This window comes from Polaromonas sp. (assembly GCF_039932935.1).
Taxonomy (GTDB): Bacteria; Pseudomonadota; Gammaproteobacteria; order Burkholderiales; family Burkholderiaceae_C; genus Polaromonas.
This window is the reverse complement of the sequence record NZ_JBDTPB010000086.1, coordinates 1-54,061: the sequence shown is the minus strand read 5'-3', so window position 1 is coordinate 54,061 and position 54,061 is coordinate 1. Positions and strand designations below refer to the sequence as shown.

The 54,061-nt window shown below is 63.5% G+C and carries 60 protein-coding genes (1 of these 60 cut by a window edge); 37 read left to right on the top strand and 23 right to left on the bottom strand.

Features of this window, described 5'->3' with window-relative positions:
- A protein-coding gene (locus ABI546_RS15365; protein ID WP_348047786.1) for an MFS transporter crosses the window boundary here: on the top strand, positions 1-945 show its 3' portion. It extends 321 nt beyond the left edge of the window; 945 of the gene's 1,266 nt are visible here — the last part of the coding sequence; its start codon lies beyond the left edge, outside the window; its stop codon occupies positions 943-945.
- Positions 946-1,015: 70 nt separating this feature from the next.
- Here the strand turns inward: ABI546_RS15365 and ABI546_RS15360 are convergent, their stop codons facing one another.
- Positions 1,016-1,210: a CsbD family protein gene (locus tag ABI546_RS15360; RefSeq protein ID WP_348047784.1), complete on the bottom strand. Its 195-nt coding sequence runs from the start codon at positions 1,208-1,210 to the stop codon at positions 1,016-1,018.
- A 204-nt stretch (positions 1,211-1,414) separates the two neighbouring features.
- The gene (locus ABI546_RS15355) at positions 1,415-3,526 is read right to left on the bottom strand and encodes a D-(-)-3-hydroxybutyrate oligomer hydrolase (RefSeq protein ID WP_348047782.1); all 2,112 of its coding nucleotides are present in this window, start codon (positions 3,524-3,526) and stop codon (positions 1,415-1,417) included.
- Between the two features lie 244 nt (positions 3,527-3,770).
- On the opposite strand from ABI546_RS15355, the gene ABI546_RS15350 reads away from it, so the two are divergent.
- The 4 genes from ABI546_RS15350 (at position 3,771) to ABI546_RS15335 (ending at position 6,579) form a co-directional block, all read left to right on the top strand.
- Positions 3,771-4,049, top strand: coding sequence for a transcriptional regulator (locus tag ABI546_RS15350; protein WP_348047780.1), 279 nt, complete (start codon positions 3,771-3,773; stop codon positions 4,047-4,049).
- On the top strand, positions 4,046-5,338 hold the full coding sequence (locus tag ABI546_RS15345) for a type II toxin-antitoxin system HipA family toxin (RefSeq protein ID WP_348047778.1): 1,293 nt from the start codon (positions 4,046-4,048) through the stop codon (positions 5,336-5,338). Before ABI546_RS15350 ends, ABI546_RS15345 begins: the two co-directional genes overlap by 4 nt.
- 341 nt (positions 5,339-5,679) lie before the next feature.
- Complete coding sequence (locus ABI546_RS15340; RefSeq protein ID WP_348047776.1) at positions 5,680-6,258, top strand: DUF4142 domain-containing protein; 579 nt, start codon at positions 5,680-5,682, stop codon at positions 6,256-6,258.
- 75 nt (positions 6,259-6,333) lie between these two features.
- A complete protein-coding gene (locus ABI546_RS15335; RefSeq protein WP_348047774.1) occupies positions 6,334-6,579 on the top strand; it encodes a GlsB/YeaQ/YmgE family stress response membrane protein in 246 nt (81 codons plus the stop codon).
- 87 nt (positions 6,580-6,666) lie between these two features.
- Here ABI546_RS15335 and ABI546_RS15330 read toward each other — a convergent pair whose 3' ends face one another.
- Complete coding sequence (locus ABI546_RS15330) at positions 6,667-7,047, bottom strand: nuclear transport factor 2 family protein (protein WP_348047772.1); 381 nt, start codon at positions 7,045-7,047, stop codon at positions 6,667-6,669.
- 278 nt (positions 7,048-7,325) lie between these two features.
- On the opposite strand from ABI546_RS15330, the gene ABI546_RS15325 reads away from it, so the two are divergent.
- The 7 genes from ABI546_RS15325 to ABI546_RS15295 all read left to right on the top strand — a co-directional run bounded on the left by ABI546_RS15325 (position 7,326) and on the right by ABI546_RS15295 (position 12,927).
- Positions 7,326-8,150, top strand: coding sequence for a DUF4189 domain-containing protein (locus ABI546_RS15325; RefSeq protein ID WP_348047770.1), 825 nt, complete (start codon positions 7,326-7,328; stop codon positions 8,148-8,150).
- 94 nt (positions 8,151-8,244) lie between these two features.
- A complete protein-coding gene (locus tag ABI546_RS15320; protein ID WP_348047768.1) occupies positions 8,245-8,628 on the top strand; it encodes a VOC family protein in 384 nt (127 codons plus the stop codon).
- Positions 8,625-9,401 carry a tRNA-uridine aminocarboxypropyltransferase gene (locus ABI546_RS15315; protein ID WP_348047767.1) on the top strand — a complete coding sequence of 259 codons (777 nt, stop codon included), beginning with the start codon at positions 8,625-8,627 and terminating at the stop codon, positions 9,399-9,401. The genes ABI546_RS15320 and ABI546_RS15315 overlap by 4 nt, the downstream gene beginning before the upstream one ends.
- A gap of 44 nt (positions 9,402-9,445) precedes the next feature.
- Positions 9,446-10,462 (top strand): hypothetical protein, encoded by a 1,017-nt coding sequence (locus ABI546_RS15310; RefSeq protein ID WP_348047766.1) that lies wholly within the window; start codon positions 9,446-9,448, stop codon positions 10,460-10,462.
- Positions 10,463-10,496: 34 nt separating this feature from the next.
- Positions 10,497-10,865 carry a hypothetical protein gene (locus ABI546_RS15305; protein ID WP_348047765.1) on the top strand — a complete coding sequence of 123 codons (369 nt, stop codon included), beginning with the start codon at positions 10,497-10,499 and terminating at the stop codon, positions 10,863-10,865.
- 62 nt (positions 10,866-10,927) lie between these two features.
- Positions 10,928-11,851: a hypothetical protein gene (locus ABI546_RS15300; protein WP_348047763.1), complete on the top strand. Its 924-nt coding sequence runs from the start codon at positions 10,928-10,930 to the stop codon at positions 11,849-11,851.
- 176 nt (positions 11,852-12,027) lie between these two features.
- Entirely contained in the window at positions 12,028-12,927 is a 900-nt protein-coding gene (locus ABI546_RS15295) for a hypothetical protein (protein ID WP_348047761.1), read from the top strand.
- 141 nt (positions 12,928-13,068) lie between these two features.
- Here the strand turns inward: ABI546_RS15295 and ABI546_RS15290 are convergent, their stop codons facing one another.
- Positions 13,069-13,947: a LysR family transcriptional regulator gene (locus ABI546_RS15290; RefSeq protein ID WP_348047759.1), complete on the bottom strand. Its 879-nt coding sequence runs from the start codon at positions 13,945-13,947 to the stop codon at positions 13,069-13,071.
- Positions 13,948-14,058: 111 nt separating this feature from the next.
- Here ABI546_RS15290 and ABI546_RS15285 point away from each other — a divergent pair, with 111 nt between their 5' ends.
- Positions 14,059-15,075 carry an NAD(P)-dependent alcohol dehydrogenase gene (locus ABI546_RS15285; protein WP_348047757.1) on the top strand — a complete coding sequence of 339 codons (1,017 nt, stop codon included), beginning with the start codon at positions 14,059-14,061 and terminating at the stop codon, positions 15,073-15,075.
- 163 nt (positions 15,076-15,238) lie between these two features.
- On the opposite strand, the gene ABI546_RS15280 is transcribed toward ABI546_RS15285, so the two are convergent.
- The 5 genes from ABI546_RS15280 to ABI546_RS15260 form a co-directional block, all read right to left on the bottom strand.
- The gene (locus tag ABI546_RS15280) at positions 15,239-15,937 is read right to left on the bottom strand and encodes a phenylalanine--tRNA ligase beta subunit-related protein (RefSeq protein ID WP_348047755.1); all 699 of its coding nucleotides are present in this window, start codon (positions 15,935-15,937) and stop codon (positions 15,239-15,241) included.
- A 69-nt stretch (positions 15,938-16,006) separates the two neighbouring features.
- Complete coding sequence (locus ABI546_RS15275; RefSeq protein WP_348047753.1) at positions 16,007-16,924, bottom strand: AraC family transcriptional regulator; 918 nt, start codon at positions 16,922-16,924, stop codon at positions 16,007-16,009.
- 52 nt (positions 16,925-16,976) lie between these two features.
- Positions 16,977-17,975 (bottom strand): aldo/keto reductase, encoded by a 999-nt coding sequence (locus ABI546_RS15270; RefSeq protein WP_348047751.1) that lies wholly within the window; start codon positions 17,973-17,975, stop codon positions 16,977-16,979.
- Between the two features lie 52 nt (positions 17,976-18,027).
- Positions 18,028-18,435: a MerR family transcriptional regulator gene (locus ABI546_RS15265; RefSeq protein WP_348047749.1), complete on the bottom strand. Its 408-nt coding sequence runs from the start codon at positions 18,433-18,435 to the stop codon at positions 18,028-18,030.
- 114 nt (positions 18,436-18,549) lie between these two features.
- Entirely contained in the window at positions 18,550-19,680 is a 1,131-nt protein-coding gene (locus tag ABI546_RS15260; RefSeq protein WP_348047747.1) for a Fic family protein, read from the bottom strand.
- A gap of 157 nt (positions 19,681-19,837) precedes the next feature.
- Here ABI546_RS15260 and ABI546_RS15255 point away from each other — a divergent pair, with 157 nt between their 5' ends.
- Complete coding sequence (locus ABI546_RS15255) at positions 19,838-20,089, top strand: hypothetical protein (RefSeq protein WP_348047745.1); 252 nt, start codon at positions 19,838-19,840, stop codon at positions 20,087-20,089.
- Between the two features lie 21 nt (positions 20,090-20,110).
- Here the strand turns inward: ABI546_RS15255 and ABI546_RS15250 are convergent, their stop codons facing one another.
- The gene (locus tag ABI546_RS15250; RefSeq protein WP_348047743.1) at positions 20,111-20,563 is read right to left on the bottom strand and encodes a hypothetical protein; all 453 of its coding nucleotides are present in this window, start codon (positions 20,561-20,563) and stop codon (positions 20,111-20,113) included.
- A gap of 159 nt (positions 20,564-20,722) precedes the next feature.
- On the opposite strand from ABI546_RS15250, the gene ABI546_RS15245 reads away from it, so the two are divergent.
- Complete coding sequence (locus ABI546_RS15245; protein ID WP_348047741.1) at positions 20,723-21,292, top strand: DUF1439 domain-containing protein; 570 nt, start codon at positions 20,723-20,725, stop codon at positions 21,290-21,292.
- Between the two features lie 19 nt (positions 21,293-21,311).
- Here the strand turns inward: ABI546_RS15245 and ABI546_RS15240 are convergent, their stop codons facing one another.
- From ABI546_RS15240 to ABI546_RS15225, 4 genes are all read right to left on the bottom strand, one after another.
- Positions 21,312-22,196 carry an NmrA family NAD(P)-binding protein gene (locus ABI546_RS15240; protein WP_348047739.1) on the bottom strand — a complete coding sequence of 295 codons (885 nt, stop codon included), beginning with the start codon at positions 22,194-22,196 and terminating at the stop codon, positions 21,312-21,314.
- 219 nt (positions 22,197-22,415) lie between these two features.
- The gene (locus tag ABI546_RS15235; RefSeq protein WP_348047737.1) at positions 22,416-22,910 is read right to left on the bottom strand and encodes a hypothetical protein; all 495 of its coding nucleotides are present in this window, start codon (positions 22,908-22,910) and stop codon (positions 22,416-22,418) included.
- A gap of 247 nt (positions 22,911-23,157) precedes the next feature.
- Complete coding sequence (locus ABI546_RS15230; RefSeq protein WP_348047735.1) at positions 23,158-23,358, bottom strand: hypothetical protein; 201 nt, start codon at positions 23,356-23,358, stop codon at positions 23,158-23,160.
- A gap of 78 nt (positions 23,359-23,436) precedes the next feature.
- Positions 23,437-24,087, bottom strand: a complete 651-nt coding sequence (locus ABI546_RS15225) for a DUF4410 domain-containing protein (protein ID WP_348047733.1) — start codon at positions 24,085-24,087, stop codon at positions 23,437-23,439.
- Between the two features lie 120 nt (positions 24,088-24,207).
- On the opposite strand from ABI546_RS15225, the gene ABI546_RS15220 reads away from it, so the two are divergent.
- Entirely contained in the window at positions 24,208-25,386 is a 1,179-nt protein-coding gene (locus ABI546_RS15220; protein ID WP_348047731.1) for an FAD-binding oxidoreductase, read from the top strand.
- 42 nt (positions 25,387-25,428) lie between these two features.
- On the opposite strand, the gene ABI546_RS15215 is transcribed toward ABI546_RS15220, so the two are convergent.
- Positions 25,429-26,439, bottom strand: coding sequence for an aldo/keto reductase (locus ABI546_RS15215; RefSeq protein ID WP_348047729.1), 1,011 nt, complete (start codon positions 26,437-26,439; stop codon positions 25,429-25,431).
- Between the two features lie 171 nt (positions 26,440-26,610).
- On the opposite strand from ABI546_RS15215, the gene ABI546_RS15210 reads away from it, so the two are divergent.
- Together ABI546_RS15210 and ABI546_RS15205 are read left to right on the top strand one after the other, a co-directional pair.
- On the top strand, positions 26,611-27,540 hold the full coding sequence (locus tag ABI546_RS15210; protein ID WP_348047727.1) for a LysR family transcriptional regulator: 930 nt from the start codon (positions 26,611-26,613) through the stop codon (positions 27,538-27,540).
- A 167-nt stretch (positions 27,541-27,707) separates the two neighbouring features.
- Positions 27,708-28,634 carry a hypothetical protein gene (locus ABI546_RS15205; protein ID WP_348047726.1) on the top strand — a complete coding sequence of 309 codons (927 nt, stop codon included), beginning with the start codon at positions 27,708-27,710 and terminating at the stop codon, positions 28,632-28,634.
- A 94-nt stretch (positions 28,635-28,728) separates the two neighbouring features.
- On the opposite strand, the gene ABI546_RS15200 is transcribed toward ABI546_RS15205, so the two are convergent.
- Complete coding sequence (locus tag ABI546_RS15200; RefSeq protein WP_348047724.1) at positions 28,729-29,277, bottom strand: carboxymuconolactone decarboxylase family protein; 549 nt, start codon at positions 29,275-29,277, stop codon at positions 28,729-28,731.
- A 168-nt stretch (positions 29,278-29,445) separates the two neighbouring features.
- Between ABI546_RS15200 and ABI546_RS15195 the strand changes: the two genes are divergently transcribed.
- The gene (locus ABI546_RS15195; RefSeq protein WP_348047722.1) at positions 29,446-30,312 is read left to right on the top strand and encodes an AraC family transcriptional regulator; all 867 of its coding nucleotides are present in this window, start codon (positions 29,446-29,448) and stop codon (positions 30,310-30,312) included.
- Positions 30,313-30,345: 33 nt separating this feature from the next.
- Here the strand turns inward: ABI546_RS15195 and ABI546_RS15190 are convergent, their stop codons facing one another.
- Both ABI546_RS15190 and ABI546_RS15185 read right to left on the bottom strand, forming a co-directional pair.
- Complete coding sequence (locus ABI546_RS15190) at positions 30,346-32,817, bottom strand: glucose/quinate/shikimate family membrane-bound PQQ-dependent dehydrogenase (RefSeq protein WP_348047720.1); 2,472 nt, start codon at positions 32,815-32,817, stop codon at positions 30,346-30,348.
- A gap of 201 nt (positions 32,818-33,018) precedes the next feature.
- A complete protein-coding gene (locus ABI546_RS15185; RefSeq protein ID WP_348047718.1) occupies positions 33,019-33,993 on the bottom strand; it encodes a LysR family transcriptional regulator in 975 nt (324 codons plus the stop codon).
- A gap of 165 nt (positions 33,994-34,158) precedes the next feature.
- Between ABI546_RS15185 and ABI546_RS15180 the strand changes: the two genes are divergently transcribed.
- Both ABI546_RS15180 and ABI546_RS15175 read left to right on the top strand, forming a co-directional pair.
- Positions 34,159-35,034, top strand: a complete 876-nt coding sequence (locus ABI546_RS15180; RefSeq protein WP_348047716.1) for an oxidoreductase — start codon at positions 34,159-34,161, stop codon at positions 35,032-35,034.
- 127 nt (positions 35,035-35,161) lie between these two features.
- Positions 35,162-36,196, top strand: a complete 1,035-nt coding sequence (locus ABI546_RS15175; RefSeq protein WP_348047714.1) for a MerR family transcriptional regulator — start codon at positions 35,162-35,164, stop codon at positions 36,194-36,196.
- Positions 36,197-36,212: 16 nt separating this feature from the next.
- Here the strand turns inward: ABI546_RS15175 and ABI546_RS15170 are convergent, their stop codons facing one another.
- Positions 36,213-37,421, bottom strand: a complete 1,209-nt coding sequence (locus tag ABI546_RS15170) for an MFS transporter (RefSeq protein WP_348047712.1) — start codon at positions 37,419-37,421, stop codon at positions 36,213-36,215.
- Between the two features lie 111 nt (positions 37,422-37,532).
- Between ABI546_RS15170 and ABI546_RS15165 the strand changes: the two genes are divergently transcribed.
- The gene (locus ABI546_RS15165) at positions 37,533-38,477 is read left to right on the top strand and encodes a LysR family transcriptional regulator (RefSeq protein WP_348047710.1); all 945 of its coding nucleotides are present in this window, start codon (positions 37,533-37,535) and stop codon (positions 38,475-38,477) included.
- Between the two features lie 77 nt (positions 38,478-38,554).
- Here the strand turns inward: ABI546_RS15165 and ABI546_RS15160 are convergent, their stop codons facing one another.
- Complete coding sequence (locus ABI546_RS15160; protein ID WP_348047708.1) at positions 38,555-39,241, bottom strand: TetR/AcrR family transcriptional regulator; 687 nt, start codon at positions 39,239-39,241, stop codon at positions 38,555-38,557.
- A gap of 130 nt (positions 39,242-39,371) precedes the next feature.
- On the opposite strand from ABI546_RS15160, the gene ABI546_RS15155 reads away from it, so the two are divergent.
- From ABI546_RS15155 to ABI546_RS15100, 12 genes are all read left to right on the top strand, one after another.
- Complete coding sequence (locus tag ABI546_RS15155; RefSeq protein WP_348047706.1) at positions 39,372-40,088, top strand: DUF899 family protein; 717 nt, start codon at positions 39,372-39,374, stop codon at positions 40,086-40,088.
- A 25-nt stretch (positions 40,089-40,113) separates the two neighbouring features.
- The gene (locus ABI546_RS15150; RefSeq protein ID WP_348047704.1) at positions 40,114-40,587 is read left to right on the top strand and encodes a VOC family protein; all 474 of its coding nucleotides are present in this window, start codon (positions 40,114-40,116) and stop codon (positions 40,585-40,587) included.
- 61 nt (positions 40,588-40,648) lie between these two features.
- The gene (locus ABI546_RS15145) at positions 40,649-41,074 is read left to right on the top strand and encodes a VOC family protein (RefSeq protein WP_348047702.1); all 426 of its coding nucleotides are present in this window, start codon (positions 40,649-40,651) and stop codon (positions 41,072-41,074) included.
- Positions 41,075-41,130: 56 nt separating this feature from the next.
- Complete coding sequence (locus ABI546_RS15140) at positions 41,131-41,565, top strand: VOC family protein (protein WP_348047700.1); 435 nt, start codon at positions 41,131-41,133, stop codon at positions 41,563-41,565.
- Positions 41,566-41,577: 12 nt separating this feature from the next.
- Complete coding sequence (locus ABI546_RS15135) at positions 41,578-42,198, top strand: glutathione S-transferase family protein (protein WP_348047698.1); 621 nt, start codon at positions 41,578-41,580, stop codon at positions 42,196-42,198.
- A gap of 43 nt (positions 42,199-42,241) precedes the next feature.
- Positions 42,242-42,733 (top strand): DUF1579 domain-containing protein, encoded by a 492-nt coding sequence (locus tag ABI546_RS15130; protein ID WP_348047696.1) that lies wholly within the window; start codon positions 42,242-42,244, stop codon positions 42,731-42,733.
- 138 nt (positions 42,734-42,871) lie between these two features.
- A complete protein-coding gene (locus ABI546_RS15125) occupies positions 42,872-43,321 on the top strand; it encodes a C40 family peptidase (protein WP_348047826.1) in 450 nt (149 codons plus the stop codon).
- Positions 43,322-43,440: 119 nt separating this feature from the next.
- Positions 43,441-44,232, top strand: a complete 792-nt coding sequence (locus tag ABI546_RS15120; protein WP_348047694.1) for an SDR family oxidoreductase — start codon at positions 43,441-43,443, stop codon at positions 44,230-44,232.
- A 131-nt stretch (positions 44,233-44,363) separates the two neighbouring features.
- Entirely contained in the window at positions 44,364-45,320 is a 957-nt protein-coding gene (locus ABI546_RS15115; protein WP_348047692.1) for an ABC transporter ATP-binding protein, read from the top strand.
- A complete protein-coding gene (locus ABI546_RS15110; protein WP_348047690.1) occupies positions 45,317-46,078 on the top strand; it encodes an ABC transporter permease in 762 nt (253 codons plus the stop codon). Before ABI546_RS15115 ends, ABI546_RS15110 begins: the two co-directional genes overlap by 4 nt.
- A gap of 212 nt (positions 46,079-46,290) precedes the next feature.
- Positions 46,291-47,349, top strand: coding sequence for a pirin family protein (locus tag ABI546_RS15105; RefSeq protein WP_348047688.1), 1,059 nt, complete (start codon positions 46,291-46,293; stop codon positions 47,347-47,349).
- Positions 47,350-47,545: 196 nt separating this feature from the next.
- On the top strand, positions 47,546-47,992 hold the full coding sequence (locus ABI546_RS15100) for a hypothetical protein (RefSeq protein WP_348047686.1): 447 nt from the start codon (positions 47,546-47,548) through the stop codon (positions 47,990-47,992).
- Positions 47,993-48,039: 47 nt separating this feature from the next.
- On the opposite strand, the gene ABI546_RS15095 is transcribed toward ABI546_RS15100, so the two are convergent.
- From ABI546_RS15095 to tkt, 3 genes are all read right to left on the bottom strand, one after another.
- Positions 48,040-48,276, bottom strand: coding sequence for a hypothetical protein (locus ABI546_RS15095; RefSeq protein WP_348047684.1), 237 nt, complete (start codon positions 48,274-48,276; stop codon positions 48,040-48,042).
- Between the two features lie 84 nt (positions 48,277-48,360).
- Positions 48,361-49,359 (bottom strand): type I glyceraldehyde-3-phosphate dehydrogenase, encoded by a 999-nt coding sequence (gene gap, locus ABI546_RS15090; protein WP_348047682.1) that lies wholly within the window; start codon positions 49,357-49,359, stop codon positions 48,361-48,363.
- A 117-nt stretch (positions 49,360-49,476) separates the two neighbouring features.
- The gene (gene tkt, locus ABI546_RS15085) at positions 49,477-51,519 is read right to left on the bottom strand and encodes a transketolase (RefSeq protein WP_348047680.1); all 2,043 of its coding nucleotides are present in this window, start codon (positions 51,517-51,519) and stop codon (positions 49,477-49,479) included.
- A gap of 123 nt (positions 51,520-51,642) precedes the next feature.
- Here tkt and speD point away from each other — a divergent pair, with 123 nt between their 5' ends.
- From speD to ABI546_RS15070, 3 genes are all read left to right on the top strand, one after another.
- On the top strand, positions 51,643-52,020 hold the full coding sequence (speD, locus tag ABI546_RS15080; protein WP_348047678.1) for an adenosylmethionine decarboxylase: 378 nt from the start codon (positions 51,643-51,645) through the stop codon (positions 52,018-52,020).
- A gap of 20 nt (positions 52,021-52,040) precedes the next feature.
- Positions 52,041-52,784, top strand: a complete 744-nt coding sequence (locus ABI546_RS15075; protein WP_348047676.1) for a nucleotidyltransferase family protein — start codon at positions 52,041-52,043, stop codon at positions 52,782-52,784.
- A gap of 19 nt (positions 52,785-52,803) precedes the next feature.
- On the top strand, positions 52,804-54,061 hold a 1,258-nt coding region (locus ABI546_RS15070), incomplete at its 3' end, for an aminopeptidase P N-terminal domain-containing protein (protein WP_348047674.1).

Here is a 54,061-nt window from a genome sequence, read left to right as displayed (position 1 = left end):
GTTTCGGCGCTGGCAGGCAGCTACGGCGTGCTGGTGGCGGGCCAGGTGCTGATCGGCATGGGCTGCGCCCCGGCCTTCCTGGTGTGCACCGTCTTCATCGCGCGGCACTTTCCCACGCAGCGCTTTGCCGCCGTGTCAGGCCTGACGCTGGGTCTGGGTGGCCTGGGCATGCTGCTGACCGGCACGCCGCTGGCCTGGTTGATCGAGGCGACCTCCTGGCGCATGGGCTTTTGGGTGCTGGCCGCGTTGGCGGCGCTCGCCTGGGGCTTGATTTATGCGCTGGTGCACGAGCCCGTGCAGCAGGCCACCACCGCAGTGCCGCGGGAGTCAGTGCGCGAAGCCTTCGCCAAGTTCGGCACGCTGCTGACCCTGCCCCATACCTGGGGCATTTTGGTGATCTCGTCCGTGGGTTATGCGTCCTTCATTTCGTTGCGCGGCCTGTGGCTGGGGCCGCTGCTGATGCAGCGCCACGACTTTTCGCTGGTGCAAAGCGGCAACGTCGCGCTGGTGATGTCCATCGTCTCGCTGTTCGGCCCGCCGCTGTTTGGCCGGCTTGACCCGGGCCCCCACCACCGGCGCCGCTGGATCACCGGCCTTACGGTGTTGCTCGCAGCGCTGTTCGCGGTGTTTGCTTTTACGCACAGCGCACTGGTCGATGTGGCCGGGCCGGTGGTGATCGGGTTGCTGTCGGGTTACCTGGTGCTGCAGTATGCCGACGTGCGCGCAGCCTACCCCGCAGCGCTCACGGGGCGCGCCATGGCGGTGTTCACGATGGCCATGTTTCTTGGCGTGGCCGGCATGCAGTGGCTGACCGGCCTGGTGGCCTCCGTAGCCGGCGCGCGCGGGTATGAACCCTTCACGGCGGTGCTGGCCAGCATTGCCGCACTGCTGGCGGCAGGCGCGCTGTTGTACAAGGTATTGCCGGCCCCGCCGCAGCCTAGCTGAAAACCGGCGCGCAAAAAAAGCGGCGCACTGCGCCGCCCTTCACACTGCCCGGCAAACCGGGCCCCGCTTTTTAGAAGCGCTTGTTGCCTTTGGCCACGTCTTTGACGGTTTCCTTGGCATCGCCGTAGCCCTTTTGCACCGAGCCTTCAGCCTGCTTGGCCAGGCCCTTGGCTTGTTGCTCCTTGCTGCCCACCAGCTTGCCTGCAGCTTCCTGCGCTTTGCCTGCGGTGTCTTTCGCTACGCCCTTGACTTGATCTTTGTTCATGATGACTCCTGATGAATTCGACGAGACACCAGAACAGCCTGTAAAGCATGCCCCGGGGCCAGCGTCCGTCGTTTCGCGCTGGCCAGTCACCAAGATAACGAACCGGCGCGGCCCCTGCGTAGGCCAGAGGCCCCAATGCGTGTCGGCCAGCGGTGGGGTAGGCCTGTTAACGCTATGCAGACGCGTCAATAGCGTTAACAGGCCCTAGTCGGCCACAGTCACCACATTGCCGGCAAAGGTAATGCGGTCGGGAGCGTCTGCCACCACCTTGATGGGAGGCACATTGGCGGGCGTGATCGGGTTGGGCGCCGTGCCGCTCAGGCCGCGCGGCACGGTGCGCACCACCTGGCTGCCGGGCAGCGGCGCGCCGGTTCTCAGGTGGGCGTACATCATGTCCATGGCCTGGATGAAGTAGCGGTGCAGCGGCACCAGCCGCTGGCCGTAACCCGGGAACCCCAGGAAGGCGTCAAAGTGCTGGGCGTTGGTTACTTCGATGTACGACAGCTTGCTGCGGCTGCCTTCCACCATCTTGTTCAGGCCAAAGTAGGGACGCGAGGTGAACGCCACCGGCACCAGCGTGTCAGAGCGGCCATGCACGATCAGCGCGGGCTTGCCCTGCAGGTTGGCGGTGCGCAGCACCTGCTGGATGCCCTCCCGCACGCGCAGGGCGTCCGGGGTGTTTCCGGTGGCCAGGGCGCGCAGGCACAGCGCGCCGGCGCTGTTGTAGTCCTGCACGTTGCCGGCAGAGATCGACGCCGCGTCCAGCATCGGTCCACCCAGGCTGGTGTTGTTGACGATGTTGACGCCCGCCGTGGGCGGCACGCCGTTGCCGGTGCCGAACGACGTGGCCAGCGGGCCAGCCGGCGCAGGCACCGGCAGATTGGGTGTAGGCGACGCGGCAGGCGCGGTGGCGGCAAAACTGTAGCCGCAGAGGTTGTCCCGCACGCTGGCGCGGCCATAGGCATTGGCATACGTCAGCGCCACCGGCAAGGTGGCAAACGAATAGTGCGACGCCTGCAGGTCGTTGCCTTCGGGCTGCCAGCCCACCTGCACCAGCGTGGCCATGGCGCTGCCCGCCTGCTCGGCCGTGGTGTTGCCATTGACCACACCAGCGGCCTTGAGCGCACTGCAGCGGCTGGCGGCGATGACCGGGTTGATGGTGTTGAAGACATTGGTGCCGGGCGACACCAGCGCAGCGCAGGGCTGCAGCAGGTTGGCCAGCGTGGTGTAGTCATACAGCGACTTGCCGGTGCCGGCCAGCGTGCTGCTGCCGCGCCGCACGCTCAGCCGCGCATCGGGCAACAGCTGCACCTGCGGCTCGCCCACGGCCACGCCGCTGATGAGACCCTGCGTGTCAAGCTCGGCCGCGGCCAGCGCAGCGCCTGCCCCGTTGGACACGCTGGACGCGATCACGATCGTGTTGGACGGGTTCAGCGTCTTCAGCCGCCCGCCGCCTTCGCGCGCAGGCGCGCCATAACGCTCGTTCAGGATGAAGTAGGCAAACTCCACCGACTGCAGCGTGAAGCGGCCCCAGTCTTTTTCGGAGTTTTGCTGCGAGTGCGCGTGCTTCACGGCAAAGCGGTTGGGCGTGGCGGCATTGAATGCGCTGCGCTCCGAAGGGCTCAGCGCCGCCGTGAAGTTGGACGCCGCACCCGCTGCCACTGCATCTGCGCGCAGACCATTTTGCAAATGCACCGTGTTGTTCTGCAGGTCATGCATGCCGCTGCCCGTGCCCTTGTCGGTATAGGCCACGGCGCAGCCGTTCTTCAGGCCCCATTCGCCCGACGACCCAATGGCGCCGAAAATGCCGCGCGAGCCGCTCGAGGTTCCGGTCACGATGCACGGGCTCGCCGGGTTGAAACTGGACGGCACCTGCACCATCATCGTCACGTTCTGCCGGCCGCTGCCGTCGTCTGCGTAGGCAATGTATTCGGTGCCGGCGATCTTGCCTTCGCCGGTGGTGATGTTGCCTTTGGCATCCACGTTGGGGCCGTACAGCGTGCCGTAGCCGCCCCCGGGGGAAATATCAAGGATGGCGCGGTAGTTGTTGTAAATCGCAATGCGGCGCAGCTCGGCCGCGCTCGGGTTCAGAGGGTCGACGGGCAGCGGCGCCGGCGCGGCCAGGCCGGTCTTGCCCAGGCCGGCGGTGAGCAAATCGTCATTGCCGCCGTCGTACACGCCCGTGGTGATCACCCCCAGATACGCGGGTTTGATATTTGGCTGCCCGCCCACTCCGCTGGCGCAACCCCCCAGCCCCGCTGCCAGCGCCGCCGTTGCGGCCAGGGCAATGCCTGTTTTGACCATGGTGAATTTCATGCCGTCCTCCTGAGGTTATTCGTACGACATCATCAGCGCAACGGAGCCTGCGTGGGCGTTTTGGGTTGTGGGATTTGTAAGGGGGTTTTTGTAAGGGTTTTGCCTCAACCATCTGCAACCCATCCGCAAACCTTCCGCAGACATTCCCGAGCCTCCTGTTCATAAATTACCGATAGGTAACTTTATTTGACAGCAAGCGCCTAATCTTCATAAAATTACCGAACGGTAACTATGAAGGTCTTCCGTGAGCACCACCGCCAAGAACATCCCGCTCGGTAATTCATTGCCTCCCCAAGACAGCGTCGTCCATTCAGCCGCCGAACTCGGCGAGCTGGTGCGCGAGCGGCGGCGCGCGCTGGCGTTGCGGCAAACCGAAGTTGCCGGGCTCGGCAATACCGGCAACCGCTTCATTGTTGAGCTTGAACGCGGCAAGCCCACGGTGCAGCTGCAAAAGGCGCTGGACGTGCTGAGCCTGCTGGGCCTGGAAGTGGTCGTGCGCCCCAAAACCGGCAGCCAGCCATGACCCCCGCGGGCCTGCCATCTGCGCCGCAGGGCTCTGCCCAGGCGGGCCATCTGGACGTGTTCTTCAACGAAGAGCGCGTGGGTGCCGTGTATGACACCTCACCGCTGTCATTCGACTATTCCGCCGAATGGCTGGCCCGGCGCCCAGCGGCGCAGGTGGCGGCCATCACCCTGGCCGCCGGCCGCACCGACGCGCCTGCCGTGCAGGCATTTTTTGAGAACCTGCTGCCTGAAGGAGATCTGCGCCACTACCTGGCCATCAGCCGCAAAGCCTCAACCCTGTATGGCCTGCTGCTTGAAACCGCAGGTGACACAGCCGGCGGTTTTGTCATCATGCCGGCGGGCACCAAGCCCCCGCCGCCGCAGTACACGCCCACCAGCTGGGAGGCCTTGGCCCAGCGCCTGAGCGGCAAGTCGGCAACGGCCATCGACATCCGCAGCCGCGGCACCCGCATTTCACTGGCTGGTGCGCAAGACAAAAGCTCCATTGCCATTTTTTCCGACGGCGTGCCGCAGCTGGCGCACGGCGCTTCGCCTTCCAGCCACATCCTCAAACCCGACATCCGCCGCCTGCCCGATGTCTGGCATTCCGCCGCGAATGAGAGCCTCATCATGCTGACAGCAGCCGGCTGCGGCCTGCCCACGGCCGAGGTGTTCTATGAGCCGCACACGCACGCCTGCGTGGTCCGGCGTTTTGACAGGGTGGCTCAGGCCGACGGCCGGCTGGGCCGGTTGATCCAGTACGACCTGTGCCAGCTCAGCGGCGTGGTGTCCGAGAAAAAATATGAAAAAGAGGGCGGCCCCGGACTTGTGCAGTGCGCACAGCTGGTACGGCAATACAGCGCCGTTCCGGCCATCGACCTCAAAAACCTGCTGGCCTGGGTCTTCTTTAACCTTTACACCTGCAACAACGACAGCCACGCCAAAAACCTGTCGGTGTACCAGCCGCTCGGCCAGGGAGTGCGCCTGACACCCTTTTACGACCTCATGTGCACACGCGTGTACCCGGGTTTGTCGGGTGACTTCGCCTTTGCCATTGGCGGTGAAACCGTGCCCGGCGCCCTCACGCAGGCGCACGTACGGCAAATGGCCAAAGACCTGGGGGTAGGGCCAGCCTTTGCGCTGCAAGTCGCCAGCGACATGGCCCAACGGCTTCCCGCAGCGCTGGATGCCGCTGCACAGTCTCTGCTACCCACACTGTCTCCTGGCGCTGCGTCTCTGGTTGAACGTGTGCAGAAGCTGGTGCTCAGAACCACACGCCAGATGGTCAAGCGCCTGACGGCGAGTTAGCACCGCTGCCCACCTTGGGCCTGCCAAGTTGCTGACGCTATTGTTTTGATAGCTGCTTGCGCACGTTCCGAAAGGGCTGACGGCCTATTTGACTTAAATTTTCTGCCGGACATCTGCGCGACCGGCACGCCCGGCCTTTTCGCCCCTGGCACTTTGGTTGACCCGCACAGCTCTCGCCGCACAAAAGCCGCAAGCGATTTCCTACACAGGACCTGCCCGCCCTCCTGCACGTTAGGGCGCTGGTGGCATGGACAGTACGCAACTACCTGCCGCGTTTTTGCGCGCTCGCTTCATCACGCTTTCTCAACCACTCAACAACTCACCCTTTCAAGGAGGTCACCATGTTGAAACCCTCTACACACACATTCGGTGCGGCGCTGGCCGGCCTGGCTATTTCGGCCCTGGCGTTCACGGCTGTGCCTGCTGCGGCGCAAACCAGCACCACCGCCACACCGGGCACGTCAACAGCCGCAGACGCCGGCAAGCTGGCCCGCGCCGACAAGGGCATGCTCGACGACCTGGCCCAAGCCAACATCGCTGAAATTGAGGCCGGCAAGATGGCACTGGAAAAATCGCAAAGCGCCGAAGTCAAGAAGTTTGCGCAGCAAATGGTTGACGACCACGGCAGCGCGCTGGCCGAAGTGCAGGCACTGGCCCGTGCCAAGGGCGCAACCCTGCCCGACGGCCCCGGCATGATGGCCAAGACCAAAGCCACCGCGCTGAAAGCCCTGTCGGGAACCCTGTTTGACAAGGAATACGCCAAACACGCGGGCGTGGGCGACCATGAATCCACCATCAAACTGTTGAACAAGATCCAGAAGGACGCCAAGGACGCCGACCTGAAGGCCCTGGCCGGCAAGATGCTGCCCAAGGTGGAAGCCCACCTGCAGATGGCCAAGGCCATCGCGCCCACCAAATAAGGCTGGCGCCTTAGACTGAAGGCTGGCGTTGCGCGGGCAACCCGGCCCCCTCCCTTCCTCTTTTAGAAAGAACTTATGAGCATCATCTGGACCATCCTGATCGGTTTTGTCGTCGGTATCGTGGCCAAGTTCTTGATGCCCGGCCGCGACCCTGCCGGCTTCATCATTACCGTGCTGATCGGTATTGCTGGCTCCTTCATCGCCACTTACCTGGGCCGCGCCATGGGCTGGTATCAAGTGGGCGAATCGGCTGGCTTCATCGCCGCCGTTCTTGGCTCCATCATTTTGTTGTTTGGCTACCGTTTGATCGTCAAGCGCTAAGCCACCGCCCGACCCTTCTACGCCCCGACGCATTCGCGTGCGCCGGGGCGTAGTGCTGTGCGCAGGGCTGTCCGTACGGAGCGCCGGCTAGCCGGCTTTGGCCAGCGGCGCGCGCTGGGCCGGGTCATAGAAAAAAGTCTCTTCGGCAATGCGCTCGCCTTCCCATCGCTGCCAGGCGAGCTCTTCCATGCGCATGGTGCTGCCGTCGGCCCACACAAAGTTGAACACCCAGCGTATGACGACCTTGTCACCGCTGATAAACACCGGACGTATGCAGCTTGAAGTCAGCGACTTCACGCGCGCCATCACCTTGGCCTCGCCCTCCACAAGCTTGTCGCGCCCTTGGCGTGGCGGTTGCTGGTTTTCCTGCATGGTCGCGTTGGGCGTGTAGAACTCTTCAATCGCTTCGGTGTGCGCGTTTTGCTCAACGCGGGCAACAAAGCGCTCTACGGTTTCAGGTGTGGGCATGCGGTCTCCTTGGGATTTTGGCGGTTGATACGCCCGGCTTTTCCGGCAGCAGAGTGCGCAGGCCTGGCGGGTAAAACCCAAGTGTTGCACGCCCCAGCGTTTGCTGCTGACGGCGGCGCCTGCACCTCACGGCGGCTGCCAGCCCCCTCTGAACAAACCTCGTGGATCCAGCCCAGGCGGATAATCCGGGTGGGTCTGTCGGCAAGCAGACCATGCACCGGCATGCTTCAGTGGGACAAATACAAATACTTGTACAAATATTTCCTTGGAGGGAAATCATGACTTCTGGACTGAAAATACTCGTTACCCGGCTTGCTGTGAGCCTGCTGCTGGCTGTTGCCGGCAGCCACGCCATGGCGGCAGGCGCCCTGGCCATCGACACCCTGCAGGGCGAGAAATACGGCTTTTCATTCAACCACCCCAGCTCCGACCTGGCCGACCAGCGCTCAATGCGCGAATGCGGAGCTGATTGCTCCATCGTGCTGCGCTTTGCCGGCCAATGCGGCGCCTACGCCGCCGACCAGGCCAAGGGCTCCAACGCTTATGGCTGGGGCACGGGCAGCACCAGTTCCAACACCCAGGCGCGCGCCATGTCCGAGTGCCGGGCCAAAGGCGGCTCCAGTTGCAAGGTGCGTGCATGGGGTTGCGACGCCATCAAGGCATCTGCTGATTCGCAGGGCACGCCACAGTTCGACCAGGCCCGTCCGCAAGCCACACCGCAAAATAACAGCAACAGCCGGCCAGCCGCCGGCGGCTTCCCCATGCTGGGCGAATGGCTGGTGGACTATGTTTCAAGCACGGGCTACACCGCCAACGGCAGCCTGCGCGTGACCCAAAGCCTGGGCAATGGCAACTTCCGCGGTATTCTCGTGCTGGCCTATACCAGCAGCGACGGCGAAGCCAAACGCGTGCAACAGGACGCGATGGTCACCGTGCAGGGCGACACCGCGATCATCAGCGCCAGCAACCCGGTGTACCTGCTCGGCACCGGCAAGTACAACGCCGACAACTACACCGTGACCATCGCCAGCCCCAACCTGATGCGCGGCAAGAACAGCGACTCCAAGGGCGCGGGCGGCGCCGTCGTACTCAGCCGCAAATAAAACAGCAGCAACACGAAGCAGGCCGTATCGATGCGGCCCCGGTTTGCCCACGGGTTCCCTTCGCATCCACGCGACGATCAACGGAGACAAAGCAATGTTCAGTCATGTAATGGTCGGCGTCAACGACCTTGAAGTTTCAAAGAAGTTTTACGACGCGCTGCTCGGCACACTCGGCATCAAGCCGGGATTTGCCAACAAGAACCGCTACTTCTATCGCAGCTCGACGGGCACGTTTGCGATTTCTACGCCCATCAATGGCGAGGCGGCGTGCCACGGCAATGGCAGCACCATCGGGTTTACGGTTGAATCGCCGGAGCAGGGCGACGCCTTTCATGCGGCGGGCCTGGCCCACGGCGGCACCACGTGTGAAGAGCCGCCGGGCTTTCGCGACGGCCCGGTGGGCAAGCTTTACCTGGCTTACCTGCGCGACCCTGATGGCAACAAGCTTTGTGCGATGTACCGCCCGCCCAAGGAATGACCATTAGCCTTTCGGCAGCACCGCCGGCTCACGTGCTGCCCCACGCTGTCAGCCGCCTGCGCACCGCGCGCCTGGCACGCAGCGCCAAACCTTTTTTGGCGCGTGGTGGCATGCGTGGCGAGCGCTGTGCGGCTTGCCGCGTCATGCCCAGCCACTGCTTTTGTCATTTGCGCCCAGCCCTGGATGTGCATGCGGGTGTGTGCCTGCTGATGGCAGACATTGAAGCGCTGAAGCCCAGCAACACGGGCTGGTTGATTGCCGATGTGGTGGCGGATACGTTTGCTTTTCAATGGGCACGCACCGAGGTAGACCCTGCGCTGCTGGCCTTGCTGGCTGACCCGCAGTGGCAGCCTTACCTGGTCTTTCCCGGTGAGTTTGTGGCGGCGGAGCGTGTGGTGACGGAGGTGTTGCCTGCCGACCCGACGACTGGCACCGGCAAGCGCCCGCTGTTTATATTGCTCGACGCAACCTGGCCCGAGGCGCGAAAGATGTTTCGCAAAAGCCCTTACCTGGATAAGTTGCCGGTGCTCAGCTTGCAAAGCGAGCAGCTCTCTCGCTACAAGCTGCGCCGCTCGCAGCGCGACGAGCACTTTTGCACCTCGGAAGTGGCGGCCTTGTGCCTGGCGCTGGCCGGTGAAGCGCATGCGGCGCAAACGCTAGAGGCTTACCTTGATGTGTTTACCAACCACTATCTAAAGGCCAAGCAGCAGCAGCCTTTGGATCTGGAAGACGCCGTACATCTTCAACTTAGCGGTTTGCGTTTGGTTGAATAATTCAAACCCAATCAGCAGACGATCAATAGGCAAACGGGAAAACCATGAATACTCTATTGAAGTTTGCCGCCGTTCTGTTGTTTTATGCAGGCGTTTCGACCGCCTTTGCATACTCTGGTGCAGGCCGTCCATGCCCGACTGACAATCTTCCGCAGATGGCTGCCAGCGGAAGCCCCGAGGAACTTCAAACTGAGCTGGACCGCGTCATCAAGCAACGCGTGTATGCCAAGCCCAAGCAATGTGTGGCAGGCGTATGCCGAAGGCCCGACAACAACGGGAAGAACCGTCTTGTTCTGCAGAAGAGCATCGAGCACCCTGAGTTGATTGCCATGACCTTGGAATGTGTATTTCCAGGTGAATTGCAACTGCTCGATTTGGCCGTAGCAGCAGGCAACCTACCCAATGTCAAATTCTTGCTGGCGCATGGCGCATCTCCTCAAGGTGAGACTGCCTATGACCGGGATTCCCTGTTCATGAGGTGCATTGACATCTCTTCCACCTACGTACACAGGACGAAAAGCAACAGCGACATTAGCTCCCGCATTTTTGTACCGCCGCCAGTGAGCGCCGAGAAGCGAAATAGGGCCTATGAGCTTCTTCTTGCCGCGGGAGCCGATATCAATTATCAGAACAAAAAAGGTCTCAGCCCACTTCACAGCTGCAACGACCCGGAAGTTCTGCAGTGGTTTTTGTCCCATGGCGCCAATCCTCGACTACAGGCTAAGCCTTGGTCTGACTCCATATCAAACGTGGGCGCTACCCCCTTGCAATACCGCCTGAACAACACTCCTTCCGTCGATACCAGGTATGACAGCTTGGCCAGCGAACTTGAAAAGCGAGCCAAATGGCTAGCCACCGTAAAACTTCTAGGTCAAGCAGGTAACCCCGATTTCAGGGACACGGTGAATGAATATCGCGTGTGCCGTCAATGCTCACGAGCTCGAGGTGGGTTTTCTGCGCAGGTGTGTGAAATGCTGAAATCGAACTTCATCTTCAAGGAGGGCGTCTTCATGCTCGATGCGCCCGCCGCTTACTGCGATCAATTTTTGTTGAGCCGATAGCTCTACTTGTGAATCTGTCAGCCTTTGACTGCCCATGAATCGACCCACCTACCTACGCAAGCGGCCCTCTTCATCTGACGAGAGCGAAGGCATTGTCTGGCGGCTGGTGGCCGCGCTCGTGGCGATTCCGATCTTCGAGATCTCGCTTTACCTGGGCCTGTACCTGATTCTTTCGCCGCGCAGCCTGAGCTACCTTTTCATGGCCATCCCCTTGTGGATGCATGGCGTGTACGCCGGCGCGGCCGCGCTGGTTGGTTTGCTCTTTGGCTTTAACGGCATCACCTGGCTGCTGGGCCACTTGTTCTTCACGCACCGTGAGGAAGAAAGAAACCGACTGATAAGCGCTCTGCTGTGGGGTGGGCTGCTGGGGTTGGCCCTGGTGGCTTCACACTTTGTGGCCTAGACGATTGCCGCGAGCGGCCCTCGCTGTAATACATTCACTTGCTTCACCCTACTGGACTGCCCATGCACCCTACAAGCTCCCAGCCTCTTGGCATCACGTTTGCCACCCTCGCCCTCACGCTGCTGCCCTTGGCCGCTGCGCAGGCTGTGACTCCGGCTGAAAAGCCGTATGTGGGGGGCTACACCCAGGGCTCGGTGGATACACGCTCGCAGCTGATGCTGCTGGACGACAACACCTTCTGCTTTACCTTTATGGGCGGCTCGCTCGACATGCTGGCGGGCGGGCGCTGGAAGGCCGAGGGCAACGGCGTGCGCCTGCAAGAGGTGCGGCAAAACGGCGCGATCTTTCCTGTCTTTGGCAAGCAGCTGGCTGAGCAGAAAGGAAGCGTGGCGTTTGACTTTCATGGCTATTCGCTTTCCAACGCCACGTCTGCCGTGTTTGCCACTTCCGGCGACGATGCGCTGCCCACCACGATGCGCCCGCTGTTCAAGGCCGACCAGAGCAACTGGTCTGACAGCTACAAGCTGCCGCCGCTGCCTGCGACACAGGTGCGCTACTTTTACATCGGCGACGTGGAAGTGGATGCCGACCGCCAGCCCAAGCGCCTGCGCGTGGTGCAGTACCGGCGCGGCGACGCGAACACGCTGGCCGTGGGCTATGACCAGGCTTTTGGCAACCCGCCGCTGGACTTGAAGGCCACGATGAAAGACAAGGTGCTGTATGTGGACGGCAGCCGATTTGGCAAGCAGGACGAGCTGCCCAATGAAGTCCTTGAGGGCATACGTGCGGCCTGCATACGGCCGGCGCTGGTACCTGGAGCCAAGCGCCCGGCCGAAGAAGGCAGCGAAGAAGATGTCCAGGACAAGGCCGCCGCGGCGCTGGGCAAAGTGGTGGTGAGAAACGCGCCGCTGGTGCCGGTGAAAACCTTTTACCTGCCGCTGGCGGCAATGCAGGGCGCGCCTTACTTCCCCGGCACGGGCAAGTAGGCCCTGTCTTTCTGCCCGCCCCCGGGGACGCGCGCTACCAAATTCATAGCTGCTTGCGCTCGTCCTTATTGGACTGCAGGCCTGTTGGATGCCTGAAACGGGCCAACGACCACTTCCACGGCGCCACCCCGCGCCGGCTGTACTACATTGACTCCTTCACCATTACCGGACTGCTGATGCGATCTACCCCTTCCCGCTGCCCTGGCACCACGCTTGCCACCCTCGCCTTCACGCTGCTGCCGCTGGCCGCTGCACAGGCAGTCACCCCCACTGAACAGCCGTATGTGGGCAGCTACGCCCAGGGCTCGGTCGATACGCGGGCGCAGCTGATGCTGCTGGACGACAACACGTTTTGCTTCAGCTTCATGGGCGGCTCGCTCGACATGTTGGCGGGCGGGCGCTGGAAGGCCGAGGGCGAAGGTGTGCGCCTGCAGGAGGTGCGGCAAAACGGCGCGATCTTCCCTGTCTTTGGCAAGCAGCTGGTTGAGCCGAAGGGCACCGTGGAGTTTGACTTTCATGGCCATTCGCTCTCTCGCGCGGCATCGGTCGCGTTTGCCACGGGCGCCGACGAGGCCTTGCCCAGCAGCCTGCGCCGGCTCTTCAAGGACGGCCACAACGGCTGGTCTTCCAGCTACAAGCTGCCGCCTATGCCGGCGGCGCAGGTGCGCTACTTTTATATCGCCGACGCGGAAGTGGATGCCAACGACCAGCCCAAGCAGCTGCGCGTGGTGCAGTACCGGCGCGGTGATGCAAACACGCTGCGCGTGGGCTACAACCCGGCATTTGGCAAACCACCGCTAGACCTGCGCGCCGCGCTGAAAGACGATGTGCTGCAGGTAGACGGCAGCCGCTTTGGCACGCGCAAGGAGCTGCCGGAAAAAGCGCTGGAAAGAATACGTACCGCCTGTATACGGCCAGCGCTGGCCGAACCCAAACGCCCCAGCCAAGAAGAAGCCGCAGATATAGCGGCCGGACGCGCGACGTCCGTGAAACAGCCACCGCTGGTGCCGGTGAAAACCTTCTACCTGCCGCTCGCGGCCCTGCAAGGCACGCCGTACTTTTCAGACGACAAGTAGGGCGGATGATTTGCTGAGGCGGCTGCCGGGGGTGGCCGCACCGCTACTAAATTCATAGCTGCTCGCGCAGACTCTGATTGGGCTGCGGGCATTTTTGATGTCTGAAAAGGGCTGAAAGCACGCCAAATTGCCCCTTTGGCGCTACTTGAACCGCTCGACCACAAAATCCACAAAACTGCGCAGCTTGGGCGAGCGGTAGCGGTCTGGCAGGTAGAGCACGTTCATCGGCCTGGTGGCGAGCTCATGGTGGGGGAAGAGCTGGACCAGGCGGCCCTCCTGAACATCACCCTCCAGCAAAATCGCCGGCTGCAGCACGATGCCCATGCCCTGCAAGGCCGCCACACGCAGTGCCTGCCCCTGGTTAACCTGCAGGCGGCCCGAAACAGGCACGCGGCAGATATGTTCCTGGTCGGCCAAACGCCAATGCGCCGCGGCGGTGGGCGAAAAAGCCAGGCACTCGTGCTGGGTCAGGTCGTCGGGCCTGGCTGGTGTGCCGCGGCGTGCCAGGTAGGCCGGAGACGCGCAAATCATCAGCCGGTACGGCGCCAGCGGCCTGGCTATCAGCGCTGAATCGGGCACGGGGCCAATGCGGATGGCGGCCTCGAACCCTTCCTCGAGCAGGTCCACCACGCGGTCGCTCAACACGACATCGAGGCTGACCTGGGGGTAGCGGTCCAGGTAGTCCGACAAGGCGGGCATCAAGGCTTCGGTGCCGAAAGAGACCGGCGCACTCACGCGCAACTTGCCGGCAGGCGCCAGCTGCAGGTTTTGCGCCTGCGCATCGGTTTCGGCCACCAGCCTCAGAATTTCCTTGCAGCGGACGTAGTAGTCCTCGCCAAAGGGCGTGAGGTGCTGGCGCCGTGTGGTGCGGTTCAGAAGCTGCATGCCCAGGCGTTTTTCGAGCGTGCGCAGGTGGTTGCCGGCCATGGTCGCGGAAATATCGCAGGCCGTGGCGGCGGCGCTGAGGCTGCCTTTTTCAACGGCCAGCACATACACCTTCATGCTGTCGAGCAGGTCCATTACGCACTCTCACTTTCAAATGAATCAATCAAACCGGCGTTTATCTCTGATTGATTCTAAATAACACTGCGGCTTTCCCCACTCCTCCTTCATTTTTTAGGAAACAAGACCATGAAAGCCATTCAACTCACCGCTTCTTCCCTGACTGCTTTTCGCGCCACCGAGCTGCCCGACCCCAAGGCCGGCCCGGGCGAGGTGCTGGTGCGCCTGCGCGCCGCCGCGCTGAATTTTGCAGACGTGGCCGTTGCCACGGGCGCCTTCCCCGGCGCGACTTTTCCGATGGTTCCGGTGGCCGACGGCGCGGGCGAAGTGGCCGCGCTGGGCGAAGGCGTTGACGCCATGGGCCTGGGCCTGGTCGTGGGCGACAGGGTGATTCCGCACTTCATGCCGAACTGGCAGGACGGGGCCATGACGCCGCGCAACATTGCCGCGATGCGCGGCATCACGCTGCCCGGTTCGCTGGCCGACTACGTGGTGGTGCCCGCCACCAGCCTGGTCACGTTGCCGGCGCACCTGGACTTTGTGCAGGGCGCGACGCTGCCCATTGCCGCCACCACCGCCTGGAACGCCACGCGCTCGGCGCAGTTGCGCCCGGGCTCGGTGGTGGTGCTGCTGGGCACGGGCGGCGTCAGCATCTTTGCCTTGCAGTTTGCCAAGGCGGCAGGCGCCACGGTGATCATTGCCTCGTCGTCAGACGAAAAGCTCGAACGCGCGCGCCAGCTGGGCGCAGACCACCTGATCAACTACCGCGCCACGCCCGCCTGGGACGAGCAGGTGCTCAAACTCACCGAAGGGCGCGGCGCCGACCTGGTGGTGGAAACGGTGGGCGGCGCAACCTTTGCGCGCGCGCTGAACGCGGCGGCCATGGGCGGCACCATCTTCACCATCGGCTTTGTCAGCGGCTCAGCCATTTCCATCGACCTGCTGCCGATCATCGTCAAGGCCTTGCGCATCATCGGCAACAGCACAGGCTCGGCGGCCGACCTGGCAGAAGCTGCCCGTGCCATTGCCGCGCACCGCATCGTGCCGGTCATTGACCGCGTGTTTGACATAGCCGACACCGCCGCCGCGTACGCCGAGCTCAGCGCCGGCGGACGGCACTTTGGCAAGCTGGCGATTGCGCATTGACGATGTTGCGCGGCGCCAGGCACAAAAAGTGGCGGTATGTTGGTCTGCGGTGGGCCGGTACGTTGCTATTAATTGGATAGCTGGTGGCGCACGTTCTGATTGGGCTGCGGGCCATTTTGATGCTCGAAAAGGCTCAAAAATGGCCCCTGAGGCGCCAGACGTCCTAAAAATCAAACTGCGGCGCGCTGCTGCTCAGCACTGCGGTCACAGGCGCAGCCGGCCAGGTGGCGGCCAGCTCGGTAGCGAGTGTGCTGATGAGGCGGCGCACGTCGTCTGCCGCCGTGGCGTGCAGGGCCTCGGCCACGATGAGCACGCTGTGTGTGGTGGCATTGACCGCTGAGAGGCCGCTTTGGCGGTTGGTCCAGCGGCGCGCATGTGCGGCCGGCGGCTGGGTGGCGTCGGCAAAGATGACTTCGTGCGGCTCGGGGTGTTCTGTTTCGCCGCTGAAGGTCAGGTAGCTTTCGGCGCCGGTGGCGTAGCGCACCTCCAGCTGTTGCGCCAGATGGGCCACGTCAAACACGGCGATGGGAATGGCGAAGGCGATGGACAGGGCGTTGCACAAGTCGACCAGCGGGTGCAGTGGCGGCAGCGCGCCTTCCTTGCGAAAGCGGCGCAGCAGCGACTCCGATGCGCAGCGGTATTGCGTGGGTTTGAGGCCCATTTTGGAAAAGGTGCGGCGCCACGCCTGCACTTCGGGCAGCTCGCCCTCGGCGCTGGTGGCCAGGCGGCTGGTGGCGATGGCGCTGAAGCGGGCAACTTGCGCAGAAACATCTGCATTGCCGGTGATGCCGCTGGCAAGCAGCACGCCGGGCACCAGCTCAGGGTAGTCGGCCCAGATGGCCGGGGAATGGCGAAAGAACATGGGCGGTGGCTTTGCTTCAAGTAAAACAAGCGGCCAGCATGCCGGCCCGCCCGCGCGCCGTCTTGAACGTTATTGCAGCGTTGTTTTGCCCACGGCCTGCTGCCACGCGCCGGGCGTAAAGCCAAACTGGCGCGCAAACAGTCGCGTCATGTGGCTCTGGTCGGCAAAGCCGCAAGCCGCGGCGGCCTGCGCCAACCCGGCGCCTTGGCGAATCAGGCCGCGTGCCCGTTCGCTGCGCTGCTGCAGCAGCCAGGCATGGGGCGTGAGGCCAAAAGACTTTTGAAAATGGCGCAGCAGCTGAAACTTGCTGAGGCCGGCCGTACGCGCCAGCTCGGTCAGCGTGGGCGGCGCCAGCAGGTCGGCGGCCAAGTGGTCGCGGGCGCGGTGCAACTCCGGTGAAAAGGCTGAAGAAGCTTGCGATTGCGTGACAGGTGAGACAGGTGACACGGCATGGCGGTGCATCAGCAAGGCACAGGCACTGACCAACGACTCTTCACACGCAAGCGCATCCGCGCTGTTGCGGCTCGCATTGGCGGGATGGTCATGGTCCCACTGCTGCAGGCGGCCGAGCAGGCGTTGCAGCGCGCTTCGCAGGCGGGCATCGTGCGCAACAGGGCGTGTGAGTTCGATGTCAGCCGCCAGCGCGTTGTCCGGCGCATCGGCCACAACGGCCGCCATGAACGCAGGCTCAAGGTAGAGCATGCGCCAGCGACGGGAGGGGCCGCCCAGTGGCCGGCCGTCGTGCACTTCACCGGGGTTGCACATGATGACGTCGCCGGCATAAGCCTCCACATTGCCGCGTCCGCTGGCCGAGCTTTGCGCGCCGCCCTCCATCAGCCCCACGCCATACACCGCATGCCAGTGGCGGCCGAAGTGGCGCGCGCTTTCCATGTGGGTGGCATAGACCCCCGGCCACGGCGAACCAAAGACGCGGCCCTGGTGGTGCGGGGCGGCTTGCGGTGCGCGTGAAGGGGTCAATGCAGTCATTGCGCCATGATGACCTGAAACGGCCCGCCAGGTCCAGCGGGCCGCGTGTTTTTCAGGCGTTGACGGTGCCGAGAAAAGACTCGGGGTAGCGCAGGCCGGCGGCGGCGTCGGGCGGGAAGGCCCTGTCGAGTTCGTCCAGTTCCGCAGCGCTCAGCGTGACGTCAAGCGCGGCGATGTTCTGGTCAAGGTAGCTGCGGCGCTTGGTGCCGGGAATGGGAATGATGTCGTCGCCCTGGGCCAGCACCCAGCCCAGCGCAATTTGCGACGCGGTAACGCCTTTGGCTTCTGCCATTTGCTTGACGACATCAACCAGCGCGAGGTTGCGGCGGAAGTTGTCGTCGGCAAAGCGGGGTGAGAACTTGCGGCGGTAGTCGTCGGCGGGCAGGTCTTCGGGTTTGCTGAAGGCACCGGTGAGAAAGCCGCGGCCCAACGGCGAATAGGGCACCAAACTCACGCCGTGCTCGCGGCAGGCGGCCAGGGCACCGGTGGCCTCGGGGTCGCGCGTCCACAGTGAATATTCGCTCTGCAATGCGGCGATGGGGTGCACCTTGCAGGCGCGGGCCAGGGTGGCGGCGGAGGCTTCAGACAAACCGAGGTAGCGCACCTTGCCGGCGCGCACCAGCTCTGCCATGGCGCCCACGGTGTCTTCAATGGGCACGGTCTTGTCGACGCGGTGCTGGTAATACAGGTCAATTTGCTCGATGCCCAGGCGCTGGAGGCTGGCGTCGCAGCTGGCCTTGACGTACTCGGGCCGGCCGTTCACGCCGCGCGCCGCTTCGTTGGCCGGGTCGCGTGTGATGCCGAACTTGGTGGCGATAAACACGTCTTTGCGGCGGCCGGCAATGGCCTTGCCGATCAGCAGCTCGTTGGTGTGCGGGCCGTAGATGTCGGCGGTGTCGAGAAAATTGAGGCCCTGGTCCAGCGCGTGGTGAATGGTGGCGATGGATTCGGTGTCGTCGCGGTTGCCGTAGAAGTCGCTCATGCCCATGCAGCCGAGCCCGATGGCCGAGATGGAAGGCCCGTTGCGGCCGAGGGTGCGGGTCTTGATCATGGTGTTCTTTGTCCTTTGAGTGGTGTGTGAAATTGAAGTGGGCTTGGGTGATTCAGGCGCGCCTGGGTTCGCGGCGCTGCTCTTCGTACAGGCCGATCTTTTTGCGGATGTATTGCAGGGTTTCGCGCTGGGCGCGCAGGCCGGCCTCAAGGCGCGCGGCGTGTTCTTCCAGCAGGGCCTGGCGTTCAGTCAGGCTGCCCGCGGTATTGCCTTTGCGCAGCAACTGGGCGTAGCGCTGCATGTCACGCATCGACATGCCCGTGGCGCGCAGGCGCACCAGGAAGTCGAGCCAGCGCATGTCGGCGTCGCTGTAGCGGCGCGCGCCGCTGCGCCTGTCTATGGGGGCGATCAGGCCAATTTTCTCGTAGTAGCGCAGGGTGTAGGCGCTCAGCCCTGACGCTTCCGCGGCGTCGGCGATGCTTAAAGAGACGGTAGGTGAAACAGGGATTGCAGTGGTCATGCGTGGACTGTAAAACTTCGAGCGCACTCTAAGTCAAGCCCCTGTTTCGCGCGGGGTGTTTGCCCCCAGCAAGGCTTGCCGCTCAAGTTTGACGCTGAGGCCTGACAGACCGCGTTACTTGACGGACAGCTCGTATCCCGTGCTGCGCCCCCCGCCTTCCAGCCTGCGCAACACGCCGCGCGCCAGCAGGGTGTTGATATCGCGCAGCGCTGTGTCAGCGGAGCATTTGCCAATGGCAGCCCACTTGGCATTGGTGAGCTTGCCTTCAAAGTCGTCCAACACGCGGTTCAGTACTTTGGTCTGGCGCTCGTTCATGGGCGTGCCCGCCCAGCGCTGCCAGAACTGGGCCTTGTCCAGCACACCGGCCAATGTGATGTCTGCACCCTGCACAGCGCGCAGCAGGCAACCCAGAAACCAGCTGAGCCAGGGCGTAACGTCCAGTGGGCCTTTTTGCGTGGCTTCCAGCTGGTCGTAGTAGTTTTTGCGCTCTCGCTGTATCTGCGCGCTAAAGCTGTAAAAGCGCCGGCCAGTGCCTTCTGCGCGGGCCAGCGCCATATCGCCCACGGCGCGGCTGATGCGGCCATTGCCATCGTCAAACGGGTGCAGTGTCACCAGCCACAGGTGGGCCAATCCAGCTTTGATGAGCGCGTCGCCCGCCGGTGCTGCGTTGAACCACTGCAGGAAGGTTTCGGTTTGCGCAGGCAAGGTGTTGGCCGGGGGCGCCTGGAAGTGCACGCACTCGCGGCCCACGGGGCCGGATACCACTTGCATGGGCCCACTGGCGTCGTTGCGCCATGCGGCCACGGTAATGCGTACCCTGCCGCTATAGCCAGTGGGAAACAAGGCAGCATGCCAGCCAAACAGGCGCTCGCGGGTGAGCGCTTGATCAAAGTTGCGCGTGGCGTCCAGCACCACATCCACCACACCATCCACACGCCGGTCGCTCGGGGCCAGAGCGCCGATGTCCAAACCCAGCCTGCGGGCGATGGACGAGCGCACTGCGTCAAGGCTGAGCCGCTCGCCTTCAATCTCGCTGGTTTTGATGACCTCCTGGGTCAGTACCTGCAGGGTGGCCTGCTCTCGCTCCGCCAGGCCCAGTTCGGCCATGCGCCCCGTGAGCTGGCCTTGCGCCCGGTGCACCTGGGCCAGCTGCGCTGCCAGAGATTCGAGGTCAAAGTGCCACTGCGGCCAGTCGGGCAGCTGCCAGATGTAGCGAGGCGCGTGAGAGGTGCGGGGTCTGACCATGCGGGGATTATGAAGCATATTCGCCGCATTTTGTGCGGTGAATATGCCCGCAATACGGCTCAAGTGGCTCGCCCAAACCGCCGAACCATGCAAGTTACCCCATGGAGCGACAATTACGCCCACCCACCCAGCAGTAAGCCCCCTCAAAAGCATCACCATGACCCAAGACCCCAACCGCGCCACCGAACTCAAAAAGATGGAGCTTTGCGACTCCTGCGCCGGCATTCAGCGCAACTGGCGCAAAGCCCCGGGGCACCCCGAGCTGGTGCAGGGCGACCCCCGCCATGAAACGCGCCGTCACGGGCTCATCACCATCACCCGCTACAAATGCGACCGCTGCGGCACGGCCTGGGAATATGAGAATGACAAGACCAACCAGAAGGCGGGCTGGTCGGTGGTGGGGCGCTGAACCTAGACAATTTGCCTGCGCCTACCGGTCTGCACTGCCCGGCTTCTCGCGCTTGATGATGGCATCGCATTCAGTGCGAAGTTGCTGCAACTTGCTTTTCTCAACATGAAACACCTGGTCGTCGAGCTTGCTGACGGCTTTCATGCCGGAAAGCCCGGCCACATAAGACGCTTTTTCAAGCGCATTTTTGCAGGGGCGAAATTTGTCCCACGGGTCGGGCCCATTGGCCACCGCGGGCCACTGCTTGCGCTGACCGTCCAGCGCGGCCTGGGTCAATCTCAGTCGCTGGGCGTACTTCATGGCTTGCGGCTCCATGGCCCCAATCGCGTATTCGTTGAGAACGCCCTGCGACTGAACGGCCAGGGCCAGCGCATCACGCTCGCCCTTTGCCGTGGGCGTGGCAGGTTGCGCGCAAAGCAGTGGGGAGGCCGACAGCAGCAAGAGGGCGGCGAGCAGGATGGTGAACATTCGCATGGCACCGACCATACAGGAGTCAGGGCCATACGCTGTTGTTGGCAGCAACCCATCCCCATCCGTGGAATGCTGACCACGATGCGGGCCATTGCATGACACGTGCGGCGCAAACTGAAACGCAATATGCAGGTAAAGCCTCAAATGTCTGAAAGGACAAGAATGAAACGACGACTGCTGCTTGCCACCTCTACACGTTTTGCCCTGGGCGGGGCCGCGTACCTGGCGCTGTTTGGCGCGCACGCCCAGCCCAGCTACACGGTGACCACAGCGCAATTGCAAGAGGCAATTGCCAAGCGTTTTCCCATGCGCAAGCGCGCCAACGGCCTGGTTGATCTGCAGGTTGAAGTGCCGCAACTGCGCATGCTGTCCGAGAAAAACCGCCTGGGTGCCACGATGGCAGTGGAAGCCGCAGGCCCCGCACTGGGACGCGCCTACCCCGGCACCTTTGACCTGGACTTTGCGCTGCGCTATGAACCCAGCGACATGACCGTGCGTGCGCACGCACTGCGCGTGAACACGCTGCAGTTTGACGGCCTGGCGCCGCAAGCGTCGATGCTGCTGTCAGGCTACGGCCCGCAGCTGGCAGAGCAGGCACTGCAGGGCGCGGTGCTGCACACCTTCAAGCCGCAAGAGCTGGCGCTGCCCGACAGCATGGGCGTGCAGCCGGGCAGCATCACCGTGACGGAACGCGGGCTGGTGATCGGGTTTATCAACAAGCCAGTGAGCTAGCGCAGCTAGCGCCGGGCAGCTACGCGTCTTTTCGGCCGGCCAGCGCCTGCACATGGGCGCGCAGTGTGGTGTGGCCGCGCACCGGTGCGTCGGGCACGGTGTAATGCTTGTCGAGCGTGATGGCGGTCATGGCGGCATAGGACCTGGCGGCCGCCGGCGAAAAGCCGATGGCTTGATAGCCTTCCTCCCATTTGTCGCGCGGGGTAACGCGCACCGACACCGGTTTGCCCAAGGCATCCGAGAAGGCCGCAGCCACATCTGCGGCGCTGTAGAGCTCAGGGCCCTCCACGTAATACACACCTGTTTTGCCCGCGGGCTGGGTCATCAGCCGTGCGGCGAATTCGCCCAGATCTTGCGGCGCCACCATGGGCAGTTTGAAGTCAGCGGGGTACATGGAGTCGACCACGCCTTCTTTTTGCGCCGTGCCCAAGGCCGCGTCCCAGTTGCTCATGTAATAGGCCGCGCGTATGACGCTGAAGGGCACGGGCTGGGTCTCCAGGGCTTTTTCAAGGTCGTACAGAATGCCCAGGTCACCGGCGCGGTCGACGGGCTGTGCGCCATAGGTGGACTCGGCCACGATCTTCTGCAGCCGCGTGCCGTCAAGTGCTTCGACGATGGACTTTGCGGTGAGGCTCTCTTCGGCATCGGTGTCGGTAGCGGGTGCGGCGGGCGGGTTCAGCAGAAAAAGACGCGTGCCCTGCTGAAGCACCTTACGCAACGCCACTACATCGCGGACATCTGCCAGGGCCACCTTGGCGCCCTGCGGCACCGTGGTGCGCGCGGTGCCGGTTTGGCGCGCTTTTTGAGGGTCGTGGGTGACGATGGTGACCGGCTCGCCCGCATCGATGAGGCGCTTGGCCAGCGCGGAACCCACGTGTCCTGTTCCGCCAAGAATGATGTGCATGGAAATCTCCTGTTGTCAAAACTCCATGCTCGTGACGGAGGTGTTGCCCGGGTGACGGCCACAGTAGCCTTGGAAGGTGGGAATACGCTGACAAGCGCCGTTCCGGCCCGCACAAATCACCAACACTGCAGACACAAAAAAAGACAGGCAGGGCCTGTCTTTTTGGGGGAGTAAGGGTGTCAGCTGACCTGCGGGCCAGCCTCCTTCATCTATCGCAATTTACTTGGTGCCTGCGGCTTTGACGTCAGCCTTGGTTTCGGCTTTCACGGCGTTGGTGTCGACGGTGGCGTTGGCCTTGTCGGCAGCAGCCTTGGCCTTCACGGTGTCAACCTTGGCGTTGGCGTCGATGGCGACACCGGCTGCCTTGGCATCTGCCTTGGTGGTGGCTTTTTCAGCTTTGGCGGTGGCCTTGGCTTTGTCTTCAGGGTCAGCCTTTTCAACCTTGGCTTCTGCCTTGGCGGCGGCCTTGTCGGCCTTGGCGTCAGCCTTGCGGGTCTTTTTAGCGGCTTTCGCTTCTGCCTTTTCCACCTTTGCGTCGGCCTTGGCATTTACCTTGGCTTCGCTCTTCAGGGCGCCGGTCACAGCCTTGTCAGCCTTGGCTTCCGCTTTGCTGGCGGGAACGACGCCGGTGGCGGGTTCGGCAGGTGCAGGTGCCTGTGCAGAAGCCACACCGACGAACAGGGTGGCAATAAGGGTAGCGAGCAATTTGTTCATGAGAGTCCTTTGAAAAGAATGGATGGATGAGGAAATTGTTGTTATCACGAAGCACCTGTTCAACGGCCTTGGGTTTGGGGGTGTTGACCCGGTATACATACCGTTGCACACCACACCAGCGCCTTACATTGTTTGTCGCTGTGCGGCGACAAATCTGCACGTGCTATTTCTTTCAACCACTTTTTAATTTTTCAAAAGACTCCCCGAGAGGTGCTGCTCCGGGTAGAACGACGACGGGCAAGCACTGCTACTCGTCGAGGAAATCACCCCGGTAAAAGCTCCAGGCCGTTCCGTCATGAAGATAGAAGTGTCCATCCGCGCAAAAGTCTTTGCCCGGGAAGAATTCGCGATACGCCTTGGGCACGAGCCGAACCAGCTGCTCGTCGGAGAGCTCGTCGAACTGCTCAGGCGTAATGGGTTTACCGACTCTGGGTTTGGGAGATTCCATAGGAGGTGGTTTGAGTGGAGAAAAATGAAACACGCTAAGCCTGCCGCTACACCTTGCCCCCACCGATGTTAAGGCGCACTACTTCGCGGGTGCCGTTGAGATCACTTCTTTGACAATCACTTCTGAGACCGTTCGAACCTGCTTGGGGGTGACGGCTGAGAATATCCCCTCCCAGGCGCTTGAGGAGGTATTGAATTTCTTGGAGCCGAAAGGCTTTTTCGAAGGAAGATCGATGTACTCGGCGTCAACGTCCATGTACGCGTTTCCGACCATCACGCCCAACAAGTACCGCTTGGCTGTTGACACATATTTGAAGTCGTTAACAGTTAACCGGATAAGGATTGATGCGTTCGCAGGGATTGTGTTTTCATTCTCGACAAAAACGAAGGGCACCTTCGCGGTTTCAGCGGACGCTGCCAAGTACTCTTGCCAATCATCCAGGAGCGACTGCCAGTCGGTGTTGCTTCGGGCGGCCTGATTGCCGGTGACGACCGCGACAAGCGCCCCGGAGGGTGCTTGCGCTCGAGGTGTCGCAACCGTCGAGGACGCCGTCGGCGACTGGGTGACAGTCGCAGCACAACCCGCGAGACAAGCGATAGCAAGGCAGAGGATGAGGCGCTGGATAAAGTGGTGCATGTGAGAGTAAGAGTTGCCGGCGAGTTGATAAACGTACGCGATCATATTGGATGAACGCACCGACACAACAAGCCGCCAAATCACCGGCGCCATGCGACCCCCTCGCGCTGTCAATGGTCAATGCGACCGAACAGCAAAGCAAGCGTGGGGCCTGATGGTGATGCAGCGCACCGGCCGGAAGGTGGATGTGCTGCCCCATGTAGGATGAGCAGCATGACTCCGAAAGCATCTTCACAACAAATCGTCATCGTCGGCGGCGGCGTGATCGGCAGCGCCATTGCCTACTTTCTCGCATCGCATCCGCGCTTTGGCGGCAGCATCACCGTCATCGAACGTGACCCGACCTACACGCAAGCTTCTTCAGCGCTGTCGGCCAGCTCGATTCGCCAGCAGTTTTCGCAGCCGGTGAACATTGCGGTGTCGCAGTTCGGCATTGAGTTTTTGCGCAACATTCATCAGCACCTGGCTGTTGACGGCGATTTACCCGACATCGGCCTGACGGAGCGCGGCTACCTGTACCTGGCAACTGAAGCCGGTGCGGCCACCTTGCAAGAGAACCACGCCACGCAGCGCGCGCAGGGTGTCGACGTGGCACTGCTGACACCTGCGCAGTTGCAACAGCGCTTTCCGTGGCTGCAGGTAGACGACCTCGCGCTCGCCTCGCTGGGTCTCACGGGTGAAGGCTGGTTTGATGGCTACGGCTTGCTGATGGCTTTCAAGCAAAAGGCGCGCAACCTGGGTGTGCAGTACGTGAAGGCCGAGGCGACCGGCTTTGTGCACAGCGCGGGCCGCGTGCAGGCGGTGGCACTGCAGGGCGGCGGGCAGCTGCCCTGCGACTGGGCCGTGAATGCGGCAGGTGCCTGGGCACGGCCGCTGCTGGCGGGCACCGGGCTTGACTTGCCGGTATATGGCCGCAGGCGCTGCGTGTATGCGTTTGCCAGCCCCGCCAAGACGCCCGACTGCCCACTGGTGATTGACCCGAGCGGCTTATGGTTTCGGCCCGAGGGCGACATCTGGATTTGCGGGCTGCCGCCGGCGCAAGACGACAACGACGCGCCGCTCGACGTTGACTACGAACTCTTTGACCAGGCCTGGCTGACGCTGGCAAACCGCGTGCAGGGCTTTGAAGCGGTGCGCATGCAGCGCGCCTGGGCCGGCTATTACGAATACAACACGCACGACCACAACGCACTGCTGGGGCCGCACCCGCAGCTGCCCAACCTGCTGCTGGCCAACGGCTTCAGCGGCCACGGCCTGCAGCAGTCACCTGCCGTGGGGCGCGGCCTGGTCGAGTGGATGGTGGACGGCGCCTACACCAGCCTGGACTTGTCGCCGCTGGCAGCCGCGCGGCTGGTGGAAGGCCGCGTCTTGCTTGAAAAGAACGTGATCTAGGGCGCTTGCGGCTCGCCTCTTCTTGCTTCTTCTTTCTTGCTCTTACTTCTCGCTGTCCAGGTGTCCCATCTGGTGAGCGTCATAACGCGTGCCGGCCACCGCATCGGCTGGCAACGCGGCTTCGATGCGCTGAAGGTCTTCACTGCCGAGTTGCAGCTTGAGTGCGCCCAGCGATTCGTCCAGCTGCTTTAACGTGCGCGAGCCAACCAGCGCCACCATGTCCACGCCCAGCGCCTTGCCGCGTGCGAGCACCCAGGCAATCGCCACCTGTGACGCGGTAGCGCCCAGGCCGCCGGCCAGCTGCTGCAGCACGTCCACAAGCTGCTGGTTCTTCACCGCGTTGTCACCGGTAAAGCGCGGCAGATGCGCGCGAAAATCACCCGGGCCCGTGGGCCTGGAGCCCGACAACAACCCGCGCGACAGCACGCCGTAGGCCGTCACGCCGATGCCGAGTTGCTTGAGCACCGGAAAGATCTCGGTCTCGGGCCCGCGGCTGATGAGCGAATACTCGATCTGCAGGTCACTGATGGGGTGCACGGCGTGCGCCTTCTTGATGGTCTCGACACCGACTTCACTGAGGCCGATGTGGCGCACGAAGCCGGCTTTGACCATGTCGGCCATGGCGCCTATCGTGTCTTCGATCGGCACGTTCGGATCAAGCCGTGCGATGCGGTAGATGTCGATGTGGTCGGTGCCCAAGCGCTGCAGGGTGTAGGCCAGAAAGTTTTTGACCGCAGCGGGCCGCCCGTCGATGCCGGTCCAGCCGGCGCTGGGGTCGCGCAGCGCGCCGAACTTGACGGAGATGAGCGCTTCATCGCGGCGGCCTTTGAGCGCGCGGCCTATCAGCATCTCGTTGTGGCCCATGCCGTAGAAGTCGCCGGTGTCGATCAGGTTTACGCCGGCGTCGAGCGCGGCGTGAATGGTGGCGATGCTTTGCGCTTCGTCATTGGCGCCGTACATGCCGGACATACCCATGGCGCCCAGGCTGATGGCCGAGACAGATTGCGGGCCGCGAAAGCCCAAACGGGTGGAAGAGAGGATTTTGGTGGTCATGGGGAGCCTTTCGGTGAACTCAGGATCAATGCAGAAGTGAGCCGCTGGGGAAAACGGGTGGCGAGCGTTTGCGAGCCAGTAGAAGGACTGTATTGGTTTGTATTAAAAGAATAAACTGCCGTGTTTAGAAATGACTGTTATCTATTTAAAGAACAAAAAGGGTGAAAGCAGATGAGCGTCGACCGCTACCGAGCGATGGAAGTGTTTAACCGGGTGGTGGAGCTGGGCAGCTTTACCGCCGCCGCCACGGCGCTGCACATGCCCAAGGCGAGGGTGACCACGCTGGTGCAGGAGCTTGAAGCGCACCTGGGCGTGCGCCTGCTCAACCGCACCACGCGCCGGCTGAACCTGACAGACGACGGCACGCTGTACCACCAGCGCGCGCAGGCCATGGTGCAGGACATGGGCGAACTGGAAAGCACACTGCGCCGCGCCGTGGCCACACCGGCCGGGCGGCTGCGCGTAGATGTGCCGGCCGCCGTGGGGCGGCATGTGATATCGCCGGCGCTGCCGCAATTTTTTAAACGCTACCCCGACATGGTGCTGGAACTGGGCAGCAGCGACAGGCCGGTTGACCTGGTGGCCGAGGGCGTGGACTGCGTGATACGCGGCGGCCTGCTGCACGACGAAACCCTGGTGGCGCGGCCGCTGGGCCGGCTCAGGGTTGTGACCTGCGCCGCGCCCGCTTACCTCGCGCAATACGGCACACCCATCACGCTGGAAGACCTGGAGCAACACCGCTTCGTGAACTTTCATTCGGCCAAGACGGGGAAGATATTTCCGTTTGAATTTTCAAAAGGCGATGAGGCGCGGCAAATTCACCGCCCGCACTGGGTGACCTGCAACGACGCCGACAGCTACATAGGCGCGGTGGTGGCCGGCCTGGGCCTGGCGCAGTCGCCGCTGACCCAGCGCACCTGCGCGCTGCTGAAAAGCGGGGCGCTGGTACGCGTGCTGCCCGACTGGCAACCTGAAGACCTGCCCATGGTGGTGATGTACCCGCGCAACCGGCACCTCACGGCCAAGGTGCGGGCCTTTGCCGACTGGGTGGCCGAGGTGTTTAAGGCGGAGTTTGAAGCAGGGGCGGCGTGGTATCCGTGACGCACGGCACATCGCGCTTGCTATCTTTTCAGGAGCTGCTTGCGCACGGTTTGATTGGGCCGGGGGGCTATTTCACTCGCAAATGCTTACAAGGCCAACGCGTCAGGCCCGGCCAGGCGCGTGCCGCGGCCCTATAGTTCACCCTCTTTTTCACCCTGGAACGCCCTGTGCCCAAGCCCCCTTTCACACGCCTGCCCAAGCTGGCGCTGCTGCTCACGGCCCTGCTGCCGCTGGCACAGGCTGTTGCCCTGACCCCTGCCGAAACTGCGTATGTGGGCGGCTACACCAACGGCTCGGTCGACACCCGCACACAGCTGATGCTGCTGGACGACAACACCTTTTGCCTGTCTTTCATGGGCGGCTCACTCGACATGCTGCTGGGCGGCCGCTGGAAGGCGGAGCCGGGCGCGGACGCGGGCGTGCGGCTGCAGCAAGTGCGGCAAGAGATCGCGCTGTTTCCTGCGTTTGCCCGCCCCGCGGCGGATCAGGGCCAGAACGTGGTGTTCGACTTTCATGGCCACACGCTTGCCAAGGCGCGCGCGCCGGTGTTTGCGGTGTCGGCCGACGAGTCGCTGCCCGCCACGCTGCAGCCGCTGTTTACCAAAGGCAAAAATGAATGGAGCGGAAGCTACAAGCTGCCGCCCATGGCTGCGGCATCTGCGCGCTACTTTTTTATGGGCGACGTGGAAGTAGATGCCCATGGCGAGCCACAGCGCATCAAGGTCACGCAATACAAAATCGGCGATGGCAAAGCAATACGTGTGGGGTTTAACCAAAACCAGGCGCGGCCGCTGCTGGATGTGGCGGCGCTACTGAAAGACGACGTGCTGCAAGTGGACGGCCGGCGCTTTGGCACGCGCAAAGAGCTGCCTCAAGACGTGCAGGAAAAGATACGCAAGTTCTGCATCCGGCCAGCGTTGGGGCAAGATGCACAGCGGCCGGTGGAAAGCGAAGGCAGCAACGCGCAAGAGGCAGCGCCGGCCCAAAAAGGGACGGCCGCAAGGCAACGCGAAACGCTGGTGCCCGTGAAAACCTTTTACCGGGACCTCGCCGCCAGCCAGGGCCAGCCGCTATTTCCCGACGAGACCCCGTAAGCCCATTTGATTGCGCTTTGAGGGCAGCGCAGCCTGCATTGTGCTGGCCGCGCGTCCGGCGGAAAACGAAGTCTCGCCAACAGGCGGCGCAGTATCAGGCCGCGGCGCGGCTCAGCTTGACCGGCGCGAAGTCGACCGGCACCGCAAACGCCACGTTGACGTAATTGGTGAAAAGATTGAGCGCCACATGCGCGAGGATCTCCACAATCTGCTCATCGCTAAAGCCCGCCTGGCGGACGGCTTGCACGTCGGCTTCAGACACGTTGCCGCGCTCATTGACCAGCTTGAGCGAAAACGCCAGCGCCGCTGCTGTGGCCGGGTCTGCAGATTCACCGCGTTGCGCGGCGGCCATGCCCTCGGCACTGACGCCGGCCTTGCGGCCCAGCGCGGTGTGGGCCGCAAGGCAGTATTCGCACGCATTGCGATCGGCAACCGCCACGGCAATCTGTTCGCCCAGTTGGGCGTTGATCACGCCACCGCCCAAGGCGCCAAACGAGCCCCACATGCTTTTGAGCGCGGCGGGTGAGTTGGCGACCGCCTTGAACATGTTGGGCGTGGCGCCAAAAGCCTGGGTCACCTGGTCAAGTAGGACCTTACGGTCGGCGGATGCGGTGGCAGGAGTGATGAGTGGAATGCGTGACATGGTGGAGTCCTTGGGTTGAAAAGTCGAGTTGGAGGTAAAACATTCGCGCGACGATGGCTTTGTGGTCCTTCGCTGCACAGAAGCAGTTTGCGGCGACAATCAGGACTTATTGGATTAATTCGTCCAGCAAAGCATCCTTATCGTCCAAACCCAACCCATCTACATCGCATGACCGCCCCCATGACCGAAGGACTCGACCGGCTTTCCGCCCTGATGGACCGCTTTCGCGTGCGGGCCCATATGTTTCACAACGGGCCGCTGTGTGGCGTCACGCATTTCACGCCCGAGGCCGGGCTGGGTTTTTTGCACGTGATGCGGCGGGGAACCATGGTGGTGACGCACCGCGCCGGAACAGGTGCGCCAAAGCGGGTGAAGGTGAACGAACCGAGTCTGGTGTTTTACCCGCGCCCCCTGGCGCACGACTTTCACAACGCACCGGTGGAAGGCGCCGACTTCACTTGCGCGACGCTGGCATTTGACGGCGGCGCCAACCACCCGCTGGCGCGCGCTCTGCCGGCGCTGGTGGTGTTGCCGCTCTCACGCGTGCAGGGTCTGGAGCACACGCTGGCACTGCTGTTTGCCGAGACTGAACAGGTACGCTGCGGCCAAAGGCTGCTGGCCGACAGGCTGTTTGAGGTGTTGCTGCTGCAACTGCTGCGCTGGCTGCTGGACCACCCTGAGGCCGGCGGTGTGCCCGAGGGCCTGCTGGCCGGCCTGGGCGAACCGCGGCTGGCGCGCGCCCTGGTGGCGGTGCATGAAAGCCCGGGTGAAGCCTGGAGCCTGGAGCGACTGGCGCAATCGGCCGGCATGTCACGCAGCGCTTTTGCGGTGCTGTTCAAGCAGAAGGTCGGGCAAACACCTGCGGACTACCTGGCGACGTGGCGGCTGGCGATTGCGCAGAGCGAGCTGCGCAGCGGCCAGTCTCTCAAGGCCATCGCCTCGCAGCTCGGTTATGCGAACGCGTCGGCACTGTCGCGCCTTTTTGTGCAAAAGACAGGGGTGTCGCCGCGTGAATGGGCCAAAGCGGCGGCATAGCGCGGGACGCACCCTGCCGGCATGCAGGTCGGGCTAGGGAGTAGCACGGGGCGCGGTGGCCGGCGGCAACGCGTAGGCCCGCACATAGTCACCCGCTTTGGTACCGAGCGACCCATGGCCGCCGGCCACCACCAGCACATATTGCCGGCCGTCGGCGCCGGTGTAGGTCATGGGTGTGGCCTGGCCGCCGGCAGGCAAACGGCTCTTCCAGATCTCTTTGCCCGTGTCGACCTCGTAGGCCCGCAGGTAGTAGTCCAGCGTGCCCGACAGAAAGGCCACGCCACCGGCGGTAGTCACCGGCCCGCCGAGGTTGGGCACGCCCATGCGGAAAGGCAAGGGCAGCGGCGCGAGGTCCCGCACGGTGCCGTTTTTATGTTGCCATGCGATGTTGCCGGTGGTGAGATCAGCACCCGCCACATACCCCCAGGGCGGCGCCTGGCAGGGTATGCCCAGCGGTGACACAAACGCGCTGAGCTTGACGGCAAACGGCGCGCCGAAGTTTTCATTAAGCGACGGCAAGCTGCCTTCGGGCCTTTCCTTGCCTTGCACCAAGAGGCTGGTGGCATCAGGCCGCGGCACGAGCTTGGAGACAAAGGCCAGGTAGGTCGGCGTGGTGAACACCATCTGCCGCACCGGGTCGACGGCCACACCGCCCCAGTTGAAGACACCGAAGTTGCCGGGATACACCAGCGTGCCCTGCGTGGACGGCGGGGTGAAGCGGCCCTCGTAGCGCAGGCGGTGAAAGGCGATACGGCAATACAGCTGGTCGAACATGGTGGCGCCCCACATGTCGCGGCCGGTCAGCGGCGGCGGGTTGAAGGACAGCGCCGACTTGGGCTGGGTGGGCGCGCTGTTGTCGCCCTGCGCGGCACCCTGTGGCGCGGGAAGTTCCGTCACCGGCAGCAGCGGCGTGCCGGTGCGGCGGTCCAGCACAAAGATCTCGCCCTGCTTGGTGGGCTGCACGAGCGCGGGCACCCGGTTGCCGTTGATGGTGAGGTCCAGCAGGCTCGGTTGGGCGGGCACGTCGTAGTCCCAGAGGTCGTGGTGCACGGTCTGGAAATTCCAGCGCACCTTGCCGGTGGCCAGGTCCAGCGCGACGACGGAGGACGAATAGGTTTCCACCGCGGGGCTGCGGTTGCCGCCCCATTGGTCGGGCGGCTGGTTGCCCAGGGGCACGTAGACCATGCCCAGCGCTTCATCGACGCTGGAAATCGACCAGCTGTTGGGCGAGTTGGCCGTGTAGCTGGCGCCGGGCGGGAGCGGCACGCTGCTGTCGGGCCGGCCGGAATCCCAGGCCCATACCAGCGCGCCGGTGTTGATGTCGAAGGCGCGGATGACGCCGGACTGCTCTTTGGTGGAGACGTTGTCGAGCACGGTGCCGCCGACGATGATGAGCCGCGACGTCACCACCACGGGCGAGGTCGAGTAGTAGGCGCCGGGCTTGAGGTTGGGCATATTGGCCCAGAGGTCTATCTCACCCTTGCCGCCGAAAGCAGTACAGGGCTTGCCGGTCTCGGGGCTGAGCGCGATCACGCGGCCGTCGGCCGTGGGCATGAAGAGCTTGGCCGGGCAGGTGCCGTCGGCGCTGGGCGCGGGCGGCGGTGTGGTGGCCGGCGGCTGGTAGGACAAGCCGCGGCAAGTCAGGTGCTGCAGTGCGAGCTGGCTTTTGATTTCGGGGTTGTAGCGCCAGATTTCGGCGCCGGTGGTGGCGTCGAGCGCGATCACCGACTGGTGCGGCGTGCAGAAGAACAGGCGTGTGCCGATTTTGAGCGGCGTCACCTCGAAGGTGGTTTCCTGCGGGTCGCCGGGGCGGCCGCGAACATCGCCGGTGCGGTACTCCCAGGCCATCTCCAGGCTCTTGACGTTGCCGGGCGTGATTTGCGCCAGCGGCGAATAGCGCTGGCCCTGGCCGGTGCGGCCGTAGGCGTGCCATTCACCCGGCGGCACACCGTCACCCGGTGCCATGGGAGCGGCGCCCATGGGTGCCAGGGGCTGCAGGCCTACAAGGCGGTTGTCGTCGTGAAAGCCGGCGACGACCGCCGCGATGAGGAACGCGCCGAGCACCGTGCCCAGTGCCCAGCGGCCGCCGCGCGCGCCCATCAAGCCCTCATGCCCCGGAGAGTCTATGGGCCAGGTGCGGGCGATCCAGGGCGTCATCAGGAACAGCCCGAGGATAAACACCACGCCGCCGCGCGCGGCCAGCGGCCACCAGTCCAGCCCGGCTTCCCATAGCGCCCAGGCCAGCGTGCCGCCAACCAGCAACGCAAAGGCCCACAGCCCGGCCGGGCTGCGGCGCGCCAGCAGCACGCCCGCCAGCACAAAGCCCAGGCCCGCGAGCAGGTAGTAGGAGGAGCCACCCAGCACCACCAGCCAGAACCCGGCGAGCAAAAGGGGCACCCCAAGCACGAGCAAGACCAGGCCGGTGAACCAGGCGGGGCGGCGCTTGAGGGGGTTGACAGGGTTGGGAGGGGGCGGGACGGGAGGGGCGGTGTTGTAAGACGGCATTTTTGTTCTTTGACCGGCGCGCGTCAGCCACCAGACATCGCACCTGAGAGGAAGGGTTGAAAGAAACCGCAGCGACTGAACGGCCAATCTAGTCCGCGTGCGCCGCGCCGGACGTCAGCCTGGGACTGAGAACGCTGTAGGAAGGCTGGGGCGGCTGGCGCTGGCCGCGGAGAACTGAGCCGCGGCCGCTTGCGCGGCTTTTTATTTTGCGGCCGACCGCGTGTGCGTGGCTTTGGGCTTCGGGGTCACGAGCTCATGCGGCTCCAGAAAGAACTGCGTATTCCCCGCCAGTCGCTCGACCACCAGGTCGATGAAAGCCCGCGCACGCGCGGGCTGCGCATTGCGGCTGCCGTAATACACATACAGGCCCAGATGTTCGGTGACGTGCTGCGTGAGCAACGGCACCAGCTTGCCCGCGCGCACCAGCGGCGCCGCGGTAACGCCTATGAGCTGGCCCACGACCTGGCCGGCCACCACGGCGCGCGCCTCCAGGTCCACGTCGTTGGTCAGGAATGAGGCCGCGATGTTTCGGCCCACGACTTCTTCGACGACCTTGAATTCCCAGGGCATGGCCTTGCCGGTGCCGGTGTGCCTGAAGCCGCTGCAGCGGTGCGCCGCGAGTTCGTCGAGGGTCTGCGGCGCGCCGTGCCGCGCGATGTAGGCCGGTGAGGCGCAGACGATCAGCTGCAGCGGCAGGACGCGCCGCGAGATGACGCCTCCCTCGGGGGGTGAGCCGGCGCGAAAGCCGACGTCGATGCGGTCTTCGACCCAGTTGCCGATGCGGTCGTCCATCTGGATGTCCGGGTCCACCTGTGGATGGCGCCGGCAGTATTCCTCAAGCACCGGCCACAGCACCTCGAGCATGATGGAGCGCGGCACCGCGATGCGCAGCGGCCCGGCGATGTCCTCGCGGCCGCGCCGCGCGCCGTGCAGTGCGCGCCGCAGGGTGAAAAGCCCCGGCTGCGCGGCCTGCAGGAATTGCTCGCCCTCTTCGGTGAGGCTCAGGCTGCGGGTGGTGCGGTGGAAAAGGCGCACACCCAGATGCTGTTCAAGCTGCACCAGCGCCTGGCTGGCGGCTTGCGGCGTGATGGCCTGCGCGGCGGCGGCCTGGCGCAGGCTGCCCAGCTCGGCTGCCTTGACGAAGGTGGAAATGGCGCGCAGTTCATTGAAGGCCATGGAGGCTCCTTGCATATTCACAGTGGGCACAGGGGAATTAGGCCTGGATTGAGTCCCGGATTGTCATGTTTTACTTGATTATGAACCCGGCAATTGTGGTCTATTCAACACGCAATCGAAAACCTACATTGCCCTCCTCCGCAACTTTTTTTAGAGGGCAAGACCATGAATGCAAAAACCACAAAAGCCAGTTTCAAACGCGTCTGGATGATCACCGGCGCGGCGCGCGGCATTGGCGCCCGCATCGCAGAAGCAGCGCTGGCCCACGGCGACGCTGTGGTGGCAACGTCACGCGACGCCGCCTCGGTGCAAAAGAGATTTCCCGCCAGCGATGCGCTGCTGGCCTTGCCGCTGGACGTGACCGACGAGGTACAGGCGGTGGCGGCCGTACAAGCCGCACTGGCGCGTTTTGGCCGCATCGACGTGCTGGTCAACAACGCGGGCTACGGCCTTCTGGGCGCGGTGGAAGAAGCCACGGCCGACGAAGTGCGACGCCTGTATGAGACCAATGTGTTCGGGCTGCTGAACGTGACACGCGCCGTGCTGCCGGCCATGCGCGCGCGCCGCAGCGGCCACGTCATCAACATCTCGTCGCTGGGCGGTTACCAGTCGGCTCCCGGGTTTGGTGTATATTGCTCAACCAAATTTGCGGTGGAAGGCCTGACAGAAGCGTTGCACGGGGAACTGGCGCCGCTGAACATTCACGTCACGACCGTGGAGCCGGGCTACTTTCGCACCGACTTTCTGGACAGCGCTTCGCTGGCAGTGTCGCCGCGCATTCTGGACGACTACGCGAGCAGCGCCGGCAAGGTGCGCGAAGTGGCCGCGCAAATCAGCCACAAGCAGGCAGGTGACCCGCTGCGTCTGGCGCAAGCCATGCTGACCCTGGTGGCGTCAGACACGCCGCCGCTGCGCCTGCCGATGGGCACCGACACTTTGAAGGTCATCGAAGACAAGCATGCGTTTGTCGAGGCCGAGGTGAAGGCCTGGCGAGCGCTGTCCGCCTCGACGGACTTTCCGCTGGCAGCGTTGGCGGCTTGAGTTGCGTTGAGCGGGCCAAAGAAGATTCGAGATTCGATTTCTTCCATGTCCTGTTGACTCGACCCCTGGGTCCGCCTTCATGATGCTGAAAGTTCACAGCAATCCTGAAGCAACCCAGAGGTCCCTCATGAATTTTCCCCACGCGCACCCGGGCGCCTCCGAGGCGGCAAGGCGACTCGGCGTATCGATAAAAGCCTTGCGACTGTATGAGCAGCGAGGCCTGGTGACGCCAGAGCGCACCGCCGCAGGCTACCGGGTCTATGGCCCCGACGCGATGGCGCGTGCGGCGGAGGTAGTGGCGCTGCGCAAGCTCGGCTTGAGTTTGGCGCAGATCGCAGAGGCGTTTGAGGGCGACCCACAAAGCCTGGAGCCGGCGCTTGCCTTGCACGAGGCGTCGCTCGAATCCGAAGTCCGTAAGCTGGTCGACACGATTGGCAAAGTCCGCACGCTGCGCGCGGATCTTCTTCGCGGCAAGGCGCCAGGCCGGGGGGAGCTTGAGCGTGTGCTGAATCCTTATGCCAAGTTCAACCTGAGCTTTGAGCTGCCCTGGCCCTGGGGCGGCGAGTGGTTTGAGCTTGCCGACATACGGCCGCTGAACTACATCATCGGGCCGCTTGGCAGTGGTAAGACACGTCTGGCTTTGCTGTTGGCCGAAGGGCTGCCGAATGCAGTCTTCCTGGGCCTTGACCGGGCGGACCGCGCAGCGGCAAATACCGGTATCTTGCAAACTGATGCCACGGTGAAGCAGCGTGTTGAAGGGGCGCTGGCCTGGCTGGTGGATGAAGGTGCGGTGGAGTCGGAAGCCTTGACTGCGCTATTGGCAGGCCTGGAGGCCGAAGGGCCCGCCGTCTTCGTCGTCGACATGGTGGAGCAAGGGCTGGACCAGACCACGCAGGAAGCGCTCATCATTTACCTGCGCCAGCGTGCCAGGGTCGATGCGCGCCCGCTTTTCCTCCTGACACGCTCGTCAGCAATTCTGGATCTGGCGGCAATGGGCGCTGAGGAAACCATCATCCTCTGCCCGGCGAATCACAGCCCGCCGATGCGTGTGGCGCCCTATCCCGGCGCCGCGGGATACGAGGCGGTGATGACATGCCTGGCCTCGCCGGAGGTCAGGGCGCGCACGGCTGGCATGATTGCAACGATTCCTGAAACGGCTTGACAGTCCAGCGTCGTTTTCACGCGGCGCACGCAGCCAGTTTCTTCGCAGGCCACAGCCGCACCACCAGCGCGGCCACGCCGGCTACAGCGGCCATCACGCACACGCCTTGCCAGCCGGCTTGCGCCAGCACCACGCTGCCCAACCACGCGCCGCTTGCCATGCCGCTGAACATGCCAATGAAGAGCACCGCATTGAGACGGCTGCGCGCGGCGGGTTCGATGCTGTAGATGATGGTCTGGTGCGCGATCAGCGCAGCCTGCGCGCCCAGGTCAAACACCACGGCGCCCAGGGCGATCAGCCACAGCTGCTGCGGCCCCAGGGCCATGGCGAGGAAAGCGGCCGCGACGAGGGCGGCGCCCAGACGCGTCACCAGTTCAGGGCCTTTGCTGTCGGCGATGCGGCCGGCCAGCGGTGCGGCAAGCGCCCCCGCGGCGCCTGCCAGGCCAAAGGCGCCGGCAGCGCTGCTGCCCAGGTTGAAAGGGGCTGCGTGCAACATGATGGCGAGCGTGGACCAGAAGGCGCTGAAGCCGATGCTGATGAACCCCTGCGCAATGGCTGCGCGGCGCAGCGCACCGTGGCGCTTCCACAGCGTGCCCAGCGAGCCAAGCAGGGCCAGATACGGCAATTGCGTGGTGGGCGCAAAGCGCGGGAGGCGACGCCAAACCGCCAGAGCCAGCAGCGCAATGGCCAGGGCGGCCGCCACAAACATGCTGCGCCAGCCGAAATGTTCAGCCACAAAGCCCGCCACCACACGCGACAGCAAGATGCCCAGCAACAGGCCCGTCATGACGGTGCCCACGGTTTTGCCGCGCTGCGCTTCGGGCGCCAACGTGGCGGCGGCCGGCACGATATCTTGCGCGAGCGTGGCCGCAAGGCCTATTGCGAGGCTGGCCAGCGCGAGCACCGCCACCGACGACGCGGCGGCGGCCACCAGCAGCGCCAGCACCAGCGCCGCGGCCTTGCCCACAATGATGCGGCGGCGGTCATAACGGTCGCCCAGCGGCGCGAGCAGCCCGATGCCCAGCGCGTAACCGAGCGTGGTCAGTGTGGGCACCAGGCCGACGGCGGCGGGCGTTGACTTGAATTCGGCGAGCAGCAACGCCAGCATGGGCTGGCTGTAATAGAGCGAAGCCGCTGCCAGGCCGGCGCCGGTGGCGAGCAGAAGAATCAGCGAGGCCGGCAGGCCAGGGGCGGCATGGTCATGCGTAACGGCGGTAGAAGTCATGGCAAAAATCCCGGTTTGAGGCAGGATGCGAGTATGCAGGCCCGGTTTTGCGCTGTGAAGACGGCTAATGGCACAATGGTCATACGCCGAACGCATACAAAGCAGGGGGCCATGAAAACCGCACCGGACCGGATTGAGCTGATGCAGACCTTTGTGCGCATCGTGGAGGCAGGCAGCCTGTCTGCCGCCGCAGCGCAGATGAACGCCACGCAACCCACGGTCAGCCGGCGCCTGCAGGCACTGGAGCGATCGCTGGGCCTCAAGCTGCTGCAGCGCTCCACCCACGCGATGAAACTGACCGAAGACGGCGAGCGTTGTTTTAGCCGCGCCAAGGAGTTGCTGGGCAACTGGGATGCCTTTGAAGCCGACCTGCGCGGCACCCAGGAAGTGCCGGAGGGCACGCTGCGTGTGGTCGTGCCGCATGCCTTGGGCCAGCAGCAGCTAGTGGGGCCGGTGGTCGACTATTTGCGGCGCCACGAACGGGTCACGGTGGAATGGCTGCTCCACGACGGCACGCCAGACTTCATCGCGCAGGGCATCGACTGCGCGGTGCACGTGGGCGCGGTGGAAGACCCTTCTTTGGTGGCTGTGAAGGTTGCTGAAATCCGGCGCATCGTGGTGGCCGCGCCTTCGCTGCTGCAGGGCAAGCCGCCGCCGCTGCATCCGGCCGAGCTGCAGGCCCTGCCTTGGCTGGCGCTCCAAACCTTCTATCGCAACGAGGTGGTGCTGATCCGCCGCCACGCCGACCAGCGCCGTGAAGAGCACCGATTTGCGATACGGCCTCGCCTGGGCACCGACAGCCTCTTCGCCCTGCGCAATGCCACGCTGCTGGGCCTGGGCGCGAGCATCGCTTCGACCTGGCTGGTGGCCGACGATGTGGCTGAAGGCCGGCTGCTGCACCTGGCGCCGCAGTGGTGTGCAGAGCCCCTGCCGGTCTATCTGATCTATCCCTATTCGAGCTTTTACCCGGCCAAGCTGCGGCGCTTTGTGGAGGCGCTGCGCGAGGGACTGCCGACCGGTATGGGACTGCCGGCCCGTACGGACCCGGTGGCATGAGGACATCGCACAGGCCAGCAAGATAGTTCTGGAATGACCACCATCTACAGAAGATTTGAGGAGGTGTGAGGGACGAACTACAGCCTTGGCGAGCCCGGATCCTCGCACAGGCCTTTTTCCACCATGTCGATCAAACGCTGGCCGATCTGCTGCATCTGCGGGCCGATGAGCGGACCCAGCGGCCCGTCAATCACCAGCATGGCCAGGCCATGCACCGCCGACCAGGCGAGGAATTCGGCGCCGGGGCGGCGCTGCGGCGACAGGACACCAGCGTCCACCAGCTTGTCGATGGCAGCGCCCAGCAGCTCGAAAGGGTCCAGTCCGCTTTGCCCTTTGCGCTCGCTATCGGCCGGTGCACCCTGGGTTCTTTGCGCCAGGTCGTCGGAGGGGCCAAAGGCCGTGCGGAACAGCCCGCTCTCGGCCTGCGCAAACCGCAGGTAACCGGTGCCGACCGCGCGCACGTTGGCGCGGGCGAAGTCGACGGGTGGCAAATCCTGGGGCAACGCGGCCAGTTCGGCCTCCATGGCGCGGGCCACTGCCGCCAGCGCGGCTGAACGAACCGCGTACAGCAAGGCCTGGCGGTTTTCGAAATGGCGGTAAGCGGCGTTGGGCGCCACGCCTGCACGGCGCGTGGCTTCGCGCAGGACCACGGCCTCGGGCCCGCCCGCACGGGCCAGCTCCACACCGGCTTCCAGCAGGGCACGCCGCAGATCGCCGTGGCGGTAAGTGCTGCGGGGCTGCAGGGGCTTGGGCGCGCTCGTCATGACTTGTTACTTATTTATGTGGACAGTGTTCATTATCTTTGTTATTCTTTTGTGGACGGTGTACACAATAGCCCTGTTTTCCCCGCCACGCAACTGAAATGCATCCGAATTACCAACCTGGACGCCCCGAATGACCGCGCCACTCCCACTCAAGTCCGCCAGCGCACTGGCCCAGATCAATGGCGTTCGCTTTCCCAACGAAAGCGACGACTACCGCCAGGCGCGCAATGCGCTGCTGGCCGAGGAAATCGAGCTCAGGCGGCACATTGAAAAGGTGGCGGGACAACGCCGGGCCTTGCCGCCGGGCGGTGTGGTGCCGATGGATTACCGCTTTGAGGGCGAAGAAGGCCCGGTTACTTTTACGCAACTGTTCGGCGGCAAGCAAACGCTGGCGGTGTACAGCTACATGTTTGGCCCCCAGCGCAAGCAGCCTTGCCCGATGTGCACTTCGCTGCTGTCGGCCTGGGACGGTTGTGCAGCCGATGTGGGACAGCGCATCTCACTGGTGGCGATTGCGCGTTCGCCGATCGAGCGGTTGCTGGCCTTCAGGAAGGAGCGCGGCTGGCAGCATCTGCGGATCTATTCAGACCCGACCGGCGAGTACACCCGCGCCTACGTGAACGCCGACGACGCGGACATGCCGGGCTTCAATGTCTTCACCCGGCGCGACGGCACCCCACGCCACTTCTGGAGCGGCGAGATGGGCCCGGCCACGGCGGACCCCGGCCAGGATCCGCGCGGCGCGCCAGACCTGATGCCGCTGTGGACCATTCTGGACAGCACGCCCGAGGGCCGGGGCACTGACTGGTATCCGCAACTTCATTACCCGAAAGCGCTCGCGCGCTGAACCCACCACCCTCAAAGGAAACAGCATGCAGAAAATCACCCCCTTCCTGTGGTTCAACGACCAGGCCGAGGAAGCCATGAACTTTTATGTCTCGATCTTCAAGAACTCGAAGATCACCACGCTGCGGCGCTACGGCAAGGAAGGCCCCGGGCCTGAGGGATCGGTCATGACCGGGAGCTTCCAGCTCGAAGGCCAGGAATTCATGGCGCTGAACGGCGGCCCACACTTCAGCTTCACGCCGGCGATTTCGCTGTTCGTGGACTGCAAGACCCAGGAAGAAGTGGATGCGCTCTGGGACAAACTCTCGGCCGGCGGCGCGCCCAACCAGTGCGGCTGGGTGCAGGACAAGTTCGGCCTGTCGTGGCAGATCATCCCCACCGCGCTCGGCGACATGCTGGGCGACAAAAATCCGGCCAAGGCCGGCGCCACCATGAAGGCGATGCTGGGCATGCACAAGATCAGCATCAAAGGACTGCAAGAGGCCTACGACAAGGCCTGACGCCCCCTCTGCCCTTTTTTACCCTCAACCTCCCCGGCGGGAAAACACCCGGAAACACACCATGGCCACTCAAATGTTCGTCAATTTGCCCGTGAAAAATCTCGAGGCTTCAAAGAAGTTTTTCACCGCACTGGGCTTCAGGTTCAACCCGCAATTCACCAACGAGCAGGGTGCCTGCATGATCGTGAGCGAAGACCATAACTACGTCATGCTGCTGACGGAGAGCTTCTTCAAGACCTTCACGCCCAAGCCGGTCAGCGACGCCAGGAAGGGCACCGAGGTGCTGCTGTGCCTTTCCGCCGAAAGCCGCAAAGAAGTCGATGACATGGTGGGCAAGGCGGTGACCGCCGGCGCCACCACGCCGAACAAACCGCAAGACAGCGGCTTCATGTATGGGCACGGCTTCGAGGACCTGGACGGTCACCTCTGGGAAATCATGTACATGGACATGAGCGCCCTGCCGGCCGACATGGCCGCCACCGCCTGAACGCATTCCTCCCCTGACCTTCAAACCTGCTTTTTCAACCCCCCAAGGAGTCAACCATGCTAGTGCAGTCCTATTTGATGTTTAACGGCCGCTGCGAAGAGGCCATAGAGTTTTACCGCAAGGCGCTGGGCGCCGAAGTGACGATGATGATGCGCTTCAAGGAGAACCCCGAACCCATGACCGAGGGCTGCGGGCCTGGCGGCGGCGCCATTCCGGGCGACAACATCATGCACGCCTCCTTCAAGATTGGCGAAACGGAAGTGATGGCCTCCGACGGCATGGGCAGCAATGGCAAGCCGGAGTTCAAGGGCTTCTCGCTGTCATTGACCGCGGCCAGCGACGCCGAAGCACAACGGCTATTCAAGGCGCTGGGCGATGGCGGCAAGGTGGAAATGCCGATGACCCAGACCTTCTTCGCCTCGGCCTTCGGCATGGTGGCCGACCGTTTCGGCGTGTCATGGATGGTGATCAACCCCCGGCCCATGCCCTGACACAGAGCACTGATGAAGCTCTATTACTCAAACACACTCAACCCGCGAAAGGTCTGCGCCCTCGCGCAGCATTTGCAATTGCCCGTTGAGTTCATCTGGGTCGAGCTGGGCAAGGGCGAGCACCTCAGTCCGGCTTTTCGCGCGATGAACCCGAACGCCAAGGTGCCGGTGCTGGTGGATGACGACCTGGTGCTGTGGGAGTCCAACGCCATCATGTGCTACCTGGCGGAGAAGGCTGGATCCGACCTGTGGCCGAGCGACAAGCGCCGCATTGAGGTGATGCGCTGGCTGATGTGGGACGCCACGGAGTTCGCGCCGGCCGCAGGGACTTTTTATTTCGAGCACATCATCAAGCCGGGCTTCCTGCAACGCGAGGCCGATCCGGCGGAGATTGCGAGGGTGATGCCGAACTTCGAGCGCTACGCCGGCGTGCTGGAGGCCCACCTGAAAGGGCGCAAGTACCTCGTCGGCGACGCATTGACGGTGGCCGACTTTGCGGTAGCCATTACGCTGCCGTATGCCGAAAAGGCCCGCTTGCCGCTGGACGGTTTCCCCGAAATCCGGCGCTGGCACGACCGGCTTAACCAGCTGCCCGCCTGGCGCGAGCCCTTCCCGGCATCGCGGGCCGCCTGACAAATCGGTTTCTCTTATTTTTTTGAATCTCACAGGAGGCGACATGCAAGCGACACCCCAGAAGGAACATGAATGGCTCAAGCAACTGCTGGGCCACTGGACCACAACCGGCGAATGCGAAGGCGCGCCGGGTCAAGCACCGGTGAAAAGCGAAGGCACGGAAATCGTCCGCAGCCTTGGCGGCCTGTGGGTGGTGTGTGAAGGCAAGGCCGACATGCCCGGCGGCGGACCCTGCGAAATGCTGATGACACTCGGCTACGACCCCGAGAAGAAGGTCTACCAAGGCACTTGGGCCGGCTCCATGATGACGCACATGTGGATTTACCGCGGCACACTGGATGCGTCCGGCAAAGTGCTGACCCTGGACACCGAAGGCCCGAGCTTCAAGGATGACGGCAAGACGGCGCGTTATCAGGACGTGATCACGATCAAGGGTCCTGACGAGCGCACGCTGCACTCGCAATCGCTGCAGCCCGACGGGAGCTGGAAGCGCTTTATGACGGCAAGCTACCGCCGCGTGAAAACGACAAGCTGAGCGAGCCGGCAGCATCGGCGGGTTGCCCTTGCGCACCGGGGCTGACAAAATGGACCGATGCCTCACGCCGCATGCACACTTCGACCCCCAACCATTTCCCGAGCGGCCTTTGCGGCCTTGTTTGCATTGACCACGCTGATGGCGCTAAGCGGTTGCGGCAGCCTGCCATCGTTGCCCTCATCTTCGGCGCAACCCTCGGCCCCGCCGCGTCTGTCTGTCGACGAGGCGAACGACGTCACGCTCTACGCCATCAGCCTGGTGGGAACGCCTTATCGCTATGGTGGCAACACGCCGGAGTCCGGCTTTGACTGCAGCGGCCTGATCGGTCACGTCTACCGTTCGCGCGCCCACATCGCATCGCCGCGCACTGTGGCCACGCTGGTGAACTGGGGCCAGCCCGTGCCCGCGGAATCGGCACGCACCGGCGACCTGGTGGTGTTTATGCAGCGGGGCACGGCCACCCACGCCGGCATTTACGTTGGCGAAAACCGCTTTGTGCATGCGCCATCCACCGGGGGTGAAGTGCGCCTGGACTCCTTGCGCTCTACCTACTGGGCACGGCAGTCGTTTTCGTTTCGCCGGCCCTGACCACTGCATCCTGCAGGAGGGGCTCACGAGAGCGTCACAAATCCGCGCCGTAGTGCAAACTTCGACCTGACTTTCACCGAACCCTTCTTCATTCCCAAGACAACAAGACGAGACCATCCATGACTGCAACTCCTTCCACCAGCCCCGTGGCCGTCGTGACCGGGGGCGCTCGCGGCATCGGCCTTGCCATCGGTAAATGGTTTCTGGCCAACGGCTACCGTGTCGCGCTTCTGGACGTTGACTCGGGCACGCTGCTGCCCGCCGCTGCCGCCTTGCAGGACGCGGGACGCGTGCTGGCGGTGCATTGCGACGTGGCCGACCCGGTGCAGGTGCAGTCGGCCATGGAGAAGGTGGACGCCAGCTTCGGCCGCATCGATGCGCTGGTCAACAATGCCGGCGTCGCGGTGTTCAAGCCCATCGGCGAAACCACTTTCGAAGAATGGCGCCGGGTTTTGGGCGTCAACCTGGACGGCGCTTTTTTGTGCAGCCAGGCCTGCGTGCCCATCATGAAGCGCACCGGCGGCGGCAGCATTGTCAACATCGCGTCGATCTCGGGCCTGCGCGCGAGTACGCTTCGTGTGGCGTACGGCACCAGCAAGGCCGCGCTCATCCAGCTGACCAAGCAGCAGGCCGTTGAGCTGGGCACCGTCGGCATCCGGGCCAACGTGATTGCGCCCGGGCCGGTGGACACGGAAATGGCCAAGCTGGTTCACAGCGTGGCCATTCGCTCGGACTACCACGACGTGATTCCGCTGGGGCGCTACGGAACCGTGGAAGAAATCGCCTCCGCCGTGGGCTTTTTGTGCAGCCCTGCGGCCAGCTACGTCAATGGCCAGGTGCTGGCGGTGGACGGTGGTTTTGAGTCTGCCGGCGTGGGCCTGCCGACGCTGCGCAAAAACCAGGCGAACTGAACGGCACCCACATCAGCGCGGGCAGTCAGTGCAGGCATTTTTTCCTGAAAGCCCTCGCCCCTGCATTTTTATCTGCACTCGATAGAATGTTTCGAGCCTCTTCTGGCACCACCTTCACATCAGGATGCCGCGTGCAAGCCAATCCCATTATTTCCATCCAGCAACTCAGCAAAACGTATGCCTCGGGCTTTCAGGCGCTCAAGTCAGTGGACCTGGACATCCAGCGCGGCGAGATTTTCGCCCTGCTCGGCCCCAACGGCGCGGGCAAGACCACCCTGATCAGCATCGTCTGCGGCATCGTCAAGCCCGGTTCGGGAACCGTGACCGCCGATGGGCACGACATCGTCCGCGACTACCGGGCCGCCCGTGCCAAGATCGGGCTGGTGCCGCAGGAGCTTTCGACCGATGCCTTTGAAACCGTGTGGTCCACCGTGAGTTTCAGCCGAGGCCTGTACGGCAAGCCGCCCAACCCGGCCTACATTGAGAAAGTGCTGCGCGATCTCTCCCTGTGGGACAAGAAGGACAGCAAGATCATGGCGCTCTCGGGCGGCATGAAGCGCCGGGTGCTGATTGCCAAGGCGCTGTCGCATGAGCCAACCATCCTGTTTCTTGATGAACCCAGCGCGGGTGTTGATGTCGAGCTGCGCAAGGGCATGTGGCAAATGGTGCGGGACCTTCGCAGCAGCGGTGTCACCATCATCCTGACCACCCACTACATCGAGGAAGCCGAGGAGATGGCCGACCGCATCGGCGTGATCAACAAGGGCGAACTGATTCTTGTCGAAGACAAAGCAGTGCTGATGCGCAAGCTGGGCAAGAAGCAATTGAGCCTGCAGCTGCAAACGCCGCTGCAAAGCATTCCGCAAGCGCTGGCAGGGCTGCCGCTTGAGCTGACCAAAGAAGGACACACCCTGGTCTATACCTTCGACACGCAGACCGAGGAAACCGGCATCGCTGCGCTGCTCAGGCAGCTGGCCGAACTGGGCATTGACTTCAAGGACCTGCATTCGAGTGAAAGTTCGCTCGAAGACATCTTCGTGAGCCTCGTGCACGCCGACAAACCCGCCGCCCACAAGGAGGCCGCATGAACTGGCACGCTATCCGCGCGATCTATCGCTTTGAAATGGCGCGCACCTTCCGCACGCTGACCCAGTCCATTGCCTCGCCGGTGATTTCGACCTCGCTGTACTTCGTGGTGTTCGGCGCGGCCATCGGTTCACGCATGGGAGACATCGACGGCATCCGCTACGGCGCCTTCATCATCCCCGGTCTCGTCATGCTGTCGCTGCTCAACGAGAGCATCTCGAATGCTGCCTTCGGCATCTACATGCCGAAGTGGTCGGGAACGATTTACGAGCTGCTGTCGGCGCCGGTGTCGTCCATGGAAGTGGTGATGGGTTACGTGGGAGCCGCGGCGAGCAAGTCCGTGTTGCTGGGCTTGTTGATCCTGGCGACGGCGCGCCTGTTCGTGCCGTATGGCATTGCGCACCCTTTCTGGATGCTGTGCTTCCTGCTGCTGACGGCGCTGACCTTCAGCCTGTTCGGTTTCATCATCGGGCTGTGGGCGGACAACTTCCAGAAGCTGCAGGTCGTACCGATGATGGTCGTGACGCCGCTGACTTTTCTGGGCGGCGCGTTTTATTCCATCAACATGCTGCCACCACTGTGGCAAAAAATTGCCCTGTTCAACCCGGTGGTTTACCTGATCAGCGGATTTCGCTGGAGCTTCTACGGCGTGGCCGATGTCAATGTGGGCATCAGCGTGGCGGCCATCCTGGGCTTTCTGGGGCTGTGCCTGGGCGCGGTGTGGTGGATCTTCCGCACGGGCTGGAAGCTGAAGGCCTGAGTAAACAGCGGGGCCTGCAGAGGGCGAACCGTAGTTGCTATTGATTTTATAGCTGCTTGCGCACGTTACATAAGAGCTGGGGGTCTATTGTGCTTAAAGCTCTGGGCCAGATTTGCCGGAGAGGTGGCGAACGGCCTGGAGCGCGGCTTGAAAGAACTGCCGCGAACCTCATGTGTGTTGTTTGAACGTTTCAACGCCAGAAAGGCCTCTTCATGGCTGCCAACCTCGCCCCAAGTTCCGCCACGCACCCAGTCCTGCAGGTCAAGCCGCTCGGCTTTCCGTGGGCAACGCTCGACCCCTTTCTTTTTTGCGTGTACCACGACGATGCCTACCCCAGGGGCAATGCGCAGATGGGGCCGGACGCCTCGCTGGCGGGACGCAACATCGGCCAGGACTTTGCCCGCAAGGACGGCTGGAACATGTACCACGGCAGCACGGTGCCGGGCTTCCCCGCACACCCGCACCGCGGCTTTGAGACCGTGACCATCGTGCGCAAGGGCCTGATCGATCATTCCGATTCGCTGGGTGCGACGGCGCGCTTTGGCCAGGGCGACGTGCAGTGGCTGACCGCCGGCAAGGGCGTGGTGCATTCCGAAATGTTTCCGCTGCTGGATACGCAGAACCCGAATCCGCTGGAGCTGTTCCAGATCTGGCTGAACCTGCCGGCTGCCAGCAAGATGAGCGAGCCGCACTTCACCATGTTCTGGTCGCAGGACATTCCGCGCCTGAGCGTGCAGGACGCCGAAGGGCGAGCCGCCGACGTGGCCGTCATCGCAGGCCGCGTGCAAAACATCGCGGCCACGCCGCTGGTACCCCCGCCGGATTCGTGGGCCTCGCAGGCCGAAGCAGACGTGGCGATCTGGACGGTCCGCATGGCGCCCGGCGCGCATTGGACACTGCCCGCAGCAAGCGGCGAAGGCACCCGGCGCCAGCTGTATTTTTTCAAGGGGCAGTCGGCAACGGTGGGCGGCCAGGCGGTGAATGTGGACAGCGCCATCGAGTTGCGGGCCGGCATGGATGCGGAGATCGTTAACGGCGCCGAGCAAGCCGAGTTCCTGATGCTGCAAGGCAAGCCGATTGGCGAACCTGTGGTGCAGTACGGCCCGTTTGTCATGAACACCCAGGCCGAAATAGCGCAAACCATGGCGGACTACCAGCGCACACAGTTCGGCGGCTGGTCGTTTGGCGACGACGCGCCCGTGCATGGGCGGGAGCCGGCACGTTTTGCGCGCCATCCCGGCGGGCGCGAGGAAAAGCCGGCGGATGCCTGACGGGCGGGCAGGCGCCTTGTTGCTATATTTTTGATAGCTCTTTGCGCTTGCCCCCAAACGCTTTGGGGCATTTTTATATCTCCGTATTCGCCGGTGCACCGTCCCGCAGTATCCCCAGGCGGGTTCGGGGTTTCGTGCGCTGTGCCTGCAGGCCGTTGCCGCAGACGCCTACACTCCCGCCAACCAAGGAGACGCCATGAACCAGGATGCCGACCCCCAAGCGGTGAAGAACGAGCTGGATGCGCTGGCGTTGGCGTTCTTTCGCGCCGTCTCGTTTGAACCGGGCGACGTGCCGCCTTACGGCGACATTCACGGCCTGTTCATTGCCACCGGCCTGCTGATCAAGAACACCGGAGCCACACCTGAGGTTTCCAGCGTGCCGGAATTCATTGCGCCGCGGCAGGCCATGGTGGACGGCGGCAACCTCACGCGCTTCAGGGAATGGGAGCTGTCGGAAGCCACGCAAGTCTTTGGCAACATCGCCCATCGCTACAGCGCTTACGGAAAGGCCGGCACGATGAACGGCGAAGCGTTCGAGGCGCGCGGCATGATCTCAACGCAGTTCGTCAAAACACCTGAAGGCTGGAAGATGAGCGCTATGGCCTGGGACGATGAAAGGCCCGGCCTGACCCTGCCGGGTTGAGTGGGCGCTGTGCCGGGCCCTCGGGGTTCATCAGCGCTACAGGCCGCTCAACTACCCGTCAACCCCGCGTTGACCGCCGCCTCGTCGAGCGTGGCGAAGGTCATGTTGTGGCGGTCCGTCAGCGGCCCGCCTCCGGGCACCACGTGGCCCTCGGCGGTGTAGCCAACAGCCTTGAACTTCCACACGCCGCTGATCAGTTTGAGCTGGCCCACCAGCTCGCCATGGTCGAGATGGACACCCACCACCTGCGCATTGATTTTTTTGAGAGTCAGGGGCATCAACATGGACCTTTCCAGGCGACTGGGCCGCCGGGTACTGCACTGACAAAAAAGCGCCCAGAGGCGCTTTTTTTTCGGAGCGTGCAGCGATTACTTCGCCACCACGCGGACCATTTCCAGGCACTTGTTCGAGTAGCCCCATTCGTTGTCATACCAGGCGACGACCTTGATGAAGGTGCCGTCCAGCGCGATGCTGGCGTCAGCGTCAAACACGCTGGTGCAAGTTTCGCCGCGGAAATCGGTGGCGACGACCTTGTCTTCGGTGTAACCCAGGATGCCCTTGAGTGCACCTTCGCTTTGCGCCTTCATCTCGGCGCAGATTTCTTTCAGCGTAGCTTCCTTGTTCAGCTCACAGGTCAGGTCGACCACCGACACGTCAGACGTTGGCACGCGGAAAGACATGCCGGTCAGCTTCTTGTTGAGCTCGGGGATCACCACGCCCACCGCCTTGGCCGCGCCGGTGGAGGAAGGGATGATGTTTTCCAGGATGCCGCGGCCGCCGCGCCAGTCTTTGTTGCTGGGGCCATCCACCGTTTTTTGCGTGGCGGTGGCCGCGTGCACCGTGGTCATCAGGCCGCGCTTGATGCCCCACTTGTCGTTCAGCACCTTGGCGATGGGCGCCAGGCAGTTGGTGGTGCAGCTGGCGTTGGAGATGATGGCCTCGCCTTTGTAGGTCTTGTCGTTGACGCCGAAGACGAACATCGGGGTGTCGTCTTTCGACGGTGCCGAGAAGATGACCTTCTTGGCGCCGGCAGCCAGGTGCTTCTCACCCGAAGCCTTGTCGAGGAACAGGCCGGTCGATTCGAGCACCACGGTGGCGCCGATGTCGCCCCATTTGAGGTTGGCGGGGTCGCGCTCCTGCGTCAGGCGGATCTTCTTGCCATTGACGATGAGCGTGTTGCCTTCAACCGAAACATCGCCTTCGAAGCGGCCATGCACCGAGTCGTACTTCAGCATGTAGGCCAGGTAGTCGGGCTCGAGCAGGTCATTGATGCCGACGATTTCGATGTCGCTGAAGCTCTTGATCGCCGAGCGAAACACATTGCGGCCGATTCGGCCAAAACCATTAATGCCAAGTTTGATAGTCATCTGCTGTTGCTCCTGGAAGTTGAAAATCTTTTGGTTCCGTTCGCCCTGAGCTTGTCGAAGGGTCTTGCCTGTGCACACAGGCTTCGACAGGCTCAGCCCGAACGGCTCGGGGCTGGATTACTTTTTCAGCACCTTGCGCACGGTGTCAGCCACGTTTTCAGCGGTGAAGCCGAAGTGCTTGAACAGCACCGGCGCGGGCGCCGATTCGCCGTAGCTGTCGATGCCGACGACGGCCGCGCAGCCGTATTTCCACCAGCCGTCGGTGACGCCCATTTCCACCGCAATGCGGGGGATGCCTTCGGGCAGCACTTCGGATTTGTAGGCGGTCTTTTGTTTGTCGAACGTCGTGTTGCTGGGCATGGACACCACGCGCACGGCAATCTTGTGGCCGGCCAGCAGCTCTTGCGCTTTCAGTGCGAGTTGCACTTCAGAACCGGTGGCGATGATGACGGCCTGGGCCTTTTTGTTGAGGCCTACTTCAGCCGGCTCGGCCAGCACATAGGCGCCGCGGCTGATTTCGCCGAGGTCGTGCTTGGGGGCGTAAGGCAGGTTCTGGCGGCTGAGCAGCAGGGCGGTCGGCTTGTTCTTGTTCTCGAGCGCGACGGCCCAGGCGACGGCCGTTTCAGCCGTGTCGCCCGGACGCCAGACGTCCAGGTTGGGGATCAGGCGCAGGCTGGCGGCGTGCTCGATGGACTGGTGTGTCGGGCCGTCTTCGCCGAGGCCGATGGAGTCGTGCGTGAAGACGTGGATGACACGGATCTTCATCAGCGCGGCCATGCGGATGGCGTTGCGGCTGTAGTCGCTGAAGGTGAGGAAGGTGCCGCCGTAAGGAATGAAGCCGCCGTGCAGCGCAATGCCGTTCATGATGGCGGCCATGCCGAATTCACGCACGCCGTAGTTGATGTGGCGGCCGCCGGCGCTGACGCCGTCAGCGTTGGCCGTCAGCACGACTTCACCGTTCATGTCAAAACGCAGGTTGGGCGTGGACTTGGTGTTGGTGAGGTTGGAGCCGGTCAGGTCGGCCGAGCCGCCCAGCAGTTCGGGCAGGCCGGCGGTGAAGGCTTCAAGTGCAAGCTGCGAGGCCTTGCGCGAGGCCACGGTTTCAGCCTTTTCGTGGGCGCCGATGACGGTGTCGACGGCCAGCTGGGCAAAACCCTTGGGCAGCTCGCCCTTCATGCGGCGGGTCAGCTCGGCGGCCAGTGCGGGGTGCGCGGCCTTGTAAGCAGCGAATTTCGCATCCCAGGCAGCTTCGGCAGCCAGGCCCTTGGCCTTGGCGTCCCACGCGTCGTAGGTTTCTTTCGGCACTTCAAACGGCGCATAAGGCCAGTTGAGGGCTTCGCGCGTGAGCTTGATTTCTTCGGCGCCCAGCGGCTCGCCGTGGGCCTTGGCGGTGTTGGCTCGGTTGGGCGAGCCTTTGCCGATGTGTGTCTTGCAGATGATCAGCGTGGGCTTGTCGCTGGATTTTTTCGCGCCTTCGATGGCCTCGGAGACCAGCGCGGCATCATGGCCGTCGATGGGGCCCAGCACGTTCCAGCCGTAAGCGGCAAAGCGCACGGCGGTGTTGTCGATGAACCAGGGCGCGACCTGGCCGTCAATCGAGATGCCGTTGTCGTCGTACAGAGCGACCAGCTTGTTGAGCTTCCAGGCGCCGGCAAGCGCGGCGGCTTCGTGGCTGATGCCTTCCATCAGGCAGCCGTCACCCATGAAAACATAGGTGTTGTGGTCGACGACGGTGTGGCCTTCGCGGTTGAATTCCTTGGCGAGCAGCTTTTCAGCCAGCGCCATGCCGACGGCATTGGTCAGGCCCTGGCCCAGCGGGCCGGTGGTGGTTTCAACACCGGGGGTGTAGCCGTATTCAGGGTGGCCGGGGGTTTTGCTGTGGAGCTGGCGGAAGTTCTTGAGTTCGCTGATGGGCAGCTTGTAGCCGGTGAGGTGCAGCACGGCGTAAATCAGCATGGAGCCGTGGCCGTTGGAGAGCACAAAACGGTCGCGGTCGAACCAGTTGGGGTTGTGCGGACTGTGCTTGAGATGGCTGCCCCAGAGGGCGACTGCCATGTCTGCCATGCCCATGGGGGCGCCGGGATGTCCGGAATTGGCTTGTTGAACAGCGTCCATTGCGAGTGCGCGTATCGCATTCGCCATCATTGGGGTATTGGCCATGTAGGCAGCTCCGGGAGGGGGAAAGATCAGGGGTAACCCGGTATTTTACCGTCTGGCCCCCACCCACCTGTTTACCGGGAGATTGCGGCGGCGGCGCCCCTGCCATGCACTAAAGTCGGGGGGATGCAAGGCCTTCACCTGACCGCCGATCTTTACAACTGCCGCTGCGACGCCGCCTGGTTCACCGACGCGGCCCGGCTGGGCGACTGGTGCGTAGAGGCAGTGCAAACGGCCGGCCTGCAGGCCGTCAACCAGCTTTTTCACACCTTTCCCGATACCGTGCACGGCCCGGGCGGCATCACGGCCACCGTGCTGCTGGCCGAGTCGCACTTGTGCGTGCACACCTGGCCCGAACAAAAAGCCGTGACGCTGGACGTTTACGTGTGCAACTTCGGTGGCGACCATTCCGCCCGGGCGCGCGGCCTGATGGACGCGCTGATCCGCCGGTTTAACCCCGAGTGGACTGAGCAGCGTTCGCTGGACCGGGGTGATACGCAGTGAGCGGGGCACCCATCAAAGCCATGATCCTGGCAGCCGGCCGCGGTGAACGCATGCGCCCGCTGACCGACCGCACGCCCAAGCCCCTGCTGGCGGTGCGCGGCAAACCGCTGATTGAATGGCATACCGACGCCCTGGCGCACGGCGGCTTTACCGATCTGGTCATCAACACGGCCTGGCTGGGTGAGCAGATTCCGGCACATTTTTCGGCTGTTTCTTCAAGCCATTTCGGGCTGCAGCCCAATAGGGACGGGCGCAAGCAGCTATCAATTTCGTACTCTCACGAAGGCGTGGACTTTGGCGGGGCACTGGAAACCGCGGGCGGCATTGCGCGTGCGCTGCCCTTGCTGGGCGATGTGTTCTGGGTCCTGGCGGGCGATGTGTTTGTGCCGGGCTTTGAATTTACCCAGGCCGCGGCCGAGCGGTTTGCCGCCGGCAAACTGCTGGCTCACGTGTGGCTCGTTCCCAACCCGGCGCACAACCCCCAGGGCGACTTCGGCCTGGACGCCGGCGGCATGGCGCTGAACCTGGGCAAGGACAGCGAACAGCCTCGTTTTACCTACAGCACCATAGGCCTTTACCGCCGCGCGTTCTTCAACAGCCTGCCCTTCGGCAACCCGCACGGGCTTAAAACCCCGCTGGCGCCTATGCTGCGCGCCGCGATGGACAATCGGCAGGTGAGCGCCGAGCTGTACGAAGGCCCCTGGACCGATGTAGGCACGCCAGCCCGGCTGGATGAGCTGAACCAGACCACTCCCACACACTGAACTGGACCGAGAGAACCCCATGAGCACCACCGTGTATGAAAAACGCCGTACCGCCATTGCCCGCGCCCTGAAGGCCGCTGGCGGCGGGATCGCCTTGCTGCCCACCGCGCCTGAATACCCGCGCAACCGCGACAGCGACTTCCCTTACCGGCACGACAGCTATTTCTATTACCTCACGGGCTTCAGCGAACCGGCCGGCTGGCTGGTGATTGAGGCCAGCGGCAAGACCACGCTGTTTTGCCGGCCCAAGGACCTGGAGCGTGAAATCTGGGACGGTATCCGACTAGGCCCCAAGGCCGCGCCTGCCTCGCTGGGCGTAGACGCCGCGTTCAGCGTGGATGCGCTCGATGAAAAAATGCCGCAGCTGATGGCCAACCAGCCCGCCGTGTGGTTTCCGTTTGCCACGCACCAGGGGCTGGAAAGCACGGTCGACGGCTGGCTGAACAAGGTGCGCGCCCGCGTGCGCTTTGGCGCCGAGTGCCCGCAGAGCCAGCACGACCTGTGCAAGCTGCTCGATGAGATGCGGCTGGTGAAAGACAGCCATGAAGTGGCCATCCTCAAGCGGGCCGGCAAAATTTCGGCGGGCGCGCACATCCGCGCGATGCAGACTTCGGCCGCCATGCTGCGCGACGGCGTCAACGGGAAACTGAAGGGCGGCCTGCGCGAATACCACCTAGAAGCCGAACTGCTGCATGAGTTCCGCCGCCATGGCTCGCAGTTTCCGGCCTATGGCAGCATCGTTGCCGCCGGGGCCAATGCCTGCATCCTGCATTACCGCGCGGGCGACACCGAACTGAAAAACGGCGACCTGTGCCTGATCGACGCCGGCTGCGAACTCGACGGCTACGCCAGCGACATCACGCGCACCTTTCCGGCCAACGGCAAGTTCACGCCCGCGCAGCGCACGCTGTACGACATCGTGCTGGCGGCGCAGGAAGCAGCCGTCAAGGTGACGAAACCGGGCAAGCGCTTTCTGGATCCGCACGATGCCGCGACGCGTGTGCTGGTCCAGGGCATGCTGGACACCGGCCTGCTGCAAAAGGCCAAACACGGCAAGGTCGACGATGTGCTGGAATCGGGCGCCTACCGTCAGTTCTACATGCACCGCACAGGCCACTGGATGGGCATGGACGTGCATGACTGCGGCGACTACACCGAACCGGGCAGCAAGCCGCGCGAGGAAAAGGACGCCCTGGGCCAGACCGTGATGCGCAAACCCTCACGCATCCTGCGGCCCGGCATGGTGCTGACCATCGAGCCCGGCATTTATGTGCGGC

Bases quoted from the DNA above. Each gene is read 5' to 3' on its own strand.
- ABI546_RS15360 (WP_348047784.1), bottom strand. From the start codon at position 1,210: ATGAACAAAGATCAAGTCAAGGGCGTAGCGAAAGACACCGCAGGCAAA.
- ABI546_RS15355 (WP_348047782.1), bottom strand. From the start codon at position 3,526: ATGAAATTCACCATGGTCAAAACAGGCATTGCCCTGGCCGCAACGGCG.
- ABI546_RS15345 (WP_348047778.1), top strand. From the start codon at position 4,046: ATGACCCCCGCGGGCCTGCCATCTGCGCCGCAGGGCTCTGCCCAGGCG.
- ABI546_RS15340 (WP_348047776.1), top strand. From the start codon at position 5,680: ATGTTGAAACCCTCTACACACACATTCGGTGCGGCGCTGGCCGGCCTG.
- ABI546_RS15335 (WP_348047774.1), top strand. From the start codon at position 6,334: ATGAGCATCATCTGGACCATCCTGATCGGTTTTGTCGTCGGTATCGTG.
- ABI546_RS15330 (WP_348047772.1), bottom strand. From the start codon at position 7,047: ATGCCCACACCTGAAACCGTAGAGCGCTTTGTTGCCCGCGTTGAGCAA.
- ABI546_RS15325 (WP_348047770.1), top strand. From the start codon at position 7,326: ATGACTTCTGGACTGAAAATACTCGTTACCCGGCTTGCTGTGAGCCTG.
- ABI546_RS15320 (WP_348047768.1), top strand. From the start codon at position 8,245: ATGTTCAGTCATGTAATGGTCGGCGTCAACGACCTTGAAGTTTCAAAG.
- ABI546_RS15315 (WP_348047767.1), top strand. From the start codon at position 8,625: ATGACCATTAGCCTTTCGGCAGCACCGCCGGCTCACGTGCTGCCCCAC.
- ABI546_RS15310 (WP_348047766.1), top strand. From the start codon at position 9,446: ATGAATACTCTATTGAAGTTTGCCGCCGTTCTGTTGTTTTATGCAGGC.
- ABI546_RS15305 (WP_348047765.1), top strand. From the start codon at position 10,497: ATGAATCGACCCACCTACCTACGCAAGCGGCCCTCTTCATCTGACGAG.
- ABI546_RS15300 (WP_348047763.1), top strand. From the start codon at position 10,928: ATGCACCCTACAAGCTCCCAGCCTCTTGGCATCACGTTTGCCACCCTC.
- ABI546_RS15295 (WP_348047761.1), top strand. From the start codon at position 12,028: ATGCGATCTACCCCTTCCCGCTGCCCTGGCACCACGCTTGCCACCCTC.
- ABI546_RS15290 (WP_348047759.1), bottom strand. From the start codon at position 13,947: ATGGACCTGCTCGACAGCATGAAGGTGTATGTGCTGGCCGTTGAAAAA.
- ABI546_RS15285 (WP_348047757.1), top strand. From the start codon at position 14,059: ATGAAAGCCATTCAACTCACCGCTTCTTCCCTGACTGCTTTTCGCGCC.
- ABI546_RS15280 (WP_348047755.1), bottom strand. From the start codon at position 15,937: ATGTTCTTTCGCCATTCCCCGGCCATCTGGGCCGACTACCCTGAGCTG.
- ABI546_RS15275 (WP_348047753.1), bottom strand. From the start codon at position 16,924: ATGACTGCATTGACCCCTTCACGCGCACCGCAAGCCGCCCCGCACCAC.
- ABI546_RS15270 (WP_348047751.1), bottom strand. From the start codon at position 17,975: ATGATCAAGACCCGCACCCTCGGCCGCAACGGGCCTTCCATCTCGGCC.
- ABI546_RS15265 (WP_348047749.1), bottom strand. From the start codon at position 18,435: ATGACCACTGCAATCCCTGTTTCACCTACCGTCTCTTTAAGCATCGCC.
- ABI546_RS15260 (WP_348047747.1), bottom strand. From the start codon at position 19,680: ATGGTCAGACCCCGCACCTCTCACGCGCCTCGCTACATCTGGCAGCTG.
- ABI546_RS15255 (WP_348047745.1), top strand. From the start codon at position 19,838: ATGACCCAAGACCCCAACCGCGCCACCGAACTCAAAAAGATGGAGCTT.
- ABI546_RS15250 (WP_348047743.1), bottom strand. From the start codon at position 20,563: ATGCGAATGTTCACCATCCTGCTCGCCGCCCTCTTGCTGCTGTCGGCC.
- ABI546_RS15245 (WP_348047741.1), top strand. From the start codon at position 20,723: ATGAAACGACGACTGCTGCTTGCCACCTCTACACGTTTTGCCCTGGGC.
- ABI546_RS15240 (WP_348047739.1), bottom strand. From the start codon at position 22,196: ATGCACATCATTCTTGGCGGAACAGGACACGTGGGTTCCGCGCTGGCC.
- ABI546_RS15235 (WP_348047737.1), bottom strand. From the start codon at position 22,910: ATGAACAAATTGCTCGCTACCCTTATTGCCACCCTGTTCGTCGGTGTG.
- ABI546_RS15230 (WP_348047735.1), bottom strand. From the start codon at position 23,358: ATGGAATCTCCCAAACCCAGAGTCGGTAAACCCATTACGCCTGAGCAG.
- ABI546_RS15225 (WP_348047733.1), bottom strand. From the start codon at position 24,087: ATGGCGCCGGTGATTTGGCGGCTTGTTGTGTCGGTGCGTTCATCCAAT.
- ABI546_RS15220 (WP_348047731.1), top strand. From the start codon at position 24,208: ATGACTCCGAAAGCATCTTCACAACAAATCGTCATCGTCGGCGGCGGC.
- ABI546_RS15215 (WP_348047729.1), bottom strand. From the start codon at position 26,439: ATGACCACCAAAATCCTCTCTTCCACCCGTTTGGGCTTTCGCGGCCCG.
- ABI546_RS15210 (WP_348047727.1), top strand. From the start codon at position 26,611: ATGAGCGTCGACCGCTACCGAGCGATGGAAGTGTTTAACCGGGTGGTG.
- ABI546_RS15200 (WP_348047724.1), bottom strand. From the start codon at position 29,277: ATGTCACGCATTCCACTCATCACTCCTGCCACCGCATCCGCCGACCGT.
- ABI546_RS15195 (WP_348047722.1), top strand. From the start codon at position 29,446: ATGACCGCCCCCATGACCGAAGGACTCGACCGGCTTTCCGCCCTGATG.
- ABI546_RS15190 (WP_348047720.1), bottom strand. From the start codon at position 32,817: ATGCCGTCTTACAACACCGCCCCTCCCGTCCCGCCCCCTCCCAACCCT.
- ABI546_RS15185 (WP_348047718.1), bottom strand. From the start codon at position 33,993: ATGGCCTTCAATGAACTGCGCGCCATTTCCACCTTCGTCAAGGCAGCC.
- ABI546_RS15180 (WP_348047716.1), top strand. From the start codon at position 34,159: ATGAATGCAAAAACCACAAAAGCCAGTTTCAAACGCGTCTGGATGATC.
- ABI546_RS15175 (WP_348047714.1), top strand. From the start codon at position 35,162: ATGAATTTTCCCCACGCGCACCCGGGCGCCTCCGAGGCGGCAAGGCGA.
- ABI546_RS15170 (WP_348047712.1), bottom strand. From the start codon at position 37,421: ATGACTTCTACCGCCGTTACGCATGACCATGCCGCCCCTGGCCTGCCG.
- ABI546_RS15165 (WP_348047710.1), top strand. From the start codon at position 37,533: ATGAAAACCGCACCGGACCGGATTGAGCTGATGCAGACCTTTGTGCGC.
- ABI546_RS15160 (WP_348047708.1), bottom strand. From the start codon at position 39,241: ATGACGAGCGCGCCCAAGCCCCTGCAGCCCCGCAGCACTTACCGCCAC.
- ABI546_RS15155 (WP_348047706.1), top strand. From the start codon at position 39,372: ATGACCGCGCCACTCCCACTCAAGTCCGCCAGCGCACTGGCCCAGATC.
- ABI546_RS15150 (WP_348047704.1), top strand. From the start codon at position 40,114: ATGCAGAAAATCACCCCCTTCCTGTGGTTCAACGACCAGGCCGAGGAA.
- ABI546_RS15145 (WP_348047702.1), top strand. From the start codon at position 40,649: ATGGCCACTCAAATGTTCGTCAATTTGCCCGTGAAAAATCTCGAGGCT.
- ABI546_RS15140 (WP_348047700.1), top strand. From the start codon at position 41,131: ATGCTAGTGCAGTCCTATTTGATGTTTAACGGCCGCTGCGAAGAGGCC.
- ABI546_RS15135 (WP_348047698.1), top strand. From the start codon at position 41,578: ATGAAGCTCTATTACTCAAACACACTCAACCCGCGAAAGGTCTGCGCC.
- ABI546_RS15130 (WP_348047696.1), top strand. From the start codon at position 42,242: ATGCAAGCGACACCCCAGAAGGAACATGAATGGCTCAAGCAACTGCTG.
- ABI546_RS15125 (WP_348047826.1), top strand. From the start codon at position 42,872: ATGGCGCTAAGCGGTTGCGGCAGCCTGCCATCGTTGCCCTCATCTTCG.
- ABI546_RS15120 (WP_348047694.1), top strand. From the start codon at position 43,441: ATGACTGCAACTCCTTCCACCAGCCCCGTGGCCGTCGTGACCGGGGGC.
- ABI546_RS15110 (WP_348047690.1), top strand. From the start codon at position 45,317: ATGAACTGGCACGCTATCCGCGCGATCTATCGCTTTGAAATGGCGCGC.
- ABI546_RS15105 (WP_348047688.1), top strand. From the start codon at position 46,291: ATGGCTGCCAACCTCGCCCCAAGTTCCGCCACGCACCCAGTCCTGCAG.
- ABI546_RS15100 (WP_348047686.1), top strand. From the start codon at position 47,546: ATGAACCAGGATGCCGACCCCCAAGCGGTGAAGAACGAGCTGGATGCG.
- ABI546_RS15095 (WP_348047684.1), bottom strand. From the start codon at position 48,276: ATGTTGATGCCCCTGACTCTCAAAAAAATCAATGCGCAGGTGGTGGGT.
- gap (WP_348047682.1), bottom strand. From the start codon at position 49,359: ATGACTATCAAACTTGGCATTAATGGTTTTGGCCGAATCGGCCGCAAT.
- tkt (WP_348047680.1), bottom strand. From the start codon at position 51,519: ATGGCCAATACCCCAATGATGGCGAATGCGATACGCGCACTCGCAATG.
- speD (WP_348047678.1), top strand. From the start codon at position 51,643: ATGCAAGGCCTTCACCTGACCGCCGATCTTTACAACTGCCGCTGCGAC.
- ABI546_RS15075 (WP_348047676.1), top strand. From the start codon at position 52,041: ATGATCCTGGCAGCCGGCCGCGGTGAACGCATGCGCCCGCTGACCGAC.